This window comes from Desulfonispora thiosulfatigenes DSM 11270 (assembly GCF_900176035.1).
Taxonomy (GTDB): Bacteria; Bacillota; Peptococcia; order Peptococcales; family Desulfonisporaceae; genus Desulfonispora; species Desulfonispora thiosulfatigenes.
On the sequence record NZ_FWWT01000015.1, the window covers coordinates 1 to 57,671 of the forward strand.

Genomic DNA, 57,671 nt, shown 5'->3' on the forward strand with positions numbered 1-57,671 from the left:
TCTCGATTTTAGTTTTAAGAGTTCAGCTTCAAGCTGTTTAACATGCTCAGTGCTTGTATCAACAGGAGCTGAATCATCTTGGCGTTGTATATTAACAGCCTTACCTGATGAATTCATTTTAGCCCTTCTCCCACGTTTCTTATCTCTTAAGGCATCAGGACCAGCCGCTCTATAATCATTTACCCACCTAGCGATAAGAGCATTATTATTAATCCCTATCGAAAGAGCCAGTTCCTGATAAGATACCTCACTTGTTAAATAAGACTCTACCACACCAAGCTTAAATTCAAAAGAATAAGCTTCGTTCTTTCTTGAACGTTTTAATCCATCATCACCAAGTTCTTCGTAGTAATGTACCCAATTGAGAACTTGTCTTCTGTTTTTTACTCCATATTTTTCTGCTAAAAAAGTATAACCTCCTTCGCCACGTAAATATGCATCTACAACTTTCTTTTTAAACTCATAACTGTATGCAGCCATAAAAATACCGACCTCCAATTGTTAGATTTTTGGTCTAACTTTTGGGGGTCGGTACATTATGAGATGTTTATTTAAACTTACTCTGTAAAAGGCTCAGATATTTCGATATGACCCATTAAGGTTTCGGCTTCTTGTCCATCAATTAAAAATTGTACTTTATCTACCGTATCTAATGCAAGAAGGGTTTTAACTACTTGGTCAATCATCAAGATTTCTTGTAAAGAACCTCCTGCAAGTCCTTCACCTTTAAAATTAACCATAGCTGTTTTATCTTTTACGGTTACATTATTTAATTTTACAGAATCGGGAAAAGCTGTATCAAGGTCCTTTACCCCAGGCTCTGAATTTTCATCATAGTCTATATCATCATCATCCATAATAGCTCTCACTACTGCTTCCTCTAAAGGTATGTCAGTATATTCGATTACTCTTTTTAGAGGAATAACCTTTTTTAAACTTTCATCTCCTGTTTCCATGTATGTTTCATTAGCAAAATATAGGGTTACCTCTTCTTTTTTTTCATTTTTGTCTAAATCAATATCATCGTTGTCGTTTTGATCCTCAATTTCTACATCCCCTGGATCCTTATCAGCATTAGTACACGCTGTTAGGGTGAAGATAAGCATTAAGCTTAAAAGTATTACTAAGTATTTCCTCACAGTTACCACTCCTTTCGCATTTACTTAAAGTATACTTCAAAGTATTCCACAAATCCTGTTAAGTAAAGAAAAATATTTTTAAATATGTTTTATATTATCCCCAGTTAGGCAAATATTATTTAGAGAAACTTATTTGGACTTATGCGACAAAATAAGTTAAAATTAACAAACATTTATCCTAAATAAATGCTAAAATTAAGTATAATTCTCATTTAAATAAAATGGTCTAAAAAATAATCATTAATAAAAAAGGAGTGTTTAAAATGCCGTATACTTTCTATCATGAAATCTTAGAAAACCTCCCTATTGGCTATGCGTATAGTAAAATTTTATATAATGAAGCTGGGAAAGTATATGATTTTGAATTCTTAGAGGTAAACTCCTTATTTAAAAAGTTTTCGGGATTAGATATAGATAAAATAGAAGGTAAAAGAGCAAGTGAAGTATATAAGGAACGCACAGAAGAAATTAATTGGATTGAATTTTGCTCTGATGTAGCCTTAAATACCGGAAGTAAGACAATTGAACAATACTGGAATTTATCCCACTCTGGCTATCGGATTAAACTGTATGTACCTAAAAAGGATTATTTAATTGCCTTTCTCACGGATATTACGAAGGAAATAGAACAAATCAGAATTCTAGATCGGTTTTTTTCTATTAACCTTGATTTACTATGTATAAGTGATTTAGCAGGAAACTTTATCAGGCTGAATAAAGAATGGGAATGGGTCTTAGGCTACCCTCTTGAGGAGATAGAAAATAAGAATATTCTGGATTTTATCCATCCAGAAGATATAGAGCCAACCATGAATGCGTTAGAAAAATTGGGAAATAATAAACAGGTATTTAATTTTATTAATCGTTATCGCAGGCAAGATGGAACTTATCGATATATAGAATGGCGTTCTCAGCCTGATGGTGAATTAATTTATGCAGCGGCTAGGGATATCACAGATCGCAAAAAGATGGAAGATACTTTACGTGAAAGTGAAGAAAAGCATAAAGAGTTAGTGAGAGTTTTAAATAAATCGGCAAATTATGATCAGCTAACTAATTTGCCGAATCGCAGATTATTTTTTGAAAGGCTAAAACAAGAAATCAAACAAAGTAATCGAGAAAGCATTATGTTTGCTCTAATGTTTATTGATTTAGATGGTTTTAAAGGTGTAAATGATAAGTATGGGCATGATATTGGTGATAAATTATTAATCGAGACGGCTAGTCGAATATCGGGTTGTGTACGCTCTTCTGATACTGTAGCTCGCATGGGTGGAGATGAATTTACGGTAATCCTTCGTAGTATTACTAGTAAGGAAGATATTAAAAAAGTAGCACGTAATATCCTACAAGCCCTTCATCAACCTTTTTATCTAGATGAATATAAATGTTTAATTGGAGCCTCTATTGGAATAGCCTTATATCCGAGGCATGGTGAGGATGCTGAAATTCTTTTGGCTAATGCAGATGAGGCCATGTATATAATTAAACATAAAGATAAAGGATCGTTTTGTTTTTATGATGAAGAAAACTGCAAAGAGAAGTAAGTAATCCGGTTTATGGGGGTGCCTATAAGCCGGATTTTTGTGTCTAGTATTATATTTAGATGTAAATAGCTATTTATGAATAAATAATTAAGATAAGCTATTCAATGAAATAAGTAATTTAATTAAGAAATTCTTAAGAATTATCCTTAGTTGATATTAAGATTTACCCGCTATAATTTAGTCATAGGCGATCAAGGAGGAAAATACATGAGCAAGTTTAGTGTTTTAGTAGTAGATGATGAGCCAGAAATTTCGGATGCCATTGAAATTTATTTGAAAAATGAAGGCATAAATGTAATTAAGGCTAAAGATGGTATTGAAGCAATTGAAAGGTTAAATGAGCATACTATTCATTTAATTATTTTAGATATTATGATGCCGCGCTTAGATGGAATTGCTACTACTTTTAAAATCAGAGAAAAAGAAAACATTCCTATTATTATTTTAAGTGCTAAAAGCGAAGATATGGACAAAATTCATGGGCTTCAGGTGGGGGCAGATGACTATATGACCAAGCCCTTTAATCCTTTAGAGTTAGTAGCTCGTGTGAAATCACAACTGCGTAGGTATGTATCCCTTGGAACTTATGAAGGAAAAGAAAAAATTATTAACTTAAATGGTCTTACCTTAGATCAATCGGCCAAAGAAGTAACGGTACATGGGGAAATAATTAAACTAACTCCGACAGAATACAAGATAATCGAGCTATTAATGACTAATGCAGGAAGGGTCTTTTCAATTACCCAAATTTATGAACAGGTCTGGCAAGAGCCTGGTTATAATGTGGAAAATACCGTAGCCGTGCATATTAGAAAGATTCGCGAGAAAATTGAAATTGATCCAAAAAATCCAAGACACTTAAAGGTGGTGTGGGGAATTGGTTACAAAATTGAAAAGTAAATTACCCTTAATTGCAGTTCTTTTATTATTTACCTTTGGTCTAAATGGTTTATTCTTTTTAACATCCTCCAATCATCAATATTTTAAAGATAATTATTTTGAAACAAGGGAGTTTGCAGGCACTTATGAGGAATTTATCAATCAATTAAGTGTGTATGAATTAAACTATCAGCCTCCAGAAGAAATAAAAAAGGAAATTAAAGTGACGAGCGCAGAAATTGAGGAACATCGCTTTCGTTATGGCGATTTAGGGACGCAAGTTCAGGATCTTAAGTCTCAATATGAAGATAAAATAAGAGAGGCCACGGACAATAATAATCCTGAACTAGTAAAGATTTATACGACAGAACGAGATGCCAAGATAAAGGATATTACCCAAAACTTCACAGATGATGAGCATGTTAGGGTAAAGGTTATTGGAGAAAAAGAAGAAAAGATAGATAAATATTATCAAGAATTAGATCAGAGAAGGGCAGAATTTAATAGTAGCAAGGAAGGTTTTACGTATTATTTAACAGATACAGCAACGGGCGAAGTTTATACTAATCTTCCCCAAAAGGAGATCAAAGAAGTAAATAATATTTTAAGCCAGGAAAATACTATATTTGTGAAAAACTATGTTAAAACAGGAGAAAATGTTTTAGTGGCAAAGGCAGACCATAGATTTGAATATAGTGACTTAATTAATGAATTAAAGAATCCTATGAATAAAAGATTTAGTGGAAAGATTGCTGTAATGAAAGCTAGTGCAGAAAACAATAGCCTCGTGGCTAATTATAAAAATTATCAAAAGACACAGTATTTTGCCTATTTATTATTAGCTTGTGCTTTACTAGCCTTAGTGAGTAGTATCTATCTAACTCGTAAATTAAAGATTATCGAAAATAGTAACAATGGACTAGAAAATCTTAGAACTACCTACGAGCGTTTGCCCCTTGATGTAAGGGTAGTTAGCTTTATCGTCACAGGAATTATAGCCTTAGGGTACTTAAAACAAGATTATTTCTTCTACTACTATAATTATATTTGGGAATTTATACGAGTAACCATTTTTTATCTCATTCAGGCTGGTTTTTTTGTAGGGGCAACCCTGGTCCAAGGTAAGTTATTATGGGATAAATTAAATGATTATGCCAGTTTAGAAGATGAATGGCAAGGGAGTTTAACTTTAAAAACTTATCAAGCTGTAAAGGAAGCCTTTTTAATTAGAAGTATCGGTTTTCGAGTTATCATAATTTTAACTATAGTATTTGCTCTAGGAGTAGGGGCGATAGCTGTGCTCATGGAGCCAGAGATGATTATCATCTATTTACCTTTTTTAGTAATAGTGGGTTTACCAATGTTCATTATAATTTTTAAGCGCACAGGTTACTTTAATAAAATTCTTATTAATACAGAGGAGTTAGTAAAAGGTAATTTAGAACCAGATATCGAGGTAAAAGGAAAATCAGAATTGGCTACTTTAGCAAATAATATTAATACTTTAAAATTCGGGGTTAAAGTATCTAAAAGAGAACAAGTGAAAAGTGAACGCTTAAAGACAGAATTAATTACCAATGTCAGCCATGATTTGCGCACTCCGCTAACTTCGATTATTAATTATACAGAATTATTAAAAGATGAAAATTTAGCTGAGGAAGAAAAAAAGGCGTATGTCGAAATAATTGATCGCAAGTCGCAAAGATTAAAAGTTTTAATTGATGATTTATTTGAAGCCTCTAAAATGGCCAGTGGAAATATTGACTTAAACAAGGAAAAGGTGGATTTAGTGCAATTACTTCAGCAATCTTTAGCTGAGCATAATGAAGCAATTGGTAAATCAAGCTTAAACTTTAAAGTTAAAATGCCGGAAGTTCCATTGTATGCCCAGGTAGATGGACAAAAGTTATGGCGTGTTTTTGATAATCTAATTACTAACATTTTAAAATATGCCCTGGAAAATACGAGAGTCTATATTACCTTAGAAAATATCCATAACAAAGTGATTATTTCCTTTAAAAACATTACAAAATACGAGTTAAGTGAAAATATAGATGAATTATTCGAAAGATTTAAAAGAGGGGATAGCTCTAGAAATACTGAAGGATCAGGCTTAGGTTTAGCCATTAGTAAATCTATCTTAGAACTTCATGAGGGCAATCTAGATATTGAAGTAGATGGAGATTTATTTAAAATTACCCTTACCCTGGATCCTACTTTAAACTAAATTACTAGTATAGTCATTTCCTGATACTCAATATTTATGCACTAATTTGCACTTTAAAATACTAAATCACTTACACACGTATAAAAAGGTTTCTTGTTCGTTATGTGAATAAGGAACCTTTTTTGGGGTAAATTAAAATACAAATCAGATAATTTCAAGAAAAAGTTTAAAGTATAGAATAAAAAAATATTATCTTAGTCATAAAGCCTTTCTTTTGAATTTCTTTAATAGTAAGATTAAAGAAGAATGTTTTTTTAAAAAGCCAGTATGGTTTAAATAATGATATTTTAAAGGATGGGGGGCTTTTATGAATTTATTATTTATAGCAGGAGTTATTCTGCTTCTTTGCGCACTTTCAAGTAAAGTGTTGTATCGCTATGGAATTCCAACTCTGATTGCCTTTTTAGCAATTGGAATGATTATGGGATCAGAGGGTATAGGGGGCATTCAATTTGATAACATTGAACTTACCCAATTTGTCTGTAACATTGGTTTAATTTACATCATGTTTTCTGGAGGGTTCGGAACCAGCTGGAAGACAGCAAAGCCAGTAGCTCGTGCAGCAGGAGTCCTTGCTACACTAGGGGTTGTACTTACTGCTTTTTTAATAGGAATTTTTGCGCATTTTGCTCTTAAGCTTTCTTTTTTAGAAGGAATGCTCCTCGGTTCCATTATCTCTTCGACAGATGCTGCGTCGGTTTTTTCAATTTTGCGTTCCAAAAGTCTAAACCTTAAAAATGGTTTAGCACCTTTATTAGAAATGGAAAGTGGCTCAAATGACCCGATGGCTTATATGCTAACTACTATTTTTATCGGTTTAATTGTGGGGCAAGGAAATAATATTTTCCTAATGCTAATTACCCAAATTGTTGTGGGTGCCTTGGTTGGAGTTATTGTGGCCAAATCAGCAGTATGGTTAATAAATAATATAAATTTAGATATTGATAGCCTGTATTCGATTATTGTGATTGCTGTGGCAATTCTATCTTTCTCGGGTGCTAGTCTTCTTTCCGGTAATGGATTTTTAGCGGTATATATTACAGGATTAATCATGGGGAATAAAAAATTAGTACATAAGGTAAGCTTAGTGCGTTACTTTGATGGTATTTCATGGTTAATGCAAATTTTACTGTTTTTCACCTTAGGTCTTTTAGTTTCGCCTTCTGCCGTGATAAATGTAATGGTACCAGGCATTGCAACTGCTATCTTCATCATTTTCATTGCTCGTCCGATAGCAATGTTAGGAATTTTATATTTTTGTAAAACACCCATTAAAGATCAATTACTCGTTTCTTGGGTCGGTTTTAGAGGAGCAGCATCGATAGTTTTTGCCACCTATCCTTTAAACGCTGGAATTGGGGTAGCGGATTATATTTTTAATATTGTATTTTTTGTGGCCTTAGTATCCGTCCTAGTACAAGGAACTTTATTAGTGCCCATCGCTAAAAAGCTCGATTTACTAAGTGAAGATGAAACAGTTCTCAAAACTTTTACGGATTATTCGGGAGAAATTCATGCGGAATTACTTGAAATTAATATTCCTGAAAAAAGCTCAATGGTTAATAAGAAAATTATGGATTTAGATATACCCATAGAGATTTTAATTGTCATGATTAAAAGAGAAGGTAAAATTATTACCCCTAAAGGTAATACCGTAATTAAATCAGGTGATACTGTAATGTTAGCTGGAAAGAATAAAGAACAATTATTTGCAATAGATACAAAATTTAATCAGATTCATAGTTTTGCCTAGATTAAAATATAAAAAAAGAGGCATTATATAAAAGGTTATTGATTTTTTTTAGATAATTATAACATTAAGAACAAGAGTAAATTACTTCAATGTAATGAGAATAAAGGAGGAGTAAAGATGATTTCCAGTAAATTATTAGATGCTTTAAACGAACAAGTAAAATTTGAGTTAGATTCGGGTCATTTATATGTAGCTATGGCAGCTTATCTAGCTGATGAAGGATTAGATGGTTTTTCTCACTTTTTCATCGTGCAAGAGCAGGAAGAAAGATTTCATGCTATGAAGTTTTTCCGTTTTATCAATGAAATGGATGGTAAAGTGGTTATCAAAGGCTTAGAAAATCCAGATAATGAATATGAATCTGTCTTAGATGTGTTTGAAAAGGCCTTAAACCATGAAAAAGAAGTTACAAAGAGAATTTATAATTTAATGGATTTAGCCATTGAAGAAAAAGAACATACCACCATTAACTTCTTAAAGTGGTTTATTGATGAGCAATTAGAAGAAGAAAATACCATGAAAGATATAATTAAAAAATTAAAATTCAATCAAGGCGATACCAGAGCTATCTTTATGCTTGATACAGAAATGGCTCAAAGAGTATTCACTCCTCCGGTAAACGAAGGATAAAAGATAAAAAACCGCTAGTGTTAGCGGTTTTTTACTTATAACTTAAATTTCTCTAATGGTTTTGGTTATTTTGCCAATACAATTTGATTTATGACTTAGTTTAATAATTTGCTTTTTCGTCGTAATATATGATATTCACATAAAATATAGAAGTGAAAAGAAAAACCTCCTCTGTAAGAACATTTTTAATTGTTCCACAAAGAAGGTTAAATTTACTATAAGATGAATTTAATTTTAATAGGAATCTGCTTAAAATAAAAAACTTTATTAAAATAAGCAATATCACGAATTAATTTTAAAATTGAAATTTATTGTTCTGCTTTTAATATTCTTTCCATATCATCAAATAATTTATCTACCGAATTGTCGGGCCTTTTCGTTATTAAACTTACTATGATTACTGCAAGATAAGAGAGGAAAACGCCTGGGATCATTTCATATAAAAATGCTGATAATCCACTAGCAATCCAGATAATAACGGTTAAGCCGCCGACAACCATCCCAGCGAGTGCGCCCCATTTAGTCATTCTCTTCCAATAAAGGCTTAACAGGAGTGCTGGTCCAAATGCTGAACCAAAACCAGCCCATGCTTGTCCTACAATATCCAGGATAGTTTTATTAGGTAAATATGCAAAAATAGTAGCTACTGCAGCCACAATTAAAACAGATAATCTACCCATAAATACCTGCTCTTTATCTGTAGCATCCTTCTTGAAAAAGGTTACAAAAAAATCTTTCGTAATTGAACTAGAAGAAACTAAAAGTTGCGAAGAAATTGTACTCATAATAGCAGCTAGCACAGCAGCTAAGATAATTCCCGTAATGAAAGGATGAAATAAAATATCACCTAATTGTAAAAATACTGTTTCTGGATCTTGTAAAGGTGTACCTTTTTCATTAAAGTAAACTAAACCTGTTAAACCACTGGCAACTGCTCCTAAGAGTCCAATAGCCATCCAACTAATTCCTATCCTACGAGCTGACTTTATTTCCTTAACAGATTTTATGGCCATAAAACGTACTATTATATGTGGCTGTCCAAAATAACCAAAACCCCACGCTAAAAAGCCAAGAATTGTCGCAAGGCTCGTCCCTCTAAAAATATCAAATAAAGCAGGATCTATCGCTTGTACTTTACTAATAAAAGTACCAGGAGTAACTCCAATATTAGAGAAGGCAACGATAGGTACAGCAACTAAAGTAATAAACATTAATGTTCCTTGGAAAAAGTCCGTTAAACTTACAGCTAAAAATCCTCCAAAGTATGTATAACAGATTACAACAGATAAAGTAATAATGACCCCAGTCGTATAAGATAAACCAAAGATATTATCAAAAAGTTTACCACCAGCGACAATTCCGGAAGAAACATATAAAACAAAGAAAACTAAAATAATAACGCCCGACATCAGTCGAAGAGCTTTGGTCTTATCTTCAAAGCGATTTTCTAAATAATCAGGAATGGTTAAAGAATCATTCGCAATTTCTGTATATACCCTAAATCTTGGTGCTAATAAAAGATAGTTAAAATATGCCCCCACAGTTAATCCAATCGCAAGCCAGAGACTAGAAATACCAGTTGCATAAACAGCTCCGGGTAGACCCATCAACATCCAACCGCTCATATCACTAGCCCCTGCAGATAAAGCAGTTACCAAAGGACCAAGGCCCCTGCCTCCTAATAAATAGTCAGAAATATTAGTAGTTCTTTTGTAAGAATAATACCCTATTGCTAGTAAAATACTCATATATACTAAAATAGCAATAAAATTATAATACTCCATATCATTTCTCCTCTCTTCAGTATATAACCTTAAAATAAACTAAAAATCACCATGATTATATTACCATATTAGATTAAACTCGACAATTAAAATGATTTAGTAAAATGTTAATGTGGTAAAGGATAATTTTTTATCATAAGTGAAGCAATAGCGAGTTCAAAGTCTTCCTATAATTGCCGTAGCTACTTTCTTTAACATTGATTGAGCGTGCGTAGCGTTGATAAAAAATTATCCTTATTAATTGGGTATAATAAATTGTATTACGTATACACTAAATTTTTTAGTGTAATTAAAAAAACATTATTATATAATAAAGTATAGATTCGGAAATTAACGAAAGAGAGGACGATATTAATGCAATTAACGTATAAGGGTAAAACAAAAGACGTATATTCTTTAGAAGATGGCAATTATTTATTAAGATTTAAAGATGATGTGACTGGTGAAAATGGTGTATTTGATCCAGGTGCAAATACCGTAGGTTTAACGATTGAAGGTGTAGGTAGGGCAGGACTTAGCTTAACTAAATTTTTCTTTGAAAAATTAAATGCTGAGGGGATACCGACTCATTATGTCGACGCTGATATTGAAAATGCTACTATGACTGTAAAACCTGCTGAACTTTTCGGTAATGGTTTAGAAGTAATTTGTCGTTACCGTGCAGTAGGAAGTTTTTTAAAACGTTATGGTATGTATGCAAAAGAAGGACAAGCATTAGATGCCTTTGTTGAAGTTACTCTTAAAGATGATGCTAAAGGTGATCCACCAATTAACGAAGATGCTCTTGATATGTTAGGTGTTTTAACTAAAGAAGAATATAAGGAATTAAAAGAACTTACCCAAAAAATTGGGGGAGTAGTTAAAGAAGAATTAGCTAAAAAAGATATTGACTTATATGATATTAAATTTGAATTTGGTCGCATCGGAGAAAACAAGCATATAGCTCTGATTGACGAAATCTCAGGTGGTAATATGAGAGCCTACAAAAACGGTGAATATATCGAGCCTTTACAATTAGAAAAATTAATGCTTTCAAAGTAATTTTTTAGACCGCTGTGTAAACAGTGGTCTTTTTCACACATCAAAAAAACAGGAAAAACTATATTAATATAGAAAAATGATATAATAGAATAAAGTAATATTTAAAGGAAAGTATTACTTAAACGAATCTATTATTTAAATGAAAGGATGATTAAAATGAGTAGTAAAAAAATGAGCATTAAGGTTTGTGATATACCTAGTTGTCATAACGTGCCTAATAATACATTGCGTATAGCTATTAAAGAAGCTATCAAAGAATATAACCTTGAAGACAAATTGGAATATGTAAAAAATGGTTGTACAGGTCATTGTACTCCTTTTGTTTTTATTGAAGATGGAGATGATAGATATCTTTATGCTGATCTTACCCCGGAAAAGGTAAAAAGAATCATTAAAGAGCATGTATTAGAAGGAAAACCAGTAGCAGAATTAGGTGGTAAATTTTAACATGACTAAGAAAGAAGGATTGTAATGAGAACTTCGGTAAAAAGAGTAGCAGCGATACATGACTTATCAGGGTTTGGCAGATCATCCCTTTCCCTAGTAATTCCTATTTTATCGATAATGGGAGTTCAAGCCTGTGCTGTGCCGACAGCAATCTTATCAACGCATACAGGTGATTTTGAAGGATATAGTTTTCATGACTTTACAGATCACTTAGAAGGGTATATTAATCACTGGCATCAATTAGGGATTGATTTTGATTGTATTTACAGTGGGTTTTTAGGTTCGCCGCGCCAAATAGATATTATTTCTAAAATGATTGATGATTTTTCAGGTGATAATACTTTAATAGTAGTAGATCCTGTTATGGGGGATGGGGGTGAGCTTTATTCAACGATGTGCTCTCAGATGGTTGCTAAAATGAAAACTTTAATTGAAAAAGCAGATATTATTACCCCTAATATAACAGAAGCAGCATATTTATTAGGCGAAAAATACGAAGAAGATTTATCTGAAGCACAAATAAAGGATTGGCTAATACGTTTAGCTGATATGGGTCCAAGTACAGTTATTATAACGAGTATTCCAGATACTCAGAATGATAAGAATATTTGTACAGTAGCATATGATAAGAAGATGAAACGTTTTTGGAAGGTGAGTACCTACCGTATTCCAGCTCACTTTCCAGGCACAGGGGATACTTTTACAAGTGTAATTGTAGGTAGTATTTTGCAAGGGGATAATTTACCGATGGCTTTAGATAGAGGAGTGCAATTTGTTGCTGAGGCTATGAGAGTAAGTTATGGCTATGATTATCCCAAAAGGGAAGGAATTTTGATTGAAAAGGTACTAGGAAATTTAAAAATGCCGTTTTTAGTTAGCGGTTATGAAGAACTATGAGAAAATAAAAACAGGTTTTTAGTTTAAATTGTCGAATATTCTATCTCAGTATGGTACATTTGTGACATAAATAAATTTTAAATATAAGGATGAGCTGCATATGCAAAATATTTTACTTTACTTTCTTCAATCCTTGCCAGAATGTATCGGATTAATTTCTTTTAGTTTAGTCTTAGCCCAGGTTCCTTTAAAATGGGATAGAATATTTATTTTTGGGTTATTTTTAGCAATCTTTACCTATGTAATTAAAATACTACCAATAGCTGCGGGAATACATCTTTTAAGTGCTATATTTTTAATTTTTATATTTATTAATCTACAAACTCATGTTTCGGCCCCGAAGAGTTTTATTGTTAGCTTTGGTAGTATAGTAGTTTTAGCCCTTTTAGAGTATGTATTTCATGAAGGAATTAGCTTAATTACTAGATTAAGTATGGAAGAATTAATGCATAATCAAACTATCTGGGCTTTAATTGGATTTTTCCAATCCTTATTGTTTATTAGTCTTGCCATCTTAATTAGCAAGGTAAGAAAACCAGATGAAGGGGCATGGAAAAGATGAGTTATCTTCCATTTAGTAAAAGAGTTGCTAGAAGTTTAGCAAGTGCAAATAATCTCTCTGCTGAGCAGGAAGAAATTATTACCTATGGCTTGGAATTATTAGTTTTAAACTTACTTAATTTAATTGCTACTTTACTAGTGGGCTTCATGTTAGGTGTTTTTTCAGAAACTATCTTTTGTGCTTTAACTGTAATGGTTTTTAGGCAAGTAGCAGGGGGGGCTCATTCCAATTCTCCCTGGAGATGCTTGTTAGTCACAGCTAGTGTGATCCCTATTTTATCTTTAGCGGGTAAATTTTTAGCTACGGAGGGACAAGCATTTATAAATATTCTATCTATTATGACAATTGTGATAGGTTTTTTAGTTATTATTAAATATGCACCTAGTGATACACCAGAAGCTCCTTGTTTATCACCTGCTAGAAAACGCAAAATGAAAAATTTATCTATTTTTGCGATACTAACCTTCTCGCTAATTATTGGAATATTAAGCTATCCGTCCTTTACTTTTCTAGTAAATATTAAAGTAAGTATAGTCCTAGCAATGGTTTGGATTAGTTTTATTCTAACTCCTATTGGATATTCTTTCATGTCTCATGTTGACATGATACATATTAAAAGGTGAAAAGGAGGGAATGTTATGAAAAATTTATTTTATCGTTTTTCTGGAGTAGCAATCGCAGCTTTATTCGTAGTAGCTAAATTTGGAGCATCAACCATGTGTATGTTTGGACACTATCAACCAGAAACTCCAAAGTCTTTACAAAAGTAACTTTAAGGGGTGGTTTTTTCCACCCTTTTTTTCTTAAGATTGGAGGTGAAACTCTTGTATATCAAAGATAATGATACCCAAAGAAAAAAAGAAATATATGAACATATAACTATGGTTAACATTTTTTCACTATTTATTGTAATGGCTACCCTCATCTTAGGAGGGGATTTTTTTCAAGAAGAATTATATACCAGTATAGATATAAAAGTAATATTTTTCTTAATGATAAGTTTAATCAGTTTTACACTTATTCTTGCTTATTTATCTAAAAATCGTTCTACGCAAAAGAAGAAATTCATCACAAAATATGATGTTTTTTATATTCTGTTATTCACCCTAGGGGCTGTGTTCGCTTTATTGTTAGTGGGAGATAAATTTTATTTTGCTGAGGTTATTTTATTATTGCCAATTATTATCGCTGCTTCTATTTGGGGCAAAAGATGTGGCTTACTAATGGCAACAATGTGCACTTTTATTTTATTTATAAATTATTTTACGGAAAATACGCTGGGCCATTTTTGGCAGGGTATTGGAAAAAATCTGATTTTCATTAGCATTATGTATATTGTCGGTTGGTTTATTGGCGCAATTGCTGATTTAGAAGGTAATTACCGCCGTTCATTAACCATCCTAGCCCATACAGATTCCTTAACAGGTTTATATAATCATAGGTATTTTCAAGATAAATTAGCCGAATATAGTGAAACAGCAACCAAGGAAAGTCCACTATCCTTAGTGTTAATCGATATTGATAATTTTAAACATTATAATGATAGTTTTGGACATATTGCTGGTGATGATGTGATCAAGAAAGTAGCTAATGTCTTAAAAACGACCCTAAATGACCAGGGTTTTGTAGCAAGGTATGGGGGCGAAGAGTTTGTGGTAGTTTTACCTAATTGTTCTAGTGAACAAGCAGCTCTAGTGGCGGAAGAAATGAGATATAGAGTTAGCAAATGTAAATTTATGGGACATAGGTATCAATTAGAAGAACGAATAACTATTTCTAGTGGAATTTCTAGTTATCCTAGTCACGCTAAAGATATCAAAGAATTACTTAAATATGCTGACCAGGCTTTATATCGGGCAAAAAGCATGGAAAAGAATAAAGTAGAAATATATTTTTCTATTTTTGACAATTTAGAACTAGGTGAAAATGAGCAGGATGTCTTAAACACTATTTATACCTTGATTTCTGTGATTAATGCTAAAGATAGATATACTTATGGTCATTCAGAAAGGGTAAAAGATATCTCGATGAAATTGGCCAAAACAATTAATTTAAAAGCACAAGACCTGAAAATTTTAGCGCAAGCAGCTGCTCTTCATGATATCGGAAAAATTGAAGTAAGCCGTGGTGTTTTAAATAAAGTAGATAAACTAACAGATGAGGAATTTATCAAAATTAAAAATCATGCTGTCTGGGGTAGTGAAATAGTCAAGGAGATTGAACCACTAAGACCTGCATCTGACATTATTTTATATCATCATGAAAACTATGATGGCACAGGATACCCGGAGGGTTTAAAAGGTGAGCAAATTCCAATACTAGCCAGGATCATTCGTATAGTTGATAGCTTTGATGCGATGGTGTCCAATAGACCCTATAAAAATACCATGTCAAAGTTAGAAGCTTTAGCTGAATTAAAAAGGTGTTCTGGAACAATGTTCGATCCTGTTTTAGTAGAAGATTTTATTAATATGATTAGAGAAGAAAAAATAAAAAAATATAATATTTAAAATTTTGTCATAACCGTGGAACATTAAACCTCCTTTTTCGATATTATGAAAGTATAGGGAAAAATATTTTCCCTTTAAAATAAATTAATGGAGGATGATGAATTTATGTGGCCTGAAGGCAAGCAAGCAGAATCACAGGTAGAAGTTAGCGCGATAGAGTCTAATGGTGTAGTAGTTCAGCAAAGTGATGATAGACGTCTAAACTATCCGGTTAGGCAAGGATGTGCTGATGTTACTGGTGGCACGCAAAGTGATTGTATTAATACGCCAGTAGATATAGTGGCAATCGATACGGGTGTAGTAGCAAAAATACCAGTAGTGCTGAGTGAGTTTACCGTGCAAGTAAATGCTTCTTCTCTAATTACATTACCTGAAAATGCCTTAGAGATTAAGAACATTAAGAAGAAACTTAAAATTACCCAGTGTATTCTTTTACAAGACACTAATATGCTATTTATTAAAGGATATGTGCGTAAAAATATAGATTATTCTACTCGTAATTGTGCTAATAATGCTGCCGTGTGTGGAAATCTTCGTCACTGTACAGTTGATGTACCATTTTCTTGTACCACTCCTGTAACTTTTAATGGTATCGCTCCAGCGCCATTAATTAATGGTACCTCAAATGAGTTCCAGTTTATGAGAAAAGAAGATTTAAATGATGATCCTAGTTTTGCAGAAAAAGATGAATTATTATCTGGCGACTTTTCCGAATATAATCAAAGTAGTACTGAGTTTTATAATGAAAGACCATATTGCGAATTAATTAGTAGTAGAATCGTGGAATATGATGAATATATTAATTGGACCAGGCCTACATGTGGTAAGTATCCTTTCGAAGAAAGAGAATTTAATAAAATCGAAGAAAAAATGGTGATTTTCTTAACGTTAAAATTATTACAAAAAAGGCAAGTAGTAGTTCCAGCAACACTAGGCTAAATATAAAATAATAGAATATGAAATTTAGAGAGGTAGCTTTTAAAGCTATCTCTTTTTTTAGCGAAAAATGAATAAATCATACTTAACTAACCAATAATGGTAGTAAATAGATATTTGAAAATTTTACGCAGAGGATTGGATAGAGAATGTTTGAAAAAATTAAAAATAAGATTTTCGATAAAGAAAAAGAGGTCGTAAAAGATAATTTTAAAAAAGACCCTCAAGAATATTATTTAACTACCTCATTAGCAGACAATATCCAAATCTTTAAAGAAATTTTCGCCAAGGATGATACCGTAAATTTTAGATCGATCGAAAATGGTAGTGGATCCGTGAAATGTTGTCTTATTTATATTGATGGTATGGTGCAAGATAAAATTATCAATACTGATATAATGCGTCCCATCATGAAATGTGATATTCAAAATGATATTATAACGAACCTAGAAAATAAAATTATAAATTCAGGTGATATAAAAAGAGTAAGTGATATTTCTGAAATGATTGCGCCCTTTTTATATGGAAAATCCATTTTATTAATCGAAGGATATGCTGAAGGTCTAGTTATTGGCACCATAGGCTGGGAGCATAGAAGTATATCAGAGCCAGTTTCAGAAAATGTAGTAAAGGGTCCAAGAGAAGGTTTTACTGAATCTATGAATGTAAATTTGACCTTAATTAGAAGAAAGATCTTAAATCCTGACTTAAAGATTGAATATAAAGAGATCGGTACACAAACTAAGACTAAAGTTAGTATTGTCTATATTGATGATATCGCAAATCCTAAAATAGTAGAGGAAGTACATAAAAGATTAGACGAGATTGATATAGATGGAATATTAGGTAGTAATTATATTGATGAATTAATTAAGGATGCCCCATATTCTCCCTTTGATACTATTGGTAGTACGGAAAGACCTGATGTGGTTGCAGGTGAGTTATTAGAAGGAAGAATTGCTATAGTAGTTGATGGAGTAAGCTATGTACTCACATTACCATTTATCTTTGTCCAATATCTTCAGACTAATGAAGATTATTATGTTAGTTATTATTACGGTACCTTTAATAGACTATTAAGATTATTAGCCTTTTTTATCACCACGAGTGTTCCTGCAATTTATGTTGCCTTAATTACCTATCATCAAGAGTTAATACCTACTCCTCTAGTAGTTAGTATCACAGCAGCAAATGAAGGAACACCTTTTCCGAGTTTTTTTGAATGTACACTTTTGTTATTAGTCTTTGAAATTTTGCGAGAAGGTGGGGTTCGGATTCCAACACCTGTAGGACCCGCTATCAGTATTGTGGGGGCCTTAGTACTTGGGGAGGCTGCTGTAAGTGCGAGATTTTTTAGTGCACCCATGGTAATTATCGTTGCTATTTCAGGTATTACAGGACTTATGTTACCTAAGATGTTAAGTCCATTGATATATACCAGAACTATTCTTTTAATTTTAGCAGGATTTTTAGGCTTGTATGGATATATGTTTGGAATTATTGGATTATTTATTCATCTTGCATCCATTAGATCCTTTGGCATACCATATTTACTACATTTAGGTTCTCTTAAAGGTCAAGACTTACAGGATACGGCTATTAGAGCCCCTTGGTGGTATATGAAGCTTAGACCAAAATTAATTGCTAAAAGAAATCAAGTAAGACAAGGTGCGCAGCAAAAGGCACAGAAAGGTAGATAATTATGAACAAAAAAATATTAATATCTATCTTAATTTTAAGCTTAACTTTCGTGTTAGTAGGCTGTTGGGATTACTCTGAATTAGATGAAAAAGCAATTGTTTCAGGTGCAGCTATCGATAAAGTTGGAGATGAATATGAAGTGACAATTGAATTTATTTCTACTGAAGGAAGTGGACAGGGATTTGAACTAACTCCGATTACCTATACTTCTCGAGGCATTACTTTTTTCGATGCTGTCAGGAATTTGATTTCTAAAGTAGGAATGAGGCTCTATTGGGCTCATGCTAAGATCATTGTAATTAGTGAAGAAATTGCCAGGGAAGGACTAGTGCCAATTTTAGATTTCATTAGCAGGGACCCTGAGTTAAGACCTGATATTCATTTAATTGTTTCAAGGGAAAAAACGGCTCGAGAAATTTTAATGGGTGAAGATAAAGGTCATGGGACTTTATCCTTTCATATGCGAGATATGTTAAAGGCACAAAAAAGTTTAGCCAAAATACCTAAAGCAGAAATGTGGAGATACAATCATGATTTAGGTTTTGATGGACTAAGCCCAATTTTACCTACTGTTCATGTGGTGAAAAGTAAAGCGCAAGTGGTTCCTGATTTATATGGAACCGCACTTTTTAAAAGGGACAAAATGGTAGGCTGGATAGATGGTAATCAAACTAAATTTTTACTTTTAATTCGAGATGAGTTAGAAGGTGGGTTACTTAATATTATAGGTATAGGTGAAAAGAATAATGCCGTAACTTTAGAAATCATTAGTTCTAAAACAAAACAAAAGCCTATTATACAGGATGGAGAATTAAGAATGACGGTAGAGGCTAAGATTGAAACAGGGATAGCAGAATTAGATAGCACAACTAATTTCATAGATAAAGAAGGCAGAAAAATGGTCAAACAACAGGCAGAAAAGTTAGTAAAAAAGGAAATGGAGAATTTAATCAAAGATATGCAACAAGATCATCAAACTGATGTCTTTAAATTTTCCTGTAATGTCCAAAGATATTTACCAGATACTTGGAAAGAAGTAAAAGGTAATTGGAGTGAAGTTTTTTGTAGTTTACCTGTCGAGGTCGAGGTAAAAGTAGAGATAAAAGGTAGTGCCTTAACCTCTAAACCTATTAAGGTGAGTGATTAGCATGGTTATTTTAATTATCTTAGCATATCTAATAATTGGTGTTTTAGAAATTTATCCTTTAATAGAACAAAAAAAGAAAAAAGAATTAATCGCTTATTCTTTAACTTTTTCGATCGCCTTTGTTATGAGTTTACTATTAAGTTTAGGAGTAGAAATTCCTAGCCCTGTTTATCCGATTGAAAATGCAGTAAAGGCTATTATGGGTCAGTAGTTAGTTTGGAGGAATAAATATGCTCAAAGAGGTTATTTCTGATCGGCAAGGGATTTCGATGATAATTCTATTTTTAGTAGGGTCCACTTCTATCTTTGGGGTAGGAATGATATCGCAAAAGGATATGTGGCTAGGAATTATTATGGCTTTAATTATGGTCTTGCCCTTAATTTTTATTTATATTCGTTTACATAATTTATTTCCCGATCAGGATTATTATGATATTTTAGAAATTTGTTTAGGTAAAGTATTAAGTAAGATAATTTTCTTCATTAAGTTTTTATGGATTGCCTATTTTACTGCTGATATTTTTGATACCTATGGGCAATTTATCAAGACCGTAAATTTACCTAATACCCCTCAAATAATACCTATACTTGCCATGGGCTTACTATCTATTTGGGTATTAAAAGAAGGTATTGAAGTCCTTGGGAGATGGTCGGAATTCTTTGTGTATTTTCCCTTTGGTTTACTGATATTTATGGTTATTTTATTAATTCCCCAAATAGAGATAACAAATGTAACTCCTGTTTTACAAGATGGCATTAGGCCTATTTTAAAAGGGGGATTTCAGACCTTTACCTTTCCTTTTAGTCAAATTGTAGTTTTTACGGCAGCTTTTCAGTACTTTAGGGATAAAAGGTCACCACGAAAGATTTATTTGTCAGGTTTTTTCATTTCCTTTATTTATATTTTTCTTATTGCTACCGTAAGCTTAGCGGTTTTAGGGCCAGATTCCATGGAGAGAATGTATTTTCCTATTTATAGTGCAGCAGCTAGAATCAGTGTGGGAGAATTATTACAAAGGCTTGAGATTATCGTAGCAACTTCTTTTATTTTAGGAGGTTTTGTAAAAGTATCGATTTTGCTTTTATGCACTACTAAGGCCTTCACTAAATTATTTGGCTTTACAGAGTATCGTTTTATTGTCGTTCCAATCGCATTAATTATTCTTAATTTATCCTATTTTGCTTATGATAGTATCATGCATTATTTTGAATTTAACTATGAGATTTGGCCAACTTTGTTATTTCCTTTTACTGTTATAATTCCCATACTTACTTGGATAATTGCAGAAATAAAGCACAGGGGTAAAAGGGGCAAAGGAAGTAAAAAGCGAACCTTAATTAACTAATATTTGAGGATGATAAATATGAAATTAACGCGAGAATTTTATAGTAGGGATACCTTAACAGTGGCTAAGGAGCTACTAGGAAAACATCTTATTCATAAGGTAGAGGGGGTAGAAAGGATAGGAGAAATAGTTGAAGTAGAGGCCTATGGGGGGATTATTGATAAAGCAGCACACTCTTATCAAGGAAAAAGAACCAAGAGAACCGAAGTAATGTTTGGAGAGGCTGGGCATGCCTATGTTTATTTAATTTATGGAATGTATCATTGCTTAAACATCGTTACTAGTACAATCGATAATCCAGAAGCAATTTTAATTAGAGCCTTAAAACCTATTAGTGGCATACCTCAAATTTCCCAGGACCGTTATGGAAAAATAGATTCAGACTTAACTAAAAGACAATATCTAAATTTACTAAACGGCCCTGGAAAACTAAGTAAAGGTATGGCTATAACTAAAGAGCATAATGGAATAGATTTATGTGCGGATACTTTATACCTAGTAGACCCCGGTCAGACTAAGGAGAAAATAGTAACATCTCCAAGGATCAATATCGACTACGCTGAAGAAGCCATCGATTATCCTTGGAGATATTACTTTGCAGATAATCCGTACATATCTAAAAAATAAATTATTAATCATCATCTCGTAAAATATTCACATTTTTACCATCCATGACTTTATTCATATTTCTTACGGCACACATTTTTCCACACATAGTACAAGTATGCTTATCTTCAGGCATGGATTCTTTACGATATTTTCTAGGTTTTTCCTCATCTAGGGCTAGCTCGAACATTTTTTCCCAATCAAGGTCACGGCGAGCTTGGCTCATTTCATGATCCCACTCAATTGCTCCTGGAACTCCTTTAGCAATATCAGCTGCATGAGCGGCAATACGACTAGCAATGATTCCTTCTTTCATATCATCTAAAGTAGGAAGTCTTAAATGCTCGGCAGGTGTAACATAGCATAAGAAGTCTGCCCCATTAGCTGCTGCAATAGCACCACCAATAGCACTTGTAATATGATCATATCCTGGTGCTACATCTGTCACGATTGGCCCAAGAACATAAAAAGGAGCACCATGGCATAATTTTTTCTCAATTAACATATTAGCCGCAATTTCATTTAAAGGAACATGGCCTGGTCCTTCAATCATGACCTGTACATTCTTTTCCCAGGCTCTTAAAGTAAGTTCTCCAAGGGTCATTAATTCCTTGATTTGACTAGGGTCAGTAGAATCCTTTAAACTACCTGGACGGCAAGCATCCCCTAGACTTAAAGTAACATCATACTTTTCACAAATTTCTAAAAGTTCATCATAATATTCATAAAATGGATTTTCTTGATTATTTAATTCCATCCACGCATATAGTAAAGACCCACCCCTGGAAACAAAGTTCATTAATCTAGGATTTCTTTTAAATACAGCAGCAGTTTCACGGTTAATTCCTGCATGAATGGTCATAAAATCCACGCCATCCCTAGCATGTTTTTCTACAACTTTTAAAAATTCATCCTTTGTAATATCTTTTAACTCTTTATCATAAAAGCCAACTGCATCATAAATTGGGACAGTACCTATCATTGCAGGTGAAATTTCTACTACTCTTTTTCTGAATTCTTCAGTTTTTCCAAAACAACTTAAATCCATTATAGCTTCAGCTTTCATATTTACAGCAGTTTTCACCTTTTCCAGCTCTAATTCAATATCACGGCAATCTTTAGAAATACCTAAATTTACATTTATTTTTGTTCTTAATCCTTGTCCAACTCCCTCAGCATCTAAAGATGTATGATTTTTATTGGCAGGAATAACTATTTTACCTTCAGCAATTAATTTTCTTAAAGTATTAACCTCCATTTGTTCTTTTTTTGCCACAATTTCCATTTCCTTAGTAATAATTCCTTTTTTGGCAGCATCCATTTGAGTCGAAAAATTCATAATATTCAGTCTCCTTTTCTTGGTTCTAGATAAGATTACCTACGAGATTACTTATTAAATAATTATAGAAATTGCTTAAATAAAATGTTATATAAGATAATCAGGCAAGTTTACTTATACTAAATCCTTAATTATATTTAATAAAATAAAAAAGCTTACCCAAGGGTAAGCTTAAAAAATAACTAAAATTAGTTTTCTTTTTTGCATCCCTACGGTAGTACTAACTACATCAGGTTCAAAGGGACAGGATTATTCATCCATCTCAGCCAGTGGCGCCCCTGCAAATATACGATATTTAATTTGTAACCATATATTAACATGGAATTTTATAATTGTAAAGGTATATTTTTCTGCACAAATGATTAATCTTATTTAATTAATGTTATTATAATATGAAAAGGTGATTTAATGGTATAAGCTAAAGGAAATATATTTTATATCATTAAACATTAAATAGTTTTAATAATTTATGAGATAACTTGAAAGAATAGATATAGATATGTTTTCACGCGGGATTTTGGTTTATAATGGATGGGTAATTATTTGGAAGGTGATGATTGTATGAATAATTATGGTTTCTTGAAAGTTGCAGCGGCAACTCCCAAGATCAAGGTTGCTGATACCATATATAACACACAAGAAATATTAAGATTAATGGATGAAGCTTCTGAACAGGAGTGCGCTCTTTTAGTTTTTCCTGAACTTTCTTTGACCGGATATACTTGTGGCGATTTATTTCAGCAAAGACATTTATTAGATAGCGCTGTAGAACAATTAGATTTTATTTTACAAAGTTCTAGGGATAATCAAGTATTAACTTTAATTGGGATGCCCTTATCGATTAAACAAAGACTCTACAATTGTGCAGTTGCAATTTTAAAGGGCAGAATTCTTGGGATAGTTCCAAAAATGCATATTCCAAATAGCAAGGAATATTATGAAAAAAGATGGTTTAATTCTGGATTTGATTATGCGAAAGAATCAACTGTAATTGAACTTTTAGGACAAAAGGTTTCATTTGGAAGTTTGCTTTTTGAATGTACAGATTTGCCATTTTCCTTAGGAGTAGAAATTTGTGAGGATTTATGGTCGCCTATTCCTCCAAGCTCTTATTTATCTTTAAAAGGAGCAAGTATCATAGCTAATCTTTCAGCAAGTAATGAATATGTAGGTAAATCAGATTATCGCAAATTACTGATTTCTCAGCAAAGTTCAAGGTGCATTTGTGGTTACATTTATGCATCTGCAGGAGTACATGAATCCACCACAGACTTAGTTTTTGGGGGGGATAGTGCGATTTATGAAAATGGTACTTCATTAAAAGAGTCACAGCTATTTAATCGCGAAAGTGAATTAATAATAAGTGAAATAGACATAGAAAGATTAATTTCTGAGCGTCAAAAAAATACAAGCTTTAGTGAAAATACGACCTTTTTAACCCAAGAGTTAAATACCGAAATCATTAATTTTAGCTATGTTAAAGATTTTAGGTTAAGCACATTATCTAGAGAAATAAACCCTTTACCATTTGTGCCAGGGGAAGAAAAAACTTTAGATAGTCATTGCCAAGAAATATTTTCTATCACAACAGCGGCTTTAGCTAAAAGACTAGAACATACAAAAATTGATAAAGTAGTTGTGGGTATTTCTGGAGGATTAGATTCTACCTTAGCTTTATTATCAATTGTCCAAACCTTTGATCTCCTGAATATTGAGCGAAAAAATATTTTAGCAATTACTATGCCGGGATTTGGAACATCCGATTTAACTTATAATTATGCTCGCGATTTAATGGAAAAGCTAGGTGTAACTAGTAAAGAAATAAATATCACAGAAGCTTGCTTAACTCACTTTAAAGATATTGAACATGATAAAAAGATACTAGACACAACCTATGAAAATGTCCAAGCTAGGGAAAGAACGCAAATATTAATGGACTATGCTAATAAAAATAATGCGCTCGTAATGGGTACAGGTGATTTGTCAGAGTTAGCCCTAGGCTGGGCTACATATAATGGAGATCATATGTCTATGTATTCGCTTAATTCTGGTATTCCTAAAACTTTAGTACAATTCTTATTAAAATGGGCAGCAGATAATAATATGTACGGTCTTAAAGAAACCCTTTATGGAATACTTGATATGCCGATCAGTCCAGAATTAATCCCGACGGATAAAGAAGGGGCAATAAAGCAAAAAACAGAAGACTTAGTAGGACCTTATGAATTACATGATTTTTATTTGTATTATTTCTTGCGTTATGGCATGAGCCCTAAGAAAATTCTATTCTTAGCAGAAACAGCATTTAAAGATAAATATCCTAAAGAGACCATCTTAAAATGGTTAAAAGTATTTTATCATAGATTCTTTTCGCAGCAATTTAAACGTTCTTGCATACCCGATGGTCCAAAGGTAGGCTCAGTAAGTTTATCCCCAAGAGGAGACTGGAGAATGCCAAGTGATGCAAGTAGTAGCATCTGGCTCAAGGAATTAGAGGAGTAATATATAATCTAGGCTACGTACGCTCATTCCTTTGAATTTGCCCGAGCATATGTAGCCTAGATAATTAATTATCTTTAAAAATTGAAAGCAATTCCTCACTAGCTTTTTTAATATCTTCTTTACCTAAAATAGCGGAGATAACTGAAACGCCTTCAATCCCTGTAGGCTTTAATTCAGAAATATTATTTTCATTAATGCCCCCAATAGCAACTACAGGAATATTAACTGCTTTTTTCACCACTCCTAATTGCTCTACGCCAATAGGTTTATCTATTTCCTTACTACCTGTTGGATAAACAGCTCCCACTCCTAAATAATCGGCTCCTTCTTCCTGAGCTTTTAGGGCAGCTTCGACTGTATTAGCCGTAATTCCTAAAATTTTATCAGGTCCTAGCATTTTACGAGCTACTGCGCACGGTAAGTCTTCTTGACCAATATGAGCACCCGCAGCATCTACCGCAAGGGCGATATCTAGGCGATCATTAATTAATAAAGGTACATTATATTTATCAGTTACTTTTTTGAGACTTTTGGCAATATTATAAAAATCTAAAGAAGAAATATCCTTTTCACGCAATTGCACAATAGTAGCTCCACCTAAAATAGACTGCTCAACAGCCGTTTCTAAATCCCTATCTCCTAAAATACCTCGATCTGTAACTAGGTATAAAGCATAGTCTAGTTTATTCTTCATGGATTTTTCCCTCGCCTTCTAATATTTCTGGTGTTAAATTATAAATATTATCAAATATTCTCATTCTAAATGTGCCAACACCTTCAGAATCTTTTAAACTATTGAAAGACTTTTCACCAGCTAGTCCCATGGATAAAATCCCAGCAATAGCCGCACTATAATAATCCTCAGTGACACCAGCATATGTACCCACGAGTGATGAACACATACATCCTGTTCCCGTAACCTGAGATAATAATTTATGACCATTAGCAATAAAAGTAGTATTTGTTCCATTTGAAATAATATCAATTTTACCTGTAATTGCAACAATAGCATTTAATTTATGGGAAAGCTCAAGAGCAATTTCTTTGCCATTTTGCATATCATCCATAGAGTCGACACCTTTAATATTACCATCTATGCCAGCTAAGATTTTAATTTCAGACATATTTCCTCGGATAATAGTTGGATTAACTTCTGCTAAAAGTTGTTTGGCTGTTTGAGTTCTAAGTTTTGTTGCTCCCACTCCCACAGGATCTAAAATTATGGGTATATTTCTTTCTTTTGCTGTTTTTCCTGCTATAATCATAGAATCAATTGTGCGAGTATTTAAAGTGCCAATATTTAGAACAAGCGCCCGAGCTAGAGAAGTCATTTCTTTAACCTCTTTTTCATCATCAGCCATTACAGGGGATCCCCCAAGGGCTAGGACAATATTTGCACAATCATTTACAGTAACATAATTAGTTATATGATGTACTAGAGGACTCTTTTCACGCACATCTATTAGTAATTTTGTGGTTTTTTGATATATTTCCAAGATGTAAATCCCCCTTTAATCGAGCATACCAGCCTTTTGGTATAGAGAATAAAAATGATTAGTCGGTCCATATCCTTTACCTAAAGCAAGAGAATGTCTAATAGCAGTTGTTATATATTCCTTAGCCTCTCTAACTCCCTCTTCAACATTAGCCCCTTTAGCTAAATTAGCCGTGATTGCAGAAGAAAGGGTACAGCCTGTCCCATGAGTATTTTTTGTATTAATTCTTTCTGAGGTATAATGCGTTATTTTTTTACCATCATAAAGAACATCGATTGCATCCTCGGTGAGATGTCCACCTTTAACTAATACTTTTTTAGGGCCCATTTTGTGAATTAATAAAGCAGCCTTTTCCATATCTTCGACAGTATCAATTTTCATTCCGACAATTACTTCAGCCTCTGGGATATTAGGTGTTACTACTTCAGCAAGAGGTAAAAGGTGGGAAATAAGGGCTTCTTTAGCTTCAGGTTGTAATAAATCAAAACCGCTTTTTGAAATCATTACAGGATCAACTACCACATTTTGCGCCTGATATTTTTTGAGATTTTCTGCGATAGTTTTAATAATTTTAGTTTCAGAAACCATTCCAATTTTTACTGCATCTACTTCTATATCCGTAAAAATTGCTTCAATTTGTTTAGAAACCATTTCGGCACTTAAATTTTCTACTGCAGATACTCCTTGGGTATTTTGCGCAGTGATGGCAGTGATAACGCTCATTCCAAAGACACCATGGGCAGAAAAGGTTTTTAAATCGGCTTGTATTCCAGCTCCGCCACTACAATCAGAACCAGCAATAGTTAAAGCAGTTTTCATGAAAATTCATCCTTTCTTTTGATAAAAAATAAAAAAAAGCACAAACTATAGTAGTGTGCTTTTGAAAATAGACACACTTTCCTACGCTGGTTTTATCCAGATCAGGTTTAAAGGGTTAAAGATAAAGGTCTTTTTCTCAGCTAGCCGTTCTAGCTCCCCTAGTGTAGTACTAATATAATATTTAACCTTTTTATACTATCATGTTATTATAATGGTGAGAAAAGTCAAGACTTTGGGGATAATAAGGGGAAATAAACTTACTGTCTACGATTATTATTCAGAAAATATATATCAGCTAAAAGTTAAATCATGTTTTACCACAAAAACTATTGACAAAGGTGTATAATAATAGATAAGCATTTTTTAGCAGGGATATTAATATTTATAGAAAAAAATAAGGAGTGATATTTATCAACTTTAAGATGATTGAATTAAAAGATAAAGATATCTTTGATCAATTTTTCAAAAGCGATAGATACGAAGGATCGGAATGTACCTTTACTAATCTATATATGTGGAGAAAAACTTATAATATAACGTGGACCCTTGTAGATGATTTTTTATGTGTGAAGGCAACCTTAAATGATGCTACATACGTTCTACCACCTTTTCCAAGGAATAAGGACGGCTTTTTTAAGGTTGTAGATAAACTAATAGATTATATTAAAGAAATTAATATACCCTTTGTTATGGGGGGAATTACGGAAGATTTAATGGCATATATGGAAAAAGAAAGGCCTAATATGTTTAACTTTACGGAAGATTTTGATACCCATGATTATGTGTATAGTGCGGAGGATTTAGTAGAATTAAAGGGCAGGAAATATTCTCGTAAAAGAAATCATATTAAGAATTTCAAAAAGCATTACTCTGATTATGAATATTTTGATATGACTGAGGAATTAGTCCCATCCTGTATTCAAAGTGCCATTGATTGGTGTGAAAAAAAGGAAAAGGATTTTAATGATAAAAGAAGCTTAATTTGTGAGCGTGATGCTTTAATTGAAGCCTTAAAGCAGTTTACCTATTTAGGATTTAAAGGTGGAGTAATTAAAGTTAATGATAAGGTCGAGGCCTTTACTTTTGGGGAACTTTTAAATGAAGATACCGCTGTAATTCATGTGGAAAAAGGAAATCGTGAGCTTAATGGCATTTATCCTACGATTAATCAAGATTTTTGTATTCGTAATTGGAGTGAAATTAAGTTTATAAATCGAGAAGAAGATTTAGGTTTACCCGGGTTAAAAAAGGCTAAAGAATCTTATTATCCTGTAAAATTCATTAAAAAATATAGTGCTACTTTAAAAAATGAGGGATAGATATGGACTTTCATTTAATTAAAGAAGAGGATAAGCCTTCAGTGATGCGTTTGTGGGCGTACTGTTTTGAAAATGAAGAAGATCCGTTTTATAATTGGTATTTTAATAATTTCTTCAATAGTGAAAATACCCTCGGTTCCTATTCAGAAAATAAATTAATGGCGAATTTACAATTAAATCCGTATCAAATTTATGTACGGGGTAAGGCTTTAGATACTTCTTATATAGTCGGCATTGCCACCGATCCAGCTGCAAGAGGGCAAGGAATTGTTAGGGGCTTAATGGTGGAATCATTTAGGGAAATGAAAAGGAGAAAACACTTTGTTTCCATCTTAATGCCTTATAGGGCTCATTTTTACTACCCTTATGATTTTGAGTTTGTCTATCATCATTTAAAATATGTTATCCCTATAAGCGATTTAAAAAGGCAAGGGGCAGGGTATGGTGAATTTAGGCAAATTGACGAAAATTATATAAAAAATAAAAATGATTATCAGGAACTGCAAGAGGTTTATGATAAGTTTACTAAAAATAAACATGGATATGTTGTGCGTACAGAGGAAAATTGGAGGCTATTAGTAGAGGAGCATTTAACTGAAAAAGGATATATAACTCTTTTATTGGAGCAAGGCAAGCCTATAGGTTATTTGTTTTATTATTTACAGGATAATAGATTTATCGTCAAAGAAATGGCCTTTGCAAACATAAACGCGCAGAAATCTCTTTTAAAATATATCTATAATCATAATTCTCAAGTAGAAACCTTGGAATGGAATGCTGCTGTAGATGATTTAACTTATCTTTCTTTACCTGATCCGAAACAGGGCATAACGATGTACCCTTTTATGATGGCGAGGATAATAGATGCTAAAGAGGCTTTAGAAAGTATAGATTACTCCAGGGATATTACGGGAACAATTAAAATAAGTATTTCTGATAATTTAGCCACCTGGAACGAAGGAACCTTTAAGGTAGAAATTAATGAGGGCAAAGCTAAAGTTACGAAAACATTAGAGCCTTCTGATGTAAATCTGGGGATTGGCACCTTAACAAGTTTATATTTTGGGAGATTATCTGCGAGTGAACTTGAGTTTTTAGGTAAAATAAGTAGTGGTTCAGCTAAAAAAATGGAACTTTTAACTCAGATATTTCCGAAAATGAATAATTTCATAAATGAATATATTTAAAAGGCCGTGCATATGTCCGGATTATTACTCAGAGAAAAGACATTTAGTAAAGAAGATGTCTTTTCCTGGGTTAATTACAGGAATTAATATGCACGGTTTTTTTATGTAGAAAAATATTTCAATCTTATTCTTTAAGGTATTAATAAAAAAACCTTTTTTGGAAAAACTAATCTTAAGGTAGTAAATATATATGGAGGTGAGGTAGGATTGAAAGAAAAGATTTCGATTATCCAATTTAATATGGTAACCTTTGGTTTTATCGTTGGGAATAGTATAATTTATTCCTTTGGTTTAAACTATGCCCAAAGAGAAACCTGGATTGCAGACCTTATAGGCCTACTAATAGGGGTAGGAGTTATATTCATGATTACATACATTGTTAATAAGTATCCTTTAGGAAGCTTTGATTTAATCTTAGAGCATTTATTTGGTTCAGTACTGGCTAAAGTATTTTTGTTTATAATTTTTATGTATGCTTTTTTTACAGCAGCCATGATTTTAAGTCATGTTGATGTTTTTATGAATAATACTATTATGCCCGAAACCCCAGGCTGGGTTTTTAATTTATCTTTAGGAGTTGTAACTGCCATAATTATTCGCTATGGCGTAGAAACAGTATCTAGGTGTTCTGAATTATTTGGGCCTATGATTTTAATCTTTATTATAATTTTAGGAGCATTAGCTATACCACAATTTGACTTGAAATATTTTTCTCCCCTTTTTACGGAAGATATAAGTTCGATTATGAAGGCAGTTGTTCCAATTGCTTCTTTTCCTTATTTACAAGCAGTATTACTTGTATTTTTTATGGTTTTAATAAATAAAAAAACAGAAGGAAACACCTATAAGCTAAATATATTGGGGTTGGTACTAGGAGGAATAATTTTAATAAGTAGATCGATTTATAAAATCGGTATTTTTGGAGTAAGAGAAGCTACTAAATTAACCTTTCCCTTTTATAGTATTAGTAGACAAATAGAAGTAGGAAGTTTTCTGCAAAGAACTGAAATTTTATTTTTAGGAGTTTGGTGTTTTGCTATTTTTATTAAATTAGCAGTATGTCTTTATGTCTGTGCTAAATGTATGCAAGGGATTTTTAAACTAGAAGATTATAAGATTTTAGCTTTACCGATTACACTTTTAGCGGTTCCGTTTTCTCTTAATTTATTTAACAACTTTCAGGGAGTTCAATTGTTTCTCAATGTAACCTTAATTTTCATTAATATTATTTTAATTGTAATTCCGTTTTCAATTATCTTTGGTTTTAGTTTATTTAAAAAGAAGGTAAGTGCTTAGCACTTACCTTCTTTTTAGATTTCCATTAATTTATAAAAGGCTGGAAAGATAGATTTAAAGATATCATTCATGAATGCACCAATGGCTGAAATATTTACAGTTTCATAATAAACCAGCCCTGAGGAGATAAGACTTAAAACTAAGAAACTAGCAGTAACATAAATGATTTTCTTATGATTATCCTTTTTATTATCTTTAAAAAGAGGGACTAAATCAACCCACGCAACCAAGACGACAATAAGTATTAATAAATAAAACATTTTAACCTCCCTGTGTTACTTCTTTAAAAGAAGACCACTAGATATTACGTCTACATCTACTTTAACATCCAAGAGAACTTTATCTTTATAAATCCCTTTCCATTCATCTTGCTTCAGATGAACAAGGTCAGGATACTCACCAACAAAGGTTCTTCCTAAACTAAAAATATCTAAGCCTATTTCATTTTTGGATTTTTCAAAGACAGTATCAATTTCTTTTTTAATTTTGCTCGAGATTAGGGATTTTAATTTTTCTAAAGAAATTTCATCAGGATAAACATCTGCTGAGTATTCAGTGATAAGTCCTTTAACTGAAATTTTAGCCTTCATAACATAATTGCCATTTTCTTTGGTAGGTTTTAAATATACCTTGGATTTTCTGATATCAATAGTAATATCATCCTGGCCAGTATTCCCGTAATCTACGGTTAGTACAGTAGAGTCGATATTGTTGTTTAACCAATTAACTGCTCTCGTTTCTCTGGGGCTAAGGGTAGTAATTAATTTATTTTGATAAAATACCCCAGTTCCAGATATGGCAGATCTATATTGTTGTTTGTCATCTGGAGCAGACTTCTCAACCGGAAGAGATTTAAAGTAATTCATTAAAGATACCCCAGCTAAACCTTCACTTTCAGCTACAAAATTAATTAATGTTTGATCCACTCCAAAACCAGTTAAGGCACTGTTTTTAATTAATTTAGTAGCTTCGATGCTAGAGTTATCAGCAGCATCGGGGATATTATTTAAAATTTGCTTGCCTTCCTTATCGGATAAAACAAAATAGATAGATTGCCTTCTTTGGGCATTTCTCATGACAAAGTCAATAGCAGGGCCAATATCATCTTCAGCCATATCCCTACCAAGAGCAATGATTTGAGCATGTGGCCAGTATTGCTTCCTATCTAGCCTCGTACTGATGTTACGAGTGGCATCATAAACAGAAGTTCCTATCGCGGATAGTAGTACTTGATTTGAGGTACTTGAGCCACTGCCTTCGCCACCCTTTTCTGATTGAGCAGAAGTTTTAACTGATTGAATTGTAACCTCATAAGTTTTAGGCTTTGGCATATCAATTGCTCCACCTGTTACTATTGATAAATCATTTAGTTCCTTACTATCCCAGCATCCAGGTAAAATGAGCATTGATATTAGAAAAAACAATAATATTTTTTTTCTCATTTATCATTCTCCTTTTTTTCCTCTGGGCTTGGAGGGGTAGGTTTACCTGAATTAGGTCCTAGTCTTTGAAAGTTCTTGTTATTTAAAAAGCTAGATCTATCCCTTAAAGCCCAGCGTGGTGCTCTATAAAGTACATCATCTAAATCTTGTACCAGTAAAGGTGATAAAGGCGTAGTATAAGGAATCCCAAAAGAACGTAAGGAAACAATATGTCCAAAAACAAGTAAAATACCAATAAATATACCCCAAAAACCCAATATTCCACTTAACACAAGTAAAAACACTTGGATCGATAGAATAGGAGTATTAAATTCTATAGAAGGAATAGAAAAACTAGAAATTGCTGTCATAGCAGTCACAATAACCATGGCAGGTGATACTAGCCCCGCCTTAACAGCCGCATCCCCAATAATCAAACCACCAACAATACCCACTGTTGACCCAATAGGTCTAGGTAACCTGGTACCTGCCTCTTGCAATATCTGAAAGGCAATAAGCATAATCAAAGCTTCTACAAAAGCAGGAAAAGGAACACCTTCCCGTTGATTAGCTAAAGTAATCAGTAAGGGGGTAGGGATCATTTCTTGATTAAAGGCGGTAAAGGCAACAAATAAAGCAGGTAAAAAAACAGCAAAGAATATACCAACATATCTTAAATTTCTAATAAAACTTGAATACCAAAAGTTTGTACTATAATCATCCACACTCATTAAAAAGTCAGCAACTAAAGAAGGTGCTAGTAAAACAAAAGAACTATTTTCTTGCATAATAGCGACCCGACCTTCGAGCATCGCCCCTACGACCTTATCAGGTCTTTCAGTTGATTGAAGCGTTGGAAAAGGAGATAAAGGGGCATCTTTAATAAGTTCATCAAGATATTCAGCTTCTACCAAGGCATCTATAGATACATTTTTTATTCTTTCGCGAACTTCATCAACTATTTTATCATTAACTATTGAGCTAACATAAGCTAGGACAACTGTGGTTTTAGAATATTCCCCTACAGTTAAAGTTTCAAACTTACAATCAGGGTGTAAGAGCCTTCTTCTGATTAAAGAAGTATTAACATTTAAAGTTTCTGTAAAACTTTCCTTAGAACCCTTAATAGATGGTTCATTTTCAGAAGGACCAATACCCCTTTTTTCCCAAGTAGGTAGTGTCACAACCACGGACTGGGTAATTCCTGTAAATAAAATTACAATGTTTCCGCTCACGATTTTATCCATGATAGGATTCATTTCTTTTTCTAAGCTAATTTGACCAATGGGTAGAGACTTTTTAATTTTCTCTTCTAATGGAAGGTCTGTAGTAAGTATATCCTCGTTAAATAAAAGATTAGCAATAACATCACGGCTGAGCATATTTACATTAACCATACCATCAGCATAAATAAGATGTGTCTCCACATCCTTTAACAAAATAGTGCGAAAAACAATATCAGAACAATCTTTAAAATGTTCTTTTAGGAAATCAATATTATTGTCCATATTTGAACTTAATTCTTCTAGGACTAGGCAGCTTTCCGATGATTCAGCTTCATTTACCTTGAGGGGCTTTTTCATCTTTGTATTAGTTTCCATATGTACCTCCCCTACTACATAGTTTTTATTGTATAGTGTTTACTATTTAGCCAAAAATTATGAGGAAAAAACAAAGAAATATTATTGACATATGACAATAATGAAAGATATAATAAATTATGAACATATGTCAATAACACGGGAGGTGTTAAAAATGCCAAGAGGTGACGGAACAGGACCATTAGGTCAAGGAACCATGAGTGGCAAGGGTAGGGGAAACTGTATTTCAGATAATTTCAACAAAAACAAACCAGGCCGTGGCATGGGAATGGGTAGAGGAATTTGTAAAGGGAATAAATTATGGTCAAACCAACAAAATACTAGTGAGCAAAATAAAGAAAAATAAGAAAAAACCGGACACGATGTCCGGTTTTTTGTGTAAATTATGATAATCAATACTAAAAGGAATCCTCTACCAGCACAACAAATCTTTTAATAAACCCTAAAGGTAATTTGTTATCATAAACGAAGCAATAGCGAGATTAAATAAAAAGAGCGCAGGTAATTGCAGATAGGAATACTTTGCTGTTTGAGCGCTAGCGAGTTCAAAGTATTCCTGCAATTGCCGGAGCTCCTTCCAATTAATTGCCCGAGCGTGCGCAGTGTTGATAACAAATTACCAACCAAACAATAACTTAATCGCCATCACAGAAACCATGACAATCAATACTCTCTTAATCCAAACATCACCCTTATTAATCGAAAAATTACTGCCTAAATAGCCACCTATACCATTTCCCACAGCTAAAACCAAACCAAAAATCCAATCCACATTACCACTAATAATAAAAACCACTAAAGAAGAAAGGACATAAAAAAAGGTCACAATTACCTTAATACTGTTAATACTTACTAAAGATAAAGAAGATAGCAGAGTCAAACTAGTAATAATAATAAACCCAGTGCCTGCCTGTAAGAGTCCACCATAAATTCCCATAAAAAAGAAGGTAATTCCCAAGATAATTTTTTTCTTTTTAGTTAATTCTTCTTCAACATCTTCAGCCTTTTTCTTTGGCTTTTTAATTAATGTAAAAATAATAATAAACATAACTACGGCTAAAATTTTATTAAAAACTTCATCGGGAATAGAAATTGCTATTCGGGATCCTACAATCGAACCTAAGACAGCTGGAATTGATAAGGTAATACCTAATTTATAATCAAAAAATCCTTTTCGCTTAAAGTTCCAAATTGCAATGATATTTTGCATGGTGAGAGCAACCCTATTTGTTCCATTAGCTACCGCAGAAGGGAGCCCTAAGAAAATCAACATAGGTAAGGTTAAAAGCGACCCACCACCGGCTACAACATTAATAAACCCTGCAAATGTCCCTATAAATAAAATTAACAGCACATTTAATATATTCATAAAATCAGTCCTTTTCTCTACGCTAACCATATATTAACATAATACGGATTATGCTTAAACATTTATTACCTATAAAGATAATCTATCTTATGTACGAAAACTGTTTTAGACTAAATAATTTTTTTGTTTAAGTATGTTTTAAGGATAAGTCAAACAAAAAAAGCACATCCTAAAGATTAGAATTATTTCCAATCTTCAGAATGTGCCTTTTTAAAATATTAATCTTTAAAAACATTATTTAAAAGTAATTTTTCTAGAAGCATTACTTGTTAAAAGCATCTTTTTTTTGATCAATATTACTTAGTGATCACAAGCATTTTGACCTGTAACTAATTCTTTATTTAGGTATGCTAAAGCTATTTCTTCAGGTGTACCACTAGGTGCTCCTACTACAACTTTAATTCCTCTTTCAGCTAATAATTCTTGAGCTTTTTTGCCCATTCCGCCAGCTAGAACTAAATCAACTCCTTGATCTTTAATCCAAACCGGTAATAAACCAGGTTCATGAGGTGGAGGCGTAATCATTTCCTTACCCTTAATTTGCTTAGTTTCTTCATTTACATCTAACATAGCAAATTGCTCACAATGTCCAAAGTGCATGCATAAAAGTTCATTTGCAACTGGAATAGCTATTTTCATTTAAAATTCCCCCAATAATATTATTTATTTAGTAAATTTAAAGTTTCAGCAAATAATAACTTAATTTCAGAACTTATTTTAGCATCTGGAAAGCTAATTACAGGCTTTTTAGCTATTTGTGCTTTTACGACAGTTTCATCATAAGAAAGCTTAGTTAAAAAATTAAGATCATTATCTTTACAATACTTCATTATTTCATCAGACATTTCTTCATTTAAATCAAATTTATTAATTACCACAGCAGCATTAACATGGAAATGTTTGGTTAAGCCTATTACTCTTTCTAGGTCATGCTTTCCTGATAAAGTAGGTTCTACTACAATTAGTACCAAATCAGCACCTGTGATAGATGCAATAACAGGACACCCTATACCAGGAGAGCCATCAATAATTAATAAATCACGTTCATCTTTCCCGGCGATTTCTCTAGCCTTTGCTCTAATTAAACTAACTAATTTACCAGAGTTATCCTCTGCAATGCCAAGCCTAGCATGAACCATTGGGGCATATTCTGTATCAGAAATAAACCACTGACCAGATAAACTATCCTCTAATTTAATTGCCTTTTCAGGACAAATATAGGCACATGCCCCGCAACCTTCACATGCAAGGGAACTAATTTCAATATTTTCATTAATAGCATCAAATCTGCACACTTCCGGACATTTTCCACATTTTACACATAAATCATAATTAATAACAGCTTTTTTACCACCATAATAATCATGTGATTCCAGGACATTAGGCTTTAAAACTAAATGTAAATCAGCTGCATCCACATCACAATCTACCATTACATGTTTTTTTGCAAGAGCTGCTAATGAAGAGGCTAAACTAGTTTTTCCAGTTCCACCTTTACCACTGATAACAACTAATTCCTTCATTTTCTCAGCTCCTTTTCAATACTAGCAATAGCCTTTTTAAAATGCTCCTCAAATTCAGGCATCTCTTGTAAAATTAGTTTTCCTTTAGAATAATTCTGAGCAGCTTCTCTCTTATTAGGAAGCTCTAAAAAGATCGGAATATTTTCTTCCTTACAATACTTTTGCACTTCCTGATCCCCAATATCAGCGCGATTAATAGCTACAGCCATCGGAATATCCATTGTTCTAACCATTCCCACTGCTAAACGCAAATCATTTAAACCAAAGGGGGTAGGTTCAGTAACTAATAGTACAAAATCTGTATCTTCTATAGCTGCAATTACCGGACAAGACGTACCAGGAGGAGCATCAATAATCGTAATTCCTTCTTTAGGAGCCTTGTTTTTTACTTCTTTGATTAAAGGTGGGCTCATAGCTTCGCCGATTCGTAGCTTTCCATGAACTATTTTTATATTATCCTTTTGACCAATTTCCACAGTCCCGATTTCTCTTTGACCTTCACTAATTGCACCCGTAGGGCAAGCTAACATACATAATCCACAACCATGACATAATTCTGGGAAAGTTAGCACCTTATCCTTAATATTTGTGATAGCACTAAACTGACATAAATCTCCGCAAAGTCCGCAATGAATACATTTGTCTAAATCAACTTCAGGAATAGTTAAATAAGTTTTATAGTTATCATTCCACTCTGGTTTAATAAATATGTGAGCATTAGGCTCTTCGACATCACAGTCCAGGAGAGTAACTTCGTTATTTTTACTAAGAAAGTATGCAAAGTTAGTAGCAATCGTTGTTTTTCCAGTACCGCCTTTACCACTTGCTAAAGCAATTTTCATTATAATACCTCCTTAAGACCAGTGCCCTTCTTTATCTGGACCTTCAGCTTTAGTTAGCTTGTTATTTTTAAAATCTTCAACCAATGATTTTATTGTGCCACCTTCTGCAAAATAAATATCAATATCAGCAGAGTTTAAAGTTGTATAGGCCTTAGGTCCAACATGACCTGTTATAATAGCGCCTGCTCCACTACCTGCAATTGTTTTCCCAGCTTGAATGCCTGCTCCCTGAGGAAGATTTAGGTTTTGCGTATTATCAATTACTTCAAAAGTATCCTTCTCTAAATCATAAATCACAAACTTTTCAGCACGTCCAAAACGTTTATCTAAATCAGCCTCTAAAGTAGTTCCGCTTGTACTAATAGCAATTTTCATCTCAAGTACCTCCTAAAATAGTGGTGAAAGTTATTATATTTAAATATTATTCCTATTATGAGCATATGTCAATTAAATTATAATCCCAAAATTTTATTTATTTATTTTTTACTTTAATTAAACTTATGATATTATGTTAAATGAACTTAAGATAAAAAATGATTACCTTATATATAGAATAAAAATGATAGAGCAAAAATAATAACAGAGCATCAATAAGAGAAAGGCAGGAATAATAATGGGTAGAATTAGAAAAAAGGTAGGTACTAAAGAAGAGCTACTAAGCTATAGTCCGCCAATTGCATTAAATCCAGAAACCAACAAAGGAAAATGGAGGGCTTATTTTGGTAATAGTAACCCAATTCATATTGAAATCGGCACAGGAAAAGGAACTTTCATCACTACTTTAGCTAGTCGTAATCCTGAAATTAATTATCTCGGATTTGAAAAAGTGGAAGAAGTCTTATTACTTGCAACTAAAAAGGCAATTAATTTAAACCTTAAAAACATGGGATTCATTTGGGGCGATGTAAGTGATATCTTAGAATATTTTGCACCTGAGGAAATAGACCGTTTATATATTAATTTTTGTGATCCTTGGCCGAAAAAAAGACATGAAAAAAGAAGATTAACCTATCGTGACTTCTTAGACTTTTATCAGCAAATTTTAAAGCCTGAAGGTGAGATTCATTATAAAACAGATAATGAAGGTTTATTTCAATCTTCTTTAAACGAATTTTGTCATCGCAAATGGAATTTAAAAAATATTTCTTTGAATTTATATAAAGATCTTCCAGAAGATAATGTAGCCACGGAGTATGAGACTAAGTTCGTGGGTAAAGGATCGAGTATCTTTAGATTAGAAGCAAACATACCAGATTAAGAATTTAATACATAGCTAAAATATGTTAGAAATAGTATAATGGCGAGGTGAAAATATTGGGAAAGGGTTCGTACTAATTGAATAATCAAAAAAATATAATTTATATGGTTTTTTTATATCTAGCGGTTGTGGCAGTTATTATTTATGTAAGTGGGTTAGATTTTCATAAGGTAGAAATACCTAATAGTAAGATAGCAATTGAGCTGGTTCATGCTAATGACCATGTTGATAATAATCCTCATCATATAATCATGACTAAATTTATAGAATTATTAGAAAAGAATAAAAACATACAAATAGATAGAAATTCTCAACATCAAATTCATGATGAGCAACGAGTGATGCAAAATGTCATGAGCAATGTATTCCAGGTGGGGATAATTTCGACGAATAGTGCAACTGTTTTTAGTCCTACTTTAGGAATTTTAGATTTACCCTATCTATTTGAAGATGAAGAAGAATGTCGTCATGTACTGGAAGACTTAAAAGAGGAATTTACTACTCAAATGATTAATGAAAGTGGTGTTAGACCTCTTGGTTTTGCAGTTCAAGGTTTTCGTATAATTGCAAATAATGTAAAACCTATTAGAAAAATAGAAGATTTAAAGGGTCTTAAAATAAGGGTTCCAGTTAACCCTATTCAAGTAGCTACTTTTGAAGAATGGGAAGTAAATCCTGTTTCTATGGGTACGGGAGAGGCTTATATTGCCCTACAAAAAGGCCTAATTGATGGTTTAGAAATGACCTATGCAGAACTAGTAGGACAAAACATTTACTCCATGCAAAAATACTATATGGAAATGAGATACAAATTAACTATTGATGTCATTGTGGTTCCAAATCTGTGGTATGAAGGGTTGCCAAAGGATGTACAAGCAGATCTTCAGCATGCAGCGAGGGAAGCAACTTCATACAGTAATACTAAGTTTGAAATTTTAGAGCGTGAAGGCAAAAAAACTATCCAAAAAAACGGTGGGTTACTAGCTGAAGATTTATCATGTGAAACTAATTGTAGAAAAAGACTTCAGAAAACATGGTCACAGTATGATGGTCTAATCAAAAATCCAAATTTACTAGAAAAGGTACAAAGGTCGATTAAAGAATACCGGGAAAATTAACTTTCTTATTGGAAAATTTGTATATGTTACTGAAAATAGGTTACATTATACAAAAGAGGGTAATTGGGTACTATGGCAAATGGAGGGAGTATTATGGAAAAGGAACAAGAAGTAAATGAAAATAAACAAGAATTAAATGAAAATAAAAAAGAAGCACATGAAAAGCTACAAGGTAATTTGCTAATTGGTCAGGGTGGGGGTCCTACTTCTGTAATCAACGCAAGTCTTGCGGGTATTCTAAGTAAAGCAAAGCAAAATGAAGGCATCCATAATATTTTCGGGCTGCAAAATGGGCTAGAAGGTATTTTTGTTAAAGAATTATTTACTTTATCTAAGGAAGACGATGAATTTATCGAAAAGCTGAAATATACACCAGGTGCTATTTTAGGTAGTTCTTCTTATAAAGTAGATGATCCAGACAAAGAAGCTGAACTTATAAAGTTCTTTAAAGATAATAATATCAAATATTTTATATACATAGGTGGTCAAGATAGCATGAAAAGTCTTGATCATATATCAAAAGTAGCAAAAAAATCCGAATATGATTTAAAAGTTATCGGTGTTCCAAAGGCCATAGATAATGATATTCCTATAACAGATCATTGTCCAGGCTATGCTAGTGCAGCTAGATTTATAGCTGAAAGTACCATTGGAGCAGGTAGAGATTTAGAGGCAACTAAAAGTTATGATGATGTTGCAATTATGGAAGTGATGGGAAGGAATTCAGGTTGGCTAGCAGCTGCTAGTTCATTAGGTAGAAAAACTGTAGATGATGCCCCGCATTTAATATATCTTCCAGAAAAAGAATTTAATGAAGAAAAGTTTTTACAAGATGTTAAAGAAATTTATGAAGAATTACAGTTTATTTTTATTGTTATTAGTGAAGGCATCAAGGATACAGAAGGAAAATTAATTGCTGATAAGGATCCTGAAGGACCAGCAAAATATTTAACTAAACTTCTTTATCAAGAAATGGGGCTAAAGGGTCGCGTTCATAAACTAGGTGCTATGCAAAGATCATTTGCTTTTAGCACATCACAAATAGATGTAGACGAAGCCTTCATGGTGGGTCAACAAGCAGTAACTGATTTAGAAAATGGTTGGTCAGATATAATGATTACTTTAGATAGAGCTAGCGGAAAAGATTATTATGTGGTTACTGGTAGAACTCATCTAGCTGAAGCAATCAAAGAAACAAAGAATATGCCTAAATACCTTATAAACCCTGAAGGTAATTTTGTTACTTATGCATATTATCAGTATGCTTATCCTTTATTAGGTAAGGAGTTACCTAATTTAGCTAGATTAAGTGGTATCCCTGTTATATTAACATAATAAATAATGTGTACTAGATAACCCTATTGTGTATAATACGTAATAGGGTTATTTTTGTGGACAAATATAGATGAAAATTCTAACAGATAATTTTAAAGGAAAGTATGAGGAGAAATAATGAAGGCTATCAAATATGTTATTTTATATTTACTAATTATTCAAATATTCTTAGGTGGATTGATACCCTTAAGCTGGGGTTATACTTATCGGATGGATTATGAATTAGTTAAAGATAATCTTTCTAATATTGATATTATTTTAGAAAAAATATCTACAAAGATAAAAAAAGAAAATATTCAGGAATACATAGTAGTTTTAGGAGATTCAGTTGGCTACAGTGGTCCATGTTCTGCTTATGATTCTATTGGAGCAAATCTTCAAAATATAGCACAAGAAAACGGGAGGGATAATTTAGCCATATTTAATCTTTCCATGCCTGCTATGCAAACTGGAGATATCTATACGATGATCCTAAAATTAAAAGAACACAATATCTCTACGGAAAATTTAATAGTTAATTTAATTTATGCAGGTTTTGTGAATAGAAATCCTGATCCACCAAGTGTATTTTGGCTCAAGGATGAATTAAAAAGATTAGATCAGGAAAGCTTTACATATGTTTTACCTAATTTAGAGGCAAATCAATATCGAGAAAATAAAAAAACGGAATTTAAAGCAAGTATTTTAAATAAAATATCTTTATTTAAATATAAAGATTTTCTAAAGAAAAAAGCAGAGGATATTTATAAAAGAGAAACGCCACATGATCCAATGGGAGATGCTAGACCTTGGAACGAAAAGGAAGGATTAGCAGAGGCTTTACAAACTCCAGAATATTTACTAGGATTTGCTCCAGAACCTTTTGTAATGACACAGGAAAATCCACAAATATATTTTATAGATAAAATAATCGAGCAACAAAAAGATAAAAATACCCTAATATATTTAGCCGGAACAAATGAAGTCCTAATGAACGAACAAGTAAATACATTAGGATATCAAAATAATTTAAAAAGTATCGATAATTATTTCCAGTATAAACCAATTAAACTTTTAAATCTACAGAATGAGATACCTGAAAAATATTTTACAGATCACGTCCATTTAACTCAAGAAGGTTATCAAAAATTAGCAAGTATTTTATGGAGAAATTTTAACAAGAGGAGCTTATAAAAATGTTATTTCATTCCTTTGAATTTATGATCTTTTTTGCCGTTACCTTATGTTTATATTATGCCTTTCCAGGAAAAAGAATTTATTTATTAGCACTAGCTAATCTTTTCTTTTATAGTATAGCCGGAATAGGATATCTGGCTTTGTTTATCGGGATAACGAGTATAACTTATTTTTGTTCTCTAAAGTTACAAGGGAAATTTAAAAAGCTATATTTTCTTTTTGCGCTAATACTAAATATCAGTAATTTAGTATTTTTCAAGTATTCTTTATTTATTTTTACTAATATTGAGCGCTTCGTACCTTTTAATTTAACTAGTGCTGAAGGGGTTTTAAGTCAAATTATTTTACCGATAGGTATTTCTTTTTATACTTTTCAAATAATTGCTTATATAGTGGATGTCTATCAAGGAAAGCTAGAACCTTGCAGGAATTGGCTAGACTTTTGGGTATTTACCTCCCTTTTTGCTAAATTAGTAGCAGGTCCTATTATGAGAGGAAAAGACTTACTCCCCCAAATTGAAACCATTAAAGAGATTACTTTTAAAAAAGAGTATTTCAAATTAGGAATTGCTTACTTTATGCTAGGATTAATAAAAAAGATTATCTTAGCTGACCAAATAGCTCCTTATGTTGAACAATTTTATGCAAAAGGAGCAGCGATGACGGGGGCTGATTCTTGGCTAGCCACTTATTTATTTGGTTTTCAACTTTATTTTGACTTTTCAGCTTATAGTGACATGGCTGTGGGGGTAGGGTATCTTTTAGGATTAAAACTTGCCATTAATTTCAAAACACCTTATTTAAGTGGAAGTGGCACGGAATTTTGGCGTAGATGGCATATTACCTTATCAAATTGGATTAGAGATTATGTTTATATTCCTCTAGGTGGTTCCCGTAAAGGGAAGAATAGGCAATTAGCAAATATCCTGTTAGCTATGTTTATTTCAGGGCTATGGCATGGTGCTTCATGGTCGTTCATTTTATGGGGAGTATATCATGGTGTATTACAAGTATTACATAAGATTTATCTAGATTTACGCAAAAAATTCAATTTAGATTGGCTAGCAGAAAAAAGGATTTATCATTTCGTTAGCATATTTGTCTTTTTTAATCTGGCATCCTTAGGCTGGGTACTTTTTGGTAGGACGGATATCAAAAGCGCCCTAGTAATAATTTCTAAAATGCTTTATTTTAATCCTCTATCTTTAGTACAAAATGGATTATTACCCTATGTAATCGTTGTTCTTGTTTTGTATGGATTACACATTATAGAGTATTTTATCTTTAAACATCTTGCACAAATATCCTTAATGTGGCATAAATATTTTCCTGCACCAATCAGAGGCTTAGCCTACACCTTATTAATTGTGGTGTTAGTAATGTCTTTAGGTACAGCCGAAAACAATTTTATTTACTTTCAATTTTAGAGAAATTTCATTTTACAATGAAACTGAAACTTCAACTGTGTGCTATATTTGTTATTTTGTAATGAGGGCCTTTAAGGGTCCTTTTTTTATTTCAATTTGTAAATATTAGAAATTATATTGACCTAGCAGAAAGAAAGTGATATTATCATATTAACAAATTCATGCTTTAATGCGATAAAGCGATAAACGGAGTTGATTAAATGCCATTATATTTTGAAAAACCAAGAGGAACAAAAGATACATTACCAGATAAGATGAAAAAACTAAACGAGATAACCGGTTCGTGGGTTAGACTAATGGGTACTTGGGGATACGAAGAAATTCAAACCCCTGTTATAGAATTTTATGAAACAGTAGGATTATTCTCTAAAACAAAACAAGATAGTTTCTTAAAATTATTAGATGGAACAGGAAAAACAACTATTTTAAGATCAGACTACACAACCCCTATTGCGAGACTCACTGCTTCCTTACATCAAAAGATAGAATTTCCTATTAGATATATGTATCACGGAAAAGTATATCGTAATAAAGGGTCAAATGGAGTAGAGGAAATAAATCAATTAGGGATTGAATTAGTCGGAGTCGATAATTTAGAAGGAGATGCTGAAGTAATTTGCTTAGCTGTGAAAAGCATAAGTAATTGCACCAGTAAAAAATTCCAAATATCCATTGGACACTCACAGTTTTTACAGTTATTACTAAAACAAGTAAATTGTCCAGACAATGTTCAGAAAAGTCTATACAATTTTCTCTTAGAACAAAACTATGTCGGATATAAAAGTACAGTAAGCGAATTAAATATAGAGGATAAATATAAAACATATTTAATAGATATTTTAAAATTACGTGGAAGCATAGAGCAAATAACTAGTGCTAAGGATTGGTTTAATTCTCCAGAATGGCAAAATATCTTTGCAGCCTTCTTGGGACTTTGGAAAATATTACAGGAATATCAAATCGAAGAATATATAGGCTTTGACTTAAGTTTAGTAGGAAATCAAAATTATTATACTGGATTAATTTATAATGGTTATTCAGAAGGCAATCCAGCCCCAATTTGCACAGGTGGAAGATATGATAATCTTTTTGAAAGTTTTGAAAGAAATGCCCCAGCTACAGGATTTGCCATTAACATCGATGCCCTCGTAAATGTAAGCGAATTAAATATGAACGAAAAGAAAAAAACCTTAATCATATACGAAGAAAAAAATCGTCTCGAAACTATCAAAATAGCAGAACAAATGCGGAGCGAAGGTAAAATAGTAATAATAATCGATAAAAATAAAGTCACAGAAAAATACAAAGAAGAATTCGCCGAAGTATTGTTCAGCGAGTAAAAATTCAAGGTAAGGAGTGAACTTAATGTTAACCTTAGCAGTATCCAAGGGAAGAATATTAGACGAAACTAATGAATTATTAATAAAAGCTGGAATCATAAAAGAACCCGTAATTGAAGGTAGAAAGCTTGTAATTGAAAAACCTGAAGATAATCTACGATTTATTTTAGCAAAACCAAAAGATGTCCCAACCTATGTCCAGTATGGTGTAGCTGATGCAGGTATTGTAGGAAAAGATGTACTTCATGAAAAAGGGAAAGGCTATTATGAATTAACAGATTTAAAAATTGGCTTATGCCGACTTAGTTTATGTGGGATAAAAGATAAAAAAAATAATCAAGGTGAAATGATCCGCATCGCAACTAGTTATCCAAATGTTACAGCTGATTACTTTCGTACCAAAGGTCAGCAAGTAGAAATTATTTATTTAAATGGATCAGTAGAGCTTGCTCCTCTTTTAGGTTTAAGTGATTATATTGTAGATATTGTTTCAACAGGCACTACTTTACGAGAAAATGGTTTAGAAGAATTAGAAAAAATTGAGGATATCACCTGTAGATTAATTGTTAATCAAGCAACTTATCACTTAAAAAATAAGTTTATTGATGAAATAGTAGAAAAGTTAGAACGAGGTTTAAGCCAATGATAGGAATCATTGACTATGGAATGGGCAATATTTTTAGTTTACAGGCAGCTTTAAATAGATTAAATGTGAAAAATGAATTAGTTTTTGCAGTAGATAAGCTTGATGATTATAAGGCCCTAATGTTACCAGGAGTAGGAGCCTTCAAAGACGCCATGATAAATTTGGAAAAACTAGGTTTAGACAAAGCCTTAGTAGAATGGACTACTAAAGGAAAACCTTTACTGGGTATTTGTCTAGGAATGCAACTTTTTTTTGAGATAAGTAGGGAATATGGAAATACTAAAGGGCTAGGACTAATCCCAGGAACTATCGAAAAAATTCCAGCAAGAGTTAAAATCCCCCATATCGGGTGGAATAAACTAAATATAGAAAATAATCATCCAATATTTAAAGACTTAAACCAAGGTTATGTATATTTCGTACATTCATATTTTGCAAAAATGCCAAGGGATTTAATCTTAGCCCAGGCCCCCTACGGCGTGGAAATCCCAGCAATAGTAGCTAAAAATAATATCGTAGGTATGCAATTTCATCCCGAAAAAAGTGGCCAAACCGGCCTGAAATTACTAGAAAACTGGATCCAAAGCGTAAATGCTTAACCCAATATTAGGAGGAAATCATATGAACTTCAACATATACCCAGCCATCGATATCCGGGGCGGAAAATGCGTCCGCTTATATCAAGGCGATTATAATCAAGAAAACATATATTTTGATAATCCCGTAGATGCAGCCATGAAATGGAAAGAAAGTGGAGCTACCTGGCTACACATTGTAGATTTAGATGGAGCTAGAGAAGCTGCCCCTGTAAATCTGCCAGTAATTAAAGAAATTATTGAAAAAACTGGCCTTAAGGTGCAAATAGGGGGAGGAATAAGAGATAGAGAAACAGCAAAATCTTATTTAGAAATTGGGGCAAAAAGAATCATTTTAGGTTCAGTTGCGCTTAATAATCCCCAAGTAGTAGCAGAAATAATTAGCATGTATGGAAGTGACAAGGTAGTAGTATCCCTTGATGGTCGTAATGGAAAAGTTTCTGGAGAAGGCTGGCTCGTAAAAACAGAAAAAGATTTGCTAGAAGTTGCAGAAGGTTTAGTTAAAATGGGCGTAAAAACCTTTATTTATACTGATATTGAGCGCGATGGAACTTTAAATGGTCCTAATATTAAAAATACTTTAGAATTAGCTAAGAAAACTGGCAGGAACATTATTGTAGCTGGGGGCGTAAGCAGCGAAGAAGACTGTTTAGAACTTTCTAAATATAAAGATCAAGGAATTGAAGGGATAATCACAGGTCGTGCTATTTACACCGGTAATATTAATTTAGAGAATTTACTAAATAAGATGAAAGATGTTAATAGCTCAAATGATTCTCCAAGTATGCTCACGAAAAGAATTATTCCTTGCCTTGACGTTAAAGAAGGAAGGGTAGTAAAAGGTACAAGCTTTGTGGAACTTAAAGATGCCGGAGATCCTGTAGAATTAGCTTCTCTTTATGATGCAGAAGGGGCAGATGAATTAGTATTTTTAGACATTTCAGCCAGCTTTGAAGGTCGTAAAACTATGTTAGAAATAGTTAAAAAGACAGCAGAAACAATTACCATTCCTTTTACTGTGGGTGGTGGAATAAATTCCTTAGAGGATATTAAAAATGTTTTACGAGCAGGAGCAGATAAGGTTAGTTTAAATACCGCAGCAGTCAAGAATCCTGAGTTAATTAAAGAAGCAGCGGAAAAGTTTGGAAATCAGTGTATTGTGGTGGCAATTGATGCTAAATATAATGCCCAAAAAGATATGTACGAAGTGTATACGCATGGAGGCAGAAATATTGCAGACTTTGATGTCATCGAATGGGCAAAAAAGGTGGAAAGTTTAGGCGCGGGAGAAATATTATTAACCAGTATGGATCAAGATGGACATAAAGAAGGCTATGATTTAAAACTTTTAGATTTAGTGTGTAGTAATGTTTCCATTCCTGTAATTGCTTCTGGGGGAGCGGGGAAAAAAGAGGATTTTTATGATGCCTTTACGAAAACAAATACAGATGCTTGTTTAGCAGCGTCAATTTTTCATTATCAAGAAACAACGATTAAAAAAATTAAAGAGTATTTAAAAAATGAGGGGGTCATGATCAGATGGGAATAATATCAGGAGTTAAATTTGATGAAAATGGCTTGATACCAGCTATCTTACAAAATTATTTAACAGGCAAAGTATTAATGCTTGGCTATATGAATGAAGAATCCTTAAATAAAACTATTGAAACTAGAGAAGTATGGTTTTATAGCAGGTCTAGACAAGAGTTATGGCATAAAGGAGCTACATCAGGCAATATTCATAAAGTTGTTGATATTAGTTTTGATTGTGATCAAGATGCAGTTTTAGTAGGGGTAAACCCTATGGGCCCTACCTGCCACCTAGGTATCCAAAGTTGTTTTGGTGAGAAAAGCACTCTATTTTTAGAAGAATTAGCTGAAACTATCGAGCAAAGATATAATGAAAGGCCTGAAAATTCGTATACTACATATTTATTTGAAAAAGGTATAGATAAAATATTAAAAAAAGTAGGAGAAGAAGCCTCTGAAGTAATTATTGCTGCTAAAAATGATGACAAAGAAGAATTACATTTAGAAACAGCAGATTTATTTTACCATTTATTTGTTTTATTTAGGGAAAAAGGGACAAGTTTTGAAGAGGTGTTAAAGGTGTTAAAAGAGAGGAGGGGCTAGAGTGAATATCTTTAAATGGGCTGAAGTTTGCCCTGAAACAAAGAATAAAATCTTAAAACGAGCCGAAGTTGATATCACAGAGCAAATGGAAATAGCCAAAGATGTAATTGCAGAAGTAAAAGAAATCGGCGATAGTGCCGTGTTTAAATATACTGAAAAATTTGACAAAGCCCTTCTTACTAAAGAAACTTTAAAAGTAACCCAGGAAGAAATAGAACAAGGCTTTAAAAATGTTGAACCTGAATTTAGAGAAACTTTAGAATTTGCAGCTAATAATATAAGGAAATTTCATGAAAAGCAGATGCCTGAAAGCTTATGGTTCACCGAAACCGTCAAAGGCGTAATGGTAGGAGAGCAAACTAATCCTATTTCAGATGTATGTATTTACGTGCCGAGGGGTAAAGGAAGTTTCCCTTCAGTTTTATTAATGCTTGCCATTCCTGCAATTGTTGCAAATGTTCCAAAGATAACAGTAATTACACCTCCTAATCCAGAAGGCAATTTAGATGATGCTGTATTAGCCGCAGCAAAAATAGCAGGGGTAACTGAAATCTATAAAGTCGGTGGAATCCAAGGGGTAGCGGCAGTAGCCTATGGAACGGAAACCATCCCTAAATGCAGTAAAATAATTGGACCAGGGAACTCCTTTGTGACAGCAGCTAAAAGATTATTGAGCGGAATAATAGATATTGGATCGCCAGCTGGACCAAGTGAAGCCATAATTTTATCAGATGGTAGTGTAGACCCTAAAAAAGTAGCTCTGGATTTTATGATCGAAGCCGAACACGGACCCGATTCAGCATCCTTACTTGTAACTCATGATGAAAAATTAGCTGAAGATGTAACTAAAATTGTGATCACGCAATTAGAAAAACTATCTCCTAAAAGAAGAGAATTCGTGCAAAGATCCATCAATAATTATGGGGGAATTATTTTAACTAACTCTTTAGAAGAATCCATAGATTTTGTCAATGAATATGCCCCAGAACACATGGAAGTAATGACGAAAAACCCTTTTGATATTTTACCACAAATAAAAAATGCCGGCGAAATCCTTCTAGGAGAAAATGCACCTATAAGTTTAGCCAACTTTGTACTAGGGCCTAATGCAATTTTACCCACAGGAGCAAAAGCTAAAACATATTCCAGCGTATCCGTCTTTGACTTTTTAAAAAGAACATCCGTAGGATATGTAACCGAAGAAGGATTTGACACAGTAAGGGACAAGGTTTCTATCTTCGCCCGTAAAGAAGGATTCGAAACCCACGCCCTCGCAGTTGAAGAAAGGTAGGAGATAAATAATGCTGATTAATGTAGAAAGAAAAACCCTTGAATCAAAAATGGAAGTTTATATAGATGATGGCCCACGTAATCCACAGATTAAAAAAGAAATCCAAACCCCTTTAGCCTTTTTTAATCATATGATCGAACAAATTGCCTGGCGCAGTGAATTAAATATAGGCATAAAGACAGAATTAGATGAATATTTCTTAAGTCATGTTATATGTGAAGATGTAGGAATTACCCTGGGTAAAGCTTTTAAAGAATTAGTCGAAAACAAATTAAAAGAAGGCGCTAAGGCTTATGGATTTGCTTATGCTACCATAGATGAATCCCTAGCTAGAGCAGTAGTTAGCTTTGAAAGTAGAGCGTATATTGACCTTAATTTAGAAAATATCGAAGTACCAGAATCTACAGAAAATATCCAATCGGAAGATTTAATTGCCTTTTTAGAAGGTTTTGCCCAAGGAGCACAGGCAACTTTACATATTGATCTTTTAAAAGGTAGACCCCAAAATGGACACCACCACTGGGAAAGTATTTTTAGAGCCGTAGGACAAGCCTTAAGAGATGCTATCGAAATTAGACCTTGGAGAAAAGATATGTCCGCAGGAGTAGCAGGTAAAATAGAATTTAAAACCGAAGTAACCGAGTAATTAGTGATATAATATAAACTACACATTATATCAAAAGTTCCTGGAGGTAAATCATGTTTCATTTCGTATATGCAGATGATGAGGGTAATGCCTATAATCATCCTAATTTATTAGCGGTAGCAAGGCTGGGTGCTAGTTTTGTTGAACCTACAGAAGAAGAACTAATTCCCCTACCAGAGGGGGCTTCTTTAACCATGATTCCTAATCGGACGCCAATAGTTATGGATATTGAGGGAAATTTCAAGAAATACACTAAAACAGGCTGGGCAGTAGGTGCTCTGTTGCCACAAGGATATACTAGAACGCTGTTACCTGCTTTTGTTAATGATAATGCTAAACCTACTCTTCCTTTATTTGGGTACTCAATGGTAGCTTTTAAAGATGGAGAATTTTATGTAGCGGCAAAATTAACTGATGAGGATGATAAGTGGAATCCACGTCATTTTAATACAGCCGACTTAGCACAGCGGGTTAAAAAGTTAACTGATAAATTTCCTGATAATAGAATAATAAAGCAAATAGGTCATTGTTCATTAACTTATGGATGTTTTACTGCTCAGAATATTTTTTATAATCGCTGGGAAGGGGGTATTCCCGTATCCCCTGTGTGCAATGCAAATTGTTTAGGGTGTATTTCTCTTCAGCCAAGTGAGTGTTGCCCTTCTCCACAGCAGCGGATTAATTTTAGACCGACAGTAAATGAAGTAGTTGAAATAGGGCTTAATCATTTAATAAGTTCAGACTCTATTATAAGTTTTGGACAAGGGTGCGAAGGGGAGCCGAGTCTCCAGGCAGATTTAATTTCGGAGGCCATTAAAAAGATCAGAGAAAAAACTTTAAGCGGTACTATTAATATGAATACCAATGCTGGGTATACTGAAGGTATCGAAAAAATCTGTAAAAGTAAAATAGATTCCTTAAGGGTTAGTTTAAATAGCGCTAATCCTAAAATGTACGATAGCTATTACAGACCCAATAATTATGATTTTGAAAATGTGCGTAAATCTTTATTAATTGCTAATGAAAATAATGTTTATACTTATTTAAACCTTCTTTCGTTTCCAGGAATTAATGATACCGAGGAAGAAATAGAGCATTTACTAAATTTAGTGCGTGAAACTGGAGTAAGGTCAATCCAAATTCGTAACCTAAATATTGATCCGGACTTTTTCTTAAAGCAAATACCTCTTCCAGAGTCAGAAGCCCTTGGAGTTCCGACCTTCTTAAAAATTTTAAAGGATGAATTACCAGGCGTGGAAATAGGCAATTATACCAAGCCCACCCGAGATTAAGCATGCCCTAGACTCCTAAAAACAGCTTGACTTGTCTAGGATAAAATATTATAATTTAGAAAGTGTTGTTATGCATACCGTAAGAAAGAGGTGAACCCGATGAAAAAAGAAATCCATCCAAAATATGAAACTGTAAAAGTTTCTTGCGTTTGTGGTGCTACATTCGAAACTAGATCAACTAAAGATGGCGAAGTAAAAGTGGAAATTTGTTCTAAATGTCATCCTTTTTACACTGGTAAAAAGCGTATGATTGACTCTACCGGTCGGGTAGATAGATTCAAGAAAAAATATGGTCTTAATTAATCTTGGCAGGGCGTACGCTCTGCTTTTTTGCTATCAAAGTCTAAATTTTGGCAGGTGAATATTACTATGGCAAGTTACGGTGGTCAGGCTCTGATTGAAGGAGTTATGATGCGAGGACAAGAGGATCTAGCAATTGCAGTAAGAAAAAGCGATAATGAAATTTCCTGCAAAATGGAGAAAATAACAGGAATATCTGCTAAATATCCTTTCTTAAAAAAACCTTTTCTAAGGGGTACAGTAGCCTTATTTGAATCATTAATAATGGGTATAAAGGCTTTAACATATTCTGCTAATGAATCAGTAGAAGCTGAAGAAGAAGAATTAAGTAATTTAGAAATTGCTTTTTCTATTGCTTTAGCTTTAGGACTTGGGATTTTACTATTTTTCATTGCTCCAGCAGTTTTTGCTCATTTATTACATCAATATGTTCAAGGGTCTTTTTTACAAAATGTTCTTGAAGGATTTATGAGAATCGGGATTTTCCTCTTGTATGTATTTGGCATATCGAGGATGAAAGATATTCAAAGAGTTTTCGAGTATCATGGTGCCGAGCATAAGGTAATTCATGCGTATGAGGCAGGAGAAGAATTAAAGGTAGAAAATTGCCGTAAATATACAACTCTTCACCCACGTTGTGGTACTAGTTTTTTATTAATTGTAATGGTAATTAGTATTTTGATTTTTTCCCTTTTTGGTGTAGAAATTTTTTGGTGGCGCTTACTATCTAGGGTTATCTTATTACCAGTGATTGCAGGTGTTTCTTATGAGATTTTAAAGTTAGCAGGGAAATATTGTGACAATCCAATTATGAAAATTGTAAACAAACCAGGTTTAATGATGCAAAAATTAACAACAGGTGAACCTGATGACAGTCAATTAGAAGTAGCTCTTCGTGCTTTACAAGGAGTTCTAGATGCTGAAAAAGGCGAGGATACTTGCAAAATATAGAAAATATAGATATACTGATTATCTGATTATTCCATTTTAACCAAGGTAGGGTGAAAAAATGTTTGATAAATTACAACATATAGAAGATAAATACGAAAATTTAAATACTTTAATGAGTGATCCAGATGTATTAAATAATCCCCAAGAATTACAAAAACATGCTAAAACTCAATCAGATTTAGCAGAAATAGTCGAAGTTTTTCGTAGATATAAAGTAGTAAACGAGCAATTAGAAGATGCTAAAGCTTTGATAGAGGATAAATTAGATCCAGAAATGAAAGAAATGGTAGAGCTAGAAATTGGTGAATTACAAGAAGAAAAAGCAAATTTAGAAAGTAAACTTAAAATCCTTCTATTACCAAAAGACCCTAATGACGAGAAAAACGTAATTGTAGAAATTAGGGGAGGGGCCGGAGGAGATGAGGCAGCTTTATTTGCTGCTGAATTATATCGGATGTATACGCGTTACGCTGAAACAAAAGGCTGGAAAACAGATATATTAAGCTCTCATTACACCGATATTGGTGGATATAAAGAAGTTTCTTTTTCTGTAGAAGGCCATGGAGCTTATAGTAAGCTTAAATATGAAAGTGGTGTACACAGAGTACAAAGAGTTCCTTCGACAGAATCAGGAGGAAGAATTCATACCTCAACAGTAACAGTAGCCGTACTACCAGAAGCAGAAGATGTAGAGGTAAATATTGATGCTAATGATTTACGGATTGATGTATTTTGTTCTAGTGGACCAGGTGGGCAGTCTGTAAATACAACTCAATCAGCTGTAAGGGTGACACATATTCCAACAGGGCTAGTTGTATCATGCCAAGATGAAAAATCTCAGCATAAAAATAAAGATAAAGCTTTAAAGGTATTAAGAGCACGTTTATTAGAAAAATTTGAAGGTGAGCAGGCGGGTGAATTAGCTGCTACTCGTAAAACACAAGTAGGTACAGGAGATCGTAGTGAGAGAATTAGAACGTATAATTTCCCACAAGGTAGGGTTACAGATCATCGTATCGGACTTACACTTCATAAATTAGATCAAATGCTTTTAGGAAATATTGAAGAAGTAATTGTAGCGCTTACAACTACTGATCAAGCAGAAAAATTAAAGCAGGTGGATTAATATGGAACGAAATTCTAAACCGCAAACTGTAAAAGAAATATTACAGTGGGCGGTTATTTTTTTAGGTCGAGATAAAAGGCTAGAAGCAGAACTTTTACTAGCGCAGGTGCTAAATTTTTCGCGTGCAAAATTATTAGCTTATCCAGAAAAAGTTCTAAACCAAGATGAGCTTCATAAATTTGTAGAGAGAGTAAATTTAAGAAAAGATGGCGAGCCTCTTCAGTATATTTTAGGTACCGAAGACTTTATGGGATTAGATTTTAAAGTAACTGAGAACGTTCTGATTCCTCGTTCAGATACAGAGATAATGGTAGAAAAAGTAATTGAAAATGTGGATAAAACAAAGAGTATTCGCATTTTAGATTTATGTACAGGAAGTGGCGCCATTGCAGTAAGTTTGGCTAAATATTTACCACTAAGTAAGATTACGGCTGTAGATATTTCGGCAGAAGCCCTAGATGTGGCACGATTTAATGCTCGGGCTAATGAGGTAGATGGACAAATTAATTTTTGCCAAAGTGACCTTTTTAAAGATCTTGATCCTGAAATGAAATTTGAGATTATTGTGAGTAATCCTCCTTATATTACAAGTAGAGAAATGACAGAGTTACCTAAAGATGTGCAAAAAGAACCACATTTAGCTTTATGGGGGGGCCTAGATGGGCTGGATTTTTATAGAAGAATAGCTAAAAATTCTCCAGAATTTATTATTCCAGGGGGAGAATTATTTTTAGAAATAGGCTATAAACAGGCTTTAGAGGTTAGTAGTTTTTTACAAACAAGTGGATTTAAAAGCATAGAAGTGATTAAAGACTGGAACCAGCTTGACCGCGTAGTGTATGGGAAATATTAGCAGGGAAAGTCAGCCAAAATTTTTTTAATTACTTTTTGAAATCTTGTGCTATAATCTATATTAGAAAAGGAAGTTGGCGGTTAAGATTTTTTATGAACTAGAAAATTAAAGTAAAAGCAGGAAAAACTGTTACCCTTTAGAATTAATATTAAGAATATTAATTTAGGTGAAAATGTTACAAAAATTAGAGAAGAATAATAAGGTTATGTAAAAGTATTAAAAATATAAACAAATTAAGCAATTTAATACCTTAATAAGGAAGTGATGCTGGGGTTTTATTCTGTGCAATTATTAATTCATAGTAAGGATAATTAAAAGGAGGAAGCTATTTTGAATAAGTTTGTCAATTTTTTAAGAGACTATTCCATACCTTTAATCGCTGGTGTATTTGTAGCTTTAATTTGGGCTAATACTGCACCAGAAAGTTATCACACTGTAATGGAAACAGAATTAATACTTGGAAAGGATTTTCATTTCCTTGTAAATGATATTTTTATGGCCTTTTTCTTCTCAATTGCAGCTGTAGAGATTGTCGTAAGTGTAATGAAGGGCGGAGCCCTAAACCCTGTTAAAAAAGCTATTAACCCATTATTTGCAACATTTGGTGGAGTTCTTGGACCAGTTGCGGTTTATTTCATTTTAAACCATTTCTTTGGTGCTCCAGAATTTGCTAGAGGTTGGGGTATTCCAACAGCGACTGATATCGCGCTTGCATGGTTAGTTGCTAGAGTAGTTTTTGGTGCAGGACATCCAGCAGTAAAATTCTTATTACTATTAGCTATCGTTGACGATGGCCTTGGTCTTGGAATTATTGCTATATTCTATCCGGATCCATTACATCCAGTAGCACCTATTTATTTATTAGGAGTGCTTGGAGCGATGGTATTAGCATTTGCTCTTAAAAAGATGAAAGTGCAAAGCTATCTCCCATATATTTTTGGGGCAGGTACCTTAAGCTGGGTATGTTTACATTATGCTCATTTACATCCAGCTTTAGCCTTAGTATTTATCGTACCATTTTTACCACATGATCCTAGCGAGCCAGATAGTTCATTAATGAATTTTGAACATGCCTTTAAGCCATTTGTAGACTTTGGATTATTTTTCTTTGGACTTTCAAATGCCGGTGTGGAACTTTCAGGTATTGGCGCATTAACTTGGATCGTTCTTTATGCCTTGATCTTTGGTAAAGTAATTGGAATCTGGGGAATGGCAAATATTGGAAAAATGCTAGGATTCCCTTTACCAGATGGTATGGGTCAAAAAGAATTAATTACCGTGGGTGTAGTAGCTGCAATGGGATTAACAGTTGCTTTATTCGTATCAGGAGCAGCCTTTGTAGACCCAGTAATTCAAGGAGCAGCGAAAATGGGAGCCTTATTTAGTGGATTTGTTGCTATTTTAGCTGTAATTGTAGGTAAGGTATTTAATATTAAAAAAATAGAAGAATAGATAAATTAATGAATAGATAAATTAATGAAAGCTATAAGCAGATACTACCTAGTAATTAGGTGGTTTCTGCCTTTTTTATGCTATAATTAAGAAGCTTAGGCAAATAAAAGTTCTAAGGAGAAAGTGAAAATGGGAAACTATAAAGATATTAACGAAATACCACGTTATGAACAAATAGCAGTTGATTTAGCCACAAAGGTTGCGCATCGTGATTATCCTGAAGGAACAAAGCTCTATGGTCGTTCTACCCTTGCTGGACAATATAATGTCTCACCAGAAACTATTAGAAGAGCCGTTGCTTTATTACAAACTATGAATATCGTAGAAGTAGTGACAGGTAAAGGAATAATTGTTAAAAATCATCATGCAGCTCTGCAATATATTGAGAGTTTTAAACAAAGAAGAGCATTAGCAGAAGCACAAGAGGAATTTTCAAAGCTTTTAAAAGAGCGAAGAGAAATAGATATAGCAATTGAACAGCAAATTAAAAAAATAATGAATTTTAGCTCTCGTTTGGTTAATATTTTGCCAAAGGTAGAAGAAGTCGTTATCCCTGAAGATTCTCTTTTAGTGGGTAAAAGTTTAGTAGAAGTTGATTTTCGTAGTAAAACTGATGCTACCGTTTTATCAATTGAAAGAAATGGAGCTGAGAATTTCTCACCTGATATCAATATGCTTTTATTAGAGGGAGATGTGTTAGTGTATATTGGCCCTGAAAACTCTAAGAAAAAGGTTGAAAAGTTTGTTAATGCGTAAAATAATTTATACATCCTAAATCTTTGGGATGTATTTTTTTATGTTATAATAAATGAAAATTTGAAAAATATAATTTGGTTGGTGAAAATTTTGCAAACATATTACTGGA

The 57,671-nt window shown here is 33.1% G+C and carries 58 protein-coding genes, 1 pseudogene and 2 riboswitches (1 of these 61 running past the window's edge); of the genes and pseudogenes, 44 read left to right on the plus strand and 15 right to left on the minus strand.

Annotation, left to right across the window (positions count from 1 at the left end):
• Positions 1 to 480, minus strand: a 480-nt coding sequence (locus tag B8965_RS05060; protein WP_143334223.1) for a helix-turn-helix domain-containing protein, incomplete at its 3' end; no start/stop codon positions are given.
• A gap of 77 nt (positions 481 to 557) precedes the next feature.
• On the minus strand, positions 558 to 1,139 hold the full coding sequence (locus B8965_RS05065; RefSeq protein WP_084052771.1) for a GerMN domain-containing protein: 582 nt from the start codon (positions 1,137 to 1,139) through the stop codon (positions 558 to 560).
• A gap of 263 nt (positions 1,140 to 1,402) precedes the next feature.
• Between B8965_RS05065 and B8965_RS05070 the strand changes: the two genes are divergently transcribed.
• The 5 genes from B8965_RS05070 to B8965_RS05090 all read left to right on the plus strand — a co-directional run bounded on the left by B8965_RS05070 (position 1,403) and on the right by B8965_RS05090 (position 8,175).
• A complete protein-coding gene (locus B8965_RS05070; RefSeq protein WP_084052772.1) occupies positions 1,403 to 2,686 on the plus strand; it encodes a sensor domain-containing diguanylate cyclase in 1,284 nt (427 codons plus the stop codon).
• Between the two features lie 207 nt (positions 2,687 to 2,893).
• Complete coding sequence (locus B8965_RS05075; RefSeq protein ID WP_084052773.1) at positions 2,894 to 3,586, plus strand: response regulator transcription factor; 693 nt, start codon at positions 2,894 to 2,896, stop codon at positions 3,584 to 3,586.
• Entirely contained in the window at positions 3,564 to 5,792 is a 2,229-nt protein-coding gene (locus tag B8965_RS05080) for a HAMP domain-containing sensor histidine kinase (protein WP_084052774.1), read from the plus strand. Before B8965_RS05075 ends, B8965_RS05080 begins: the two co-directional genes overlap by 23 nt.
• A gap of 307 nt (positions 5,793 to 6,099) precedes the next feature.
• Positions 6,100 to 7,545: a potassium/proton antiporter gene (locus tag B8965_RS05085; RefSeq protein ID WP_084052775.1), complete on the plus strand. Its 1,446-nt coding sequence runs from the start codon at positions 6,100 to 6,102 to the stop codon at positions 7,543 to 7,545.
• A 117-nt stretch (positions 7,546 to 7,662) separates the two neighbouring features.
• On the plus strand, positions 7,663 to 8,175 hold the full coding sequence (locus B8965_RS05090; RefSeq protein ID WP_084052776.1) for a ferritin: 513 nt from the start codon (positions 7,663 to 7,665) through the stop codon (positions 8,173 to 8,175).
• A gap of 308 nt (positions 8,176 to 8,483) precedes the next feature.
• Here B8965_RS05090 and putP read toward each other — a convergent pair whose 3' ends face one another.
• Positions 8,484 to 9,959, minus strand: coding sequence for a sodium/proline symporter PutP (putP, locus tag B8965_RS05095; protein ID WP_084052777.1), 1,476 nt, complete (start codon positions 9,957 to 9,959; stop codon positions 8,484 to 8,486).
• A gap of 354 nt (positions 9,960 to 10,313) precedes the next feature.
• On the opposite strand from putP, the gene B8965_RS05100 reads away from it, so the two are divergent.
• From B8965_RS05100 to B8965_RS05160, 13 genes are all read left to right on the plus strand, one after another.
• A complete protein-coding gene (locus B8965_RS05100) occupies positions 10,314 to 11,000 on the plus strand; it encodes a phosphoribosylaminoimidazolesuccinocarboxamide synthase (RefSeq protein ID WP_084052778.1) in 687 nt (228 codons plus the stop codon).
• 156 nt (positions 11,001 to 11,156) lie between these two features.
• Positions 11,157 to 11,447 (plus strand): (2Fe-2S) ferredoxin domain-containing protein, encoded by a 291-nt coding sequence (locus tag B8965_RS05105; RefSeq protein ID WP_084052779.1) that lies wholly within the window; start codon positions 11,157 to 11,159, stop codon positions 11,445 to 11,447.
• Between the two features lie 24 nt (positions 11,448 to 11,471).
• Positions 11,472 to 12,344, plus strand: a complete 873-nt coding sequence (locus tag B8965_RS05110) for a pyridoxamine kinase (protein WP_084052780.1) — start codon at positions 11,472 to 11,474, stop codon at positions 12,342 to 12,344.
• Between the two features lie 100 nt (positions 12,345 to 12,444).
• Entirely contained in the window at positions 12,445 to 12,906 is a 462-nt protein-coding gene (locus B8965_RS05115; RefSeq protein WP_084052781.1) for a hypothetical protein, read from the plus strand.
• Positions 12,894 to 13,529, plus strand: a complete 636-nt coding sequence (locus tag B8965_RS05120) for an accessory gene regulator ArgB-like protein (protein WP_084052782.1) — start codon at positions 12,894 to 12,896, stop codon at positions 13,527 to 13,529. Before B8965_RS05115 ends, B8965_RS05120 begins: the two co-directional genes overlap by 13 nt.
• A gap of 15 nt (positions 13,530 to 13,544) precedes the next feature.
• Positions 13,545 to 13,676, plus strand: coding sequence for a cyclic lactone autoinducer peptide (locus B8965_RS05125; RefSeq protein ID WP_084052783.1), 132 nt, complete (start codon positions 13,545 to 13,547; stop codon positions 13,674 to 13,676).
• 54 nt (positions 13,677 to 13,730) lie between these two features.
• Complete coding sequence (locus tag B8965_RS05130) at positions 13,731 to 15,416, plus strand: bifunctional diguanylate cyclase/phosphohydrolase (RefSeq protein ID WP_084052784.1); 1,686 nt, start codon at positions 13,731 to 13,733, stop codon at positions 15,414 to 15,416.
• 87 nt (positions 15,417 to 15,503) lie between these two features.
• Positions 15,504 to 16,355, plus strand: a complete 852-nt coding sequence (locus tag B8965_RS05135; RefSeq protein ID WP_242941932.1) for a CsxC family protein — start codon at positions 15,504 to 15,506, stop codon at positions 16,353 to 16,355.
• Positions 16,356 to 16,501: 146 nt separating this feature from the next.
• On the plus strand, positions 16,502 to 18,052 hold the full coding sequence (locus tag B8965_RS05140) for a spore germination protein (RefSeq protein WP_084052785.1): 1,551 nt from the start codon (positions 16,502 to 16,504) through the stop codon (positions 18,050 to 18,052).
• A 2-nt stretch (positions 18,053 to 18,054) separates the two neighbouring features.
• On the plus strand, positions 18,055 to 19,200 hold the full coding sequence (locus B8965_RS05145) for a Ger(x)C family spore germination protein (protein WP_084052786.1): 1,146 nt from the start codon (positions 18,055 to 18,057) through the stop codon (positions 19,198 to 19,200).
• Position 19,201: 1 nt separating this feature from the next.
• Positions 19,202 to 19,411: a hypothetical protein gene (locus tag B8965_RS05150; RefSeq protein ID WP_084052787.1), complete on the plus strand. Its 210-nt coding sequence runs from the start codon at positions 19,202 to 19,204 to the stop codon at positions 19,409 to 19,411.
• Positions 19,412 to 19,430: 19 nt separating this feature from the next.
• Entirely contained in the window at positions 19,431 to 20,546 is a 1,116-nt protein-coding gene (locus B8965_RS05155) for a GerAB/ArcD/ProY family transporter (RefSeq protein WP_084052788.1), read from the plus strand.
• Positions 20,547 to 20,564: 18 nt separating this feature from the next.
• Entirely contained in the window at positions 20,565 to 21,173 is a 609-nt protein-coding gene (locus B8965_RS05160; RefSeq protein WP_084052789.1) for a DNA-3-methyladenine glycosylase, read from the plus strand.
• A gap of 4 nt (positions 21,174 to 21,177) precedes the next feature.
• On the opposite strand, the gene thiC is transcribed toward B8965_RS05160, so the two are convergent.
• Entirely contained in the window at positions 21,178 to 22,491 is a 1,314-nt protein-coding gene (gene thiC / locus B8965_RS05165) for a phosphomethylpyrimidine synthase ThiC (protein WP_084052790.1), read from the minus strand.
• A gap of 188 nt (positions 22,492 to 22,679) precedes the next feature.
• Positions 22,680 to 22,781: riboswitch (TPP riboswitch) on the minus strand.
• Between the two features lie 271 nt (positions 22,782 to 23,052).
• On the opposite strand from thiC, the gene B8965_RS05170 reads away from it, so the two are divergent.
• On the plus strand, positions 23,053 to 24,993 hold the full coding sequence (locus B8965_RS05170) for an NAD(+) synthase (protein ID WP_084052791.1): 1,941 nt from the start codon (positions 23,053 to 23,055) through the stop codon (positions 24,991 to 24,993).
• 64 nt (positions 24,994 to 25,057) lie between these two features.
• Here B8965_RS05170 and thiE read toward each other — a convergent pair whose 3' ends face one another.
• From thiE to thiD, 3 genes are read right to left on the minus strand one after another with little or no spacing between them, the layout of a single operon-like run.
• Complete coding sequence (thiE, locus tag B8965_RS05175) at positions 25,058 to 25,687, minus strand: thiamine phosphate synthase (protein ID WP_084052792.1); 630 nt, start codon at positions 25,685 to 25,687, stop codon at positions 25,058 to 25,060.
• Positions 25,677 to 26,489 carry a hydroxyethylthiazole kinase gene (thiM, locus tag B8965_RS05180; protein ID WP_084052793.1) on the minus strand — a complete coding sequence of 271 codons (813 nt, stop codon included), beginning with the start codon at positions 26,487 to 26,489 and terminating at the stop codon, positions 25,677 to 25,679. Before thiM ends, thiE begins: the two co-directional genes overlap by 11 nt.
• A 15-nt stretch (positions 26,490 to 26,504) precedes the next feature.
• A complete protein-coding gene (thiD, locus tag B8965_RS05185) occupies positions 26,505 to 27,308 on the minus strand; it encodes a bifunctional hydroxymethylpyrimidine kinase/phosphomethylpyrimidine kinase (protein ID WP_084052794.1) in 804 nt (267 codons plus the stop codon).
• Between the two features lie 61 nt (positions 27,309 to 27,369).
• Positions 27,370 to 27,478, minus strand: a riboswitch (TPP riboswitch).
• A 252-nt stretch (positions 27,479 to 27,730) separates the two neighbouring features.
• Between thiD and B8965_RS05190 the strand changes: the two genes are divergently transcribed.
• From B8965_RS05190 to B8965_RS05200, 3 genes are all read left to right on the plus strand, one after another.
• Positions 27,731 to 28,627, plus strand: a complete 897-nt coding sequence (locus tag B8965_RS05190) for a DUF2156 domain-containing protein (protein WP_084052795.1) — start codon at positions 27,731 to 27,733, stop codon at positions 28,625 to 28,627.
• 2 nt (positions 28,628 to 28,629) lie between these two features.
• On the plus strand, positions 28,630 to 29,814 hold the full coding sequence (locus B8965_RS05195) for a GNAT family N-acetyltransferase (protein WP_084052796.1): 1,185 nt from the start codon (positions 28,630 to 28,632) through the stop codon (positions 29,812 to 29,814).
• A gap of 207 nt (positions 29,815 to 30,021) precedes the next feature.
• Entirely contained in the window at positions 30,022 to 31,110 is a 1,089-nt protein-coding gene (locus tag B8965_RS05200) for a GerAB/ArcD/ProY family transporter (protein WP_084052797.1), read from the plus strand.
• Positions 31,111 to 31,124: 14 nt separating this feature from the next.
• On the opposite strand, the gene B8965_RS05205 is transcribed toward B8965_RS05200, so the two are convergent.
• From B8965_RS05205 to B8965_RS05215, 3 genes are read right to left on the minus strand one after another with little or no spacing between them, the layout of a single operon-like run.
• Positions 31,125 to 31,370, minus strand: coding sequence for a hypothetical protein (locus tag B8965_RS05205; protein WP_084052798.1), 246 nt, complete (start codon positions 31,368 to 31,370; stop codon positions 31,125 to 31,127).
• A gap of 15 nt (positions 31,371 to 31,385) precedes the next feature.
• On the minus strand, positions 31,386 to 32,552 hold the full coding sequence (locus B8965_RS05210) for a Ger(x)C family spore germination protein (RefSeq protein ID WP_084052799.1): 1,167 nt from the start codon (positions 32,550 to 32,552) through the stop codon (positions 31,386 to 31,388).
• Complete coding sequence (locus B8965_RS05215) at positions 32,549 to 34,132, minus strand: spore germination protein (RefSeq protein WP_084052800.1); 1,584 nt, start codon at positions 34,130 to 34,132, stop codon at positions 32,549 to 32,551. The genes B8965_RS05210 and B8965_RS05215 overlap by 4 nt, the downstream gene beginning before the upstream one ends.
• Positions 34,133 to 34,286: 154 nt before the next feature.
• Here B8965_RS05215 and B8965_RS05220 point away from each other — a divergent pair, with 154 nt between their 5' ends.
• On the plus strand, positions 34,287 to 34,478 hold the full coding sequence (locus B8965_RS05220; protein WP_084052801.1) for a DUF5320 domain-containing protein: 192 nt from the start codon (positions 34,287 to 34,289) through the stop codon (positions 34,476 to 34,478).
• A 270-nt stretch (positions 34,479 to 34,748) separates the two neighbouring features.
• On the opposite strand, the gene B8965_RS05225 is transcribed toward B8965_RS05220, so the two are convergent.
• From B8965_RS05225 to B8965_RS05245, 5 genes are all read right to left on the minus strand, one after another.
• Complete coding sequence (locus B8965_RS05225) at positions 34,749 to 35,501, minus strand: sulfite exporter TauE/SafE family protein (RefSeq protein ID WP_084052802.1); 753 nt, start codon at positions 35,499 to 35,501, stop codon at positions 34,749 to 34,751.
• Positions 35,502 to 35,801: 300 nt separating this feature from the next.
• Positions 35,802 to 36,140, minus strand: coding sequence for a NifB/NifX family molybdenum-iron cluster-binding protein (locus B8965_RS05230; protein ID WP_084052803.1), 339 nt, complete (start codon positions 36,138 to 36,140; stop codon positions 35,802 to 35,804).
• A 20-nt stretch (positions 36,141 to 36,160) separates the two neighbouring features.
• Positions 36,161 to 37,024 (minus strand): ATP-binding protein, encoded by an 864-nt coding sequence (locus B8965_RS05235; protein WP_084052804.1) that lies wholly within the window; start codon positions 37,022 to 37,024, stop codon positions 36,161 to 36,163.
• Positions 37,021 to 37,866 carry an ATP-binding protein gene (locus B8965_RS05240; protein ID WP_084052805.1) on the minus strand — a complete coding sequence of 282 codons (846 nt, stop codon included), beginning with the start codon at positions 37,864 to 37,866 and terminating at the stop codon, positions 37,021 to 37,023. Before B8965_RS05240 ends, B8965_RS05235 begins: the two co-directional genes overlap by 4 nt.
• Positions 37,867 to 37,878: 12 nt before the next feature.
• Positions 37,879 to 38,241: a NifB/NifX family molybdenum-iron cluster-binding protein gene (locus B8965_RS05245; protein ID WP_084052806.1), complete on the minus strand. Its 363-nt coding sequence runs from the start codon at positions 38,239 to 38,241 to the stop codon at positions 37,879 to 37,881.
• 238 nt (positions 38,242 to 38,479) lie between these two features.
• On the opposite strand from B8965_RS05245, the gene trmB reads away from it, so the two are divergent.
• From trmB to B8965_RS05345, 21 genes and pseudogenes are all read left to right on the plus strand, one after another.
• Entirely contained in the window at positions 38,480 to 39,124 is a 645-nt protein-coding gene (trmB, locus tag B8965_RS05250; RefSeq protein WP_084052807.1) for a tRNA (guanosine(46)-N7)-methyltransferase TrmB, read from the plus strand.
• Between the two features lie 77 nt (positions 39,125 to 39,201).
• The gene (locus B8965_RS05255) at positions 39,202 to 40,242 is read left to right on the plus strand and encodes a TRAP transporter substrate-binding protein (protein ID WP_084052808.1); all 1,041 of its coding nucleotides are present in this window, start codon (positions 39,202 to 39,204) and stop codon (positions 40,240 to 40,242) included.
• A 93-nt stretch (positions 40,243 to 40,335) separates the two neighbouring features.
• Positions 40,336 to 41,577, plus strand: a complete 1,242-nt coding sequence (locus B8965_RS05260) for a diphosphate--fructose-6-phosphate 1-phosphotransferase (RefSeq protein ID WP_159446272.1) — start codon at positions 40,336 to 40,338, stop codon at positions 41,575 to 41,577.
• A gap of 117 nt (positions 41,578 to 41,694) precedes the next feature.
• Positions 41,695 to 42,750 (plus strand): hypothetical protein, encoded by a 1,056-nt coding sequence (locus tag B8965_RS05265; protein WP_084052810.1) that lies wholly within the window; start codon positions 41,695 to 41,697, stop codon positions 42,748 to 42,750.
• A gap of 2 nt (positions 42,751 to 42,752) precedes the next feature.
• A complete protein-coding gene (locus tag B8965_RS05270) occupies positions 42,753 to 44,180 on the plus strand; it encodes an MBOAT family O-acyltransferase (RefSeq protein ID WP_084052811.1) in 1,428 nt (475 codons plus the stop codon).
• Positions 44,181 to 44,380: 200 nt separating this feature from the next.
• Entirely contained in the window at positions 44,381 to 45,520 is a 1,140-nt protein-coding gene (hisZ, locus tag B8965_RS05275) for an ATP phosphoribosyltransferase regulatory subunit (RefSeq protein WP_084052812.1), read from the plus strand.
• Positions 45,521 to 45,545: 25 nt separating this feature from the next.
• Positions 45,546 to 46,166 carry an ATP phosphoribosyltransferase gene (hisG, locus tag B8965_RS05280; protein ID WP_084052813.1) on the plus strand — a complete coding sequence of 207 codons (621 nt, stop codon included), beginning with the start codon at positions 45,546 to 45,548 and terminating at the stop codon, positions 46,164 to 46,166.
• Positions 46,163 to 46,765 carry an imidazole glycerol phosphate synthase subunit HisH gene (hisH, locus tag B8965_RS05285; protein WP_084052814.1) on the plus strand — a complete coding sequence of 201 codons (603 nt, stop codon included), beginning with the start codon at positions 46,163 to 46,165 and terminating at the stop codon, positions 46,763 to 46,765. The genes hisG and hisH overlap by 4 nt, the downstream gene beginning before the upstream one ends.
• A 22-nt stretch (positions 46,766 to 46,787) precedes the next feature.
• Positions 46,788 to 47,486, plus strand: a pseudogene (gene hisA / locus B8965_RS12760) (1-(5-phosphoribosyl)-5-[(5-phosphoribosylamino)methylideneamino]imidazole-4-carboxamide isomerase); the annotation flags it as partial.
• Positions 47,487 to 47,546: 60 nt separating this feature from the next.
• A complete protein-coding gene (gene hisF / locus B8965_RS12765; RefSeq protein WP_242941934.1) occupies positions 47,547 to 48,311 on the plus strand; it encodes an imidazole glycerol phosphate synthase subunit HisF in 765 nt (254 codons plus the stop codon).
• Entirely contained in the window at positions 48,302 to 48,895 is a 594-nt protein-coding gene (gene hisIE / locus B8965_RS05295; RefSeq protein WP_200805879.1) for a bifunctional phosphoribosyl-AMP cyclohydrolase/phosphoribosyl-ATP diphosphatase HisIE, read from the plus strand. The genes hisF and hisIE overlap by 10 nt, the downstream gene beginning before the upstream one ends.
• Before the next feature lies 1 nt (position 48,896).
• Positions 48,897 to 50,186, plus strand: coding sequence for a histidinol dehydrogenase (gene hisD, locus B8965_RS05300; protein ID WP_084052816.1), 1,290 nt, complete (start codon positions 48,897 to 48,899; stop codon positions 50,184 to 50,186).
• Positions 50,187 to 50,196: 10 nt separating this feature from the next.
• Positions 50,197 to 50,832, plus strand: coding sequence for an imidazoleglycerol-phosphate dehydratase (locus tag B8965_RS05305; RefSeq protein WP_084052817.1), 636 nt, complete (start codon positions 50,197 to 50,199; stop codon positions 50,830 to 50,832).
• 53 nt (positions 50,833 to 50,885) lie between these two features.
• Positions 50,886 to 52,124, plus strand: a complete 1,239-nt coding sequence (locus B8965_RS05310) for a radical SAM family protein (protein WP_084052818.1) — start codon at positions 50,886 to 50,888, stop codon at positions 52,122 to 52,124.
• A 99-nt stretch (positions 52,125 to 52,223) separates the two neighbouring features.
• The gene (gene rpmE, locus B8965_RS05315; protein ID WP_084052819.1) at positions 52,224 to 52,427 is read left to right on the plus strand and encodes a 50S ribosomal protein L31; all 204 of its coding nucleotides are present in this window, start codon (positions 52,224 to 52,226) and stop codon (positions 52,425 to 52,427) included.
• 66 nt (positions 52,428 to 52,493) lie between these two features.
• Positions 52,494 to 53,375, plus strand: a complete 882-nt coding sequence (locus B8965_RS05320; protein WP_084052820.1) for a DUF1385 domain-containing protein — start codon at positions 52,494 to 52,496, stop codon at positions 53,373 to 53,375.
• A 58-nt stretch (positions 53,376 to 53,433) separates the two neighbouring features.
• On the plus strand, positions 53,434 to 54,501 hold the full coding sequence (prfA, locus tag B8965_RS05325; protein WP_084052821.1) for a peptide chain release factor 1: 1,068 nt from the start codon (positions 53,434 to 53,436) through the stop codon (positions 54,499 to 54,501).
• Between the two features lies 1 nt (position 54,502).
• A complete protein-coding gene (gene prmC / locus B8965_RS05330) occupies positions 54,503 to 55,354 on the plus strand; it encodes a peptide chain release factor N(5)-glutamine methyltransferase (protein ID WP_084052822.1) in 852 nt (283 codons plus the stop codon).
• Positions 55,355 to 55,681: 327 nt separating this feature from the next.
• On the plus strand, positions 55,682 to 56,806 hold the full coding sequence (locus tag B8965_RS05335) for a Na+/H+ antiporter NhaA (protein ID WP_200805881.1): 1,125 nt from the start codon (positions 55,682 to 55,684) through the stop codon (positions 56,804 to 56,806).
• A gap of 129 nt (positions 56,807 to 56,935) precedes the next feature.
• A complete protein-coding gene (locus B8965_RS05340; protein WP_084052824.1) occupies positions 56,936 to 57,562 on the plus strand; it encodes a GntR family transcriptional regulator in 627 nt (208 codons plus the stop codon).
• A gap of 81 nt (positions 57,563 to 57,643) precedes the next feature.
• On the plus strand, positions 57,644 to 57,671 hold the 5' end (the start) of the coding sequence (locus B8965_RS05345) for an L-threonylcarbamoyladenylate synthase (protein WP_084052863.1). 1,019 nt of this gene lie beyond the right edge of the window; the window shows 28 of its 1,047 coding nt (coding positions 1–28); the start codon lies at positions 57,644 to 57,646; the stop codon falls past the right edge of the window.

Coding starts and splice junctions, on each gene's coding strand:
- B8965_RS05070 (WP_084052772.1), top strand. CDS start 1,403: ATGCCGTATACTTTCTATCATGAAATCTTAGAAAACCTCCCTATTGGC.
- B8965_RS05075 (WP_084052773.1), top strand. CDS start 2,894: ATGAGCAAGTTTAGTGTTTTAGTAGTAGATGATGAGCCAGAAATTTCG.
- B8965_RS05085 (WP_084052775.1), top strand. CDS start 6,100: ATGAATTTATTATTTATAGCAGGAGTTATTCTGCTTCTTTGCGCACTT.
- B8965_RS05090 (WP_084052776.1), top strand. CDS start 7,663: ATGATTTCCAGTAAATTATTAGATGCTTTAAACGAACAAGTAAAATTT.
- putP (WP_084052777.1), bottom strand. CDS start 9,959: ATGGAGTATTATAATTTTATTGCTATTTTAGTATATATGAGTATTTTA.
- B8965_RS05100 (WP_084052778.1), top strand. CDS start 10,314: ATGCAATTAACGTATAAGGGTAAAACAAAAGACGTATATTCTTTAGAA.
- B8965_RS05105 (WP_084052779.1), top strand. CDS start 11,157: ATGAGTAGTAAAAAAATGAGCATTAAGGTTTGTGATATACCTAGTTGT.
- B8965_RS05110 (WP_084052780.1), top strand. CDS start 11,472: ATGAGAACTTCGGTAAAAAGAGTAGCAGCGATACATGACTTATCAGGG.
- B8965_RS05115 (WP_084052781.1), top strand. CDS start 12,445: ATGCAAAATATTTTACTTTACTTTCTTCAATCCTTGCCAGAATGTATC.
- B8965_RS05120 (WP_084052782.1), top strand. CDS start 12,894: ATGGAAAAGATGAGTTATCTTCCATTTAGTAAAAGAGTTGCTAGAAGT.
- B8965_RS05125 (WP_084052783.1), top strand. CDS start 13,545: ATGAAAAATTTATTTTATCGTTTTTCTGGAGTAGCAATCGCAGCTTTA.
- B8965_RS05135 (WP_242941932.1), top strand. CDS start 15,504: ATGGAGGATGATGAATTTATGTGGCCTGAAGGCAAGCAAGCAGAATCA.
- B8965_RS05140 (WP_084052785.1), top strand. CDS start 16,502: ATGTTTGAAAAAATTAAAAATAAGATTTTCGATAAAGAAAAAGAGGTC.
- B8965_RS05145 (WP_084052786.1), top strand. CDS start 18,055: ATGAACAAAAAAATATTAATATCTATCTTAATTTTAAGCTTAACTTTC.
- B8965_RS05150 (WP_084052787.1), top strand. CDS start 19,202: ATGGTTATTTTAATTATCTTAGCATATCTAATAATTGGTGTTTTAGAA.
- B8965_RS05155 (WP_084052788.1), top strand. CDS start 19,431: ATGCTCAAAGAGGTTATTTCTGATCGGCAAGGGATTTCGATGATAATT.
- B8965_RS05160 (WP_084052789.1), top strand. CDS start 20,565: ATGAAATTAACGCGAGAATTTTATAGTAGGGATACCTTAACAGTGGCT.
- thiC (WP_084052790.1), bottom strand. CDS start 22,491: ATGAATTTTTCGACTCAAATGGATGCTGCCAAAAAAGGAATTATTACT.
- B8965_RS05170 (WP_084052791.1), top strand. CDS start 23,053: ATGAATAATTATGGTTTCTTGAAAGTTGCAGCGGCAACTCCCAAGATC.
- thiE (WP_084052792.1), bottom strand. CDS start 25,687: ATGAAGAATAAACTAGACTATGCTTTATACCTAGTTACAGATCGAGGT.
- thiD (WP_084052794.1), bottom strand. CDS start 27,308: ATGAAAACTGCTTTAACTATTGCTGGTTCTGATTGTAGTGGCGGAGCT.
- B8965_RS05190 (WP_084052795.1), top strand. CDS start 27,731: ATGATTGAATTAAAAGATAAAGATATCTTTGATCAATTTTTCAAAAGC.
- B8965_RS05195 (WP_084052796.1), top strand. CDS start 28,630: ATGGACTTTCATTTAATTAAAGAAGAGGATAAGCCTTCAGTGATGCGT.
- B8965_RS05205 (WP_084052798.1), bottom strand. CDS start 31,370: ATGTTTTATTTATTAATACTTATTGTCGTCTTGGTTGCGTGGGTTGAT.
- B8965_RS05210 (WP_084052799.1), bottom strand. CDS start 32,552: ATGAGAAAAAAAATATTATTGTTTTTTCTAATATCAATGCTCATTTTA.
- B8965_RS05215 (WP_084052800.1), bottom strand. CDS start 34,132: ATGGAAACTAATACAAAGATGAAAAAGCCCCTCAAGGTAAATGAAGCT.
- B8965_RS05220 (WP_084052801.1), top strand. CDS start 34,287: ATGCCAAGAGGTGACGGAACAGGACCATTAGGTCAAGGAACCATGAGT.
- B8965_RS05225 (WP_084052802.1), bottom strand. CDS start 35,501: ATGAATATATTAAATGTGCTGTTAATTTTATTTATAGGGACATTTGCA.
- B8965_RS05230 (WP_084052803.1), bottom strand. CDS start 36,140: ATGAAAATAGCTATTCCAGTTGCAAATGAACTTTTATGCATGCACTTT.
- B8965_RS05235 (WP_084052804.1), bottom strand. CDS start 37,024: ATGAAGGAATTAGTTGTTATCAGTGGTAAAGGTGGAACTGGAAAAACT.
- B8965_RS05240 (WP_084052805.1), bottom strand. CDS start 37,866: ATGAAAATTGCTTTAGCAAGTGGTAAAGGCGGTACTGGAAAAACAACG.
- B8965_RS05245 (WP_084052806.1), bottom strand. CDS start 38,241: ATGAAAATTGCTATTAGTACAAGCGGAACTACTTTAGAGGCTGATTTA.
- trmB (WP_084052807.1), top strand. CDS start 38,480: ATGGGTAGAATTAGAAAAAAGGTAGGTACTAAAGAAGAGCTACTAAGC.
- B8965_RS05260 (WP_159446272.1), top strand. CDS start 40,336: ATGGAAAAGGAACAAGAAGTAAATGAAAATAAACAAGAATTAAATGAA.
- B8965_RS05265 (WP_084052810.1), top strand. CDS start 41,695: ATGAAGGCTATCAAATATGTTATTTTATATTTACTAATTATTCAAATA.
- B8965_RS05270 (WP_084052811.1), top strand. CDS start 42,753: ATGTTATTTCATTCCTTTGAATTTATGATCTTTTTTGCCGTTACCTTA.
- hisZ (WP_084052812.1), top strand. CDS start 44,381: ATGCCATTATATTTTGAAAAACCAAGAGGAACAAAAGATACATTACCA.
- hisG (WP_084052813.1), top strand. CDS start 45,546: ATGTTAACCTTAGCAGTATCCAAGGGAAGAATATTAGACGAAACTAAT.
- hisH (WP_084052814.1), top strand. CDS start 46,163: ATGATAGGAATCATTGACTATGGAATGGGCAATATTTTTAGTTTACAG.
- hisF (WP_242941934.1), top strand. CDS start 47,547: ATGCTCACGAAAAGAATTATTCCTTGCCTTGACGTTAAAGAAGGAAGG.
- hisIE (WP_200805879.1), top strand. CDS start 48,302: ATGGGAATAATATCAGGAGTTAAATTTGATGAAAATGGCTTGATACCA.
- B8965_RS05305 (WP_084052817.1), top strand. CDS start 50,197: ATGCTGATTAATGTAGAAAGAAAAACCCTTGAATCAAAAATGGAAGTT.
- B8965_RS05310 (WP_084052818.1), top strand. CDS start 50,886: ATGTTTCATTTCGTATATGCAGATGATGAGGGTAATGCCTATAATCAT.
- rpmE (WP_084052819.1), top strand. CDS start 52,224: ATGAAAAAAGAAATCCATCCAAAATATGAAACTGTAAAAGTTTCTTGC.
- B8965_RS05320 (WP_084052820.1), top strand. CDS start 52,494: ATGGCAAGTTACGGTGGTCAGGCTCTGATTGAAGGAGTTATGATGCGA.
- prfA (WP_084052821.1), top strand. CDS start 53,434: ATGTTTGATAAATTACAACATATAGAAGATAAATACGAAAATTTAAAT.
- prmC (WP_084052822.1), top strand. CDS start 54,503: ATGGAACGAAATTCTAAACCGCAAACTGTAAAAGAAATATTACAGTGG.
- B8965_RS05340 (WP_084052824.1), top strand. CDS start 56,936: ATGGGAAACTATAAAGATATTAACGAAATACCACGTTATGAACAAATA.